Source organism: Paenibacillus sp. MAEPY2 (genome assembly GCF_000499205.1).
GTDB classification, from domain to species: domain Bacteria; phylum Bacillota; class Bacilli; order Paenibacillales; family Paenibacillaceae; genus Paenibacillus; species Paenibacillus vandeheii.
In genome coordinates, this window is the sequence record NZ_AWUK01000024.1 from 57,672 (window position 1) to 115,342 (window position 57,671).

Consider the following 57,671-nt stretch of genomic DNA (forward strand, 5'->3'; position numbering starts at 1 on the left):
ACGCTTAAAACCTTCACCCAATACTTCATGCGCATTGCTAATAATGACAAAAGCCCCCGGGTCAACGGACCGTATCAAGGCTTTCAGTCTCGGCACCTCATTCTGTCCAACGACCACCATCAGAACGGTTCGCTGATCGTCGGTGTAGCCACCTTTTGCCTCCAGCTTCGTCAGTCCGCGATCCAGATCATCCAGAATCACCTTCGTAATCGGTTCGGTCTGGTTGGATATAATGTAAGCTACCTTCGAGTAACCAAGCCCCATCTCGACGGCATCAATGACTTTTCCGGTAACGTATAACCCGATTAGAGCAAAAAGCGACTGTTCCAATGACAGTACAAAGGCAGCCATAATAATAACTGTAGCATCCATCATCACGACGCAAAGAGAATAACTTAGCCCACTATATTTTTGTACAATCCTGGCAAGAATGCTCATGCCCCCTGTTGAACCTCTCCCCCGATAGACAATCCCAATCCCGAGACCAACCCCAATTCCTCCATAGAGTGAACCGAGCAGTGGATTCGTTGTTGGAATCGCCCAATCTTTCGTGAGAAATACGAACAAAGGCAGAACGATACTGCCAAGCACTGAACGGATACCATACTGCTTGCCAATCAGGAGAAAACCCGCGATCAGAAGTGGAATATTAATAGCCCACTGAGTGTATGCCGGCTCAAGCCCCAGCCATTGTTTGCCTAATATTGATAACCCGGAAACCCCACCTGAAGCAATCTGATTCGGAAGTAAAAATAAATTAAAGGCCACGGCAATCAAAAACGAACCTAATATGATGGATACGGTATCCACGACGTTTCTCCATGGACCGTTCAGGGGAATGAGGGTAGTTAGCCTCTTCTTGCGGTTATTGTGTAAATGCTGTTGCTGCTGCATGTCATCGTGCTCTCCTTTTTTGTATATATGCTCAAAAAAAAGCCCCTGTATATACCCAGCATACGCCTACACGTATCGGGTCTATACAGGAACTTTTGATTAATCGGTTTCTACTTTAATCTGGCTGCGCAAATAACCGTCGATGAATCCATCGAGGTCGCCATCCATTACTGCACCAGTGTTTCCCGTCTCTACGCTCGTACGGTGATCCTTTACCATACTATAGGGATGGAATACATAGGAGCGAATCTGGCTACCCCACGCAATATCCGACTGTTCTCCTCGGATTTCGTCCAGATGCTGTTTTTGTTCTTCAATTTTACGTTCATACAATTTGGAACGAAGCATCGTCATCGCCCGCTCACGGTTCTTGATCTGTGAACGTTCATTCTGACACGTTACCACCACACCAGTTGGAAGGTGAGTGATCCGTACGGCTGAGTCGGTGGTATTGATATGCTGTCCACCCGCACCGCTCGCACGATACGTATCGATCTTAAGATCTTCTGTTCGAATATCCAATTCAATCGTGTCATCAATCTCAGGAACCACATCACAGGATACGAAGGAAGTATGCCTGCGTCCTGAGGAGTCAAAAGGTGAGATTCGCACCAATCGGTGGACACCCTTTTCGGCTTTCAGATACCCATAAGCATTATGCCCCTTGATGGATAATGTGACACTCTTGATTCCAGCCTCATCTCCTGCCAGATAATCCAGCACCTCAACCTTGAAGCCACGCTTCTCGGCCCAGCGTGTGTACATCCGCATCAGCATCTGTCCCCAGTCCTGTGACTCGGTACCACCAGCACCCGGGTGAAGCTCCAGAATCGCATTCATCTTGTCATACGGTTGATTCAGTAGAAGCTGTAGCTCGAACTCTTCTACCTTTCTCACGATGGCTGTCACACTGTTACCGATCTCCACAGCCAGATCATCGTCGCCTTCTTCGTCAGCCAGTTCTGCCATCATGACCGCATCGTCATAATCCTGCTGCAGCTTGGTGTACTGGTCCACAGAACCCTTCACCGCGTTTAGCTCAGCGATTAAGGCTTGTGCCTTATCATTATCATCCCAGAAATCCGGGGCGGACATCTTCACTTCGAAGTTCTCAATCATCTCTTGCTTGAGATCTAAGTCAAAGAGACCCCCTAAGATTTGTTAGTTTCTTGCCTATTTCACGCAGGTCCTGCTTCACGCTTGGATCGATCATGTGCAATTCCTCTTTTCATTAAGATAAGCTCCCCGCATCCAGGGCATTCCTCCAGATCAAGTATCTGATGCTTCACCTTGGAGTCTCGGTCACCTTTATATCGGCAATCCTCTTCTCCATGATCATGGTCACATAGTTATAACTATGCACCAATTACAGGTTATGCATCCTTCACTTGATCATTTGGAATACCCGGCTGCAAGGAGCCGTTCAAGTCATTCTATTTAAGTTGAGCCAAAGAATATTTACACTTACCACTCCGATGACAGAACAACCTTCCGATCGCTGTTATCCCCAGATTTTTTGATTTCCTTTTTCAAAGGTGAAAATCCGGGGATAAAGGCGAACGCTTCGCTTCTCCAGCTTATTTCTGTCCTCTACGTTCTCATGTAAATGTATAGTTCAACTTATATATAAGAATCCTTTGACTACTCTTGACCGTGGCAGTGTTTGAACTTTTTGCCGCTACCACATGGACAAGCATCGTTACGGCCGATTTGGTCAGACACTTTTACCGGACGTTTCTCCGTAGGTTCGCCGCTTGTTGAGATCTGACTTTCGTCAACAACCGCTTGACGCTCCTGGTTGCTCTCGATTTGTGCTCTCATCACATAGGTCGCCACTTCTTCCTGAATCGAAGCAATCATCTGATGGAACATTTCGAAGCCTTCGAACTGGTACTCACGCAGTGGATCTGTACCGCCGTAGGCACGAAGGTGGATACCTTGACGCAATTGATCCATCGCATCAATATGATCCATCCATTTGCTATCAACTGCGCGGAGCACAACTACTTTCTCGAATTCACGAACCATCTCTTCACCGATTCGCTCTTCACGTGCATTGTACTTGTTCTGAACTTTCTCAAACAGGTAGTCGATAATCTCTTCTGCTTCCTTGCCCCACAGGTCATCCTTCGTTACTGAGCCTTCATCCAGCAATTTGCTGTTCATGTAGTCAGCAACTTCTTGAAGTTCCCAGTTTTCCGGGATATCGTCACTGCAATGAGCTTCCACGATACGTTCAATGGAAGGTTTGATCATATCCATAACGATCTGTTTGATATTCTCGGACTCAAGCACCTCGCGGCGCTGTTTATATATAATTTCACGTTGTTGGTTCATGACATCATCATATTGGAGAACGACTTTACGTACGTCAAAGTTATTACCTTCAACCCGTTTTTGTGCCGACTCTACCGCACGGGTAATCATCCGGCTCTCAATCGGTTGGTCTTCTTCAAAACCAAGGCGTTCCATCATGTTCAGTACATTGTCTGCACCGAAACGTTTCATCAGCTCATCACCCAGTGACAGGTAGAACTGTGTGGAACCCGGGTCACCCTGTCGTCCTGCACGTCCACGCAGCTGGTTATCAATCCGGCGAGATTCATGACGCTCTGTACCGATGATGTGAAGACCGCCCACTTCAGCGACACCTTCGCCCAGGATAATATCTGTACCCCGTCCAGCCATGTTAGTTGCAATCGTCACCGCTCCTGCTTGACCTGCACCTGAGATGATTTCCGCTTCTTCAGCGTGGTACTTGGCATTCAATACCTGGTGTCTGATTCCACGGCGTTTCAGCATGTCCGAAAGACGCTCGGAGTTCTCAATCGATACCGTACCAACCAGAACTGGCTGGTTCTTGCTGTGACGTTCCACGATTTCTTCCACAACCGCTTTGAACTTGCCATCAATGCTCTTGTACACCACATCAGCCATATCATCCCGTTTGTTCGGACGGTTCGTTGGGATCTGCAATACTTCGAGACCGTAGATTTTTTTGAACTCTTCTTCCTCGGTCTTCGCTGTACCCGTCATTCCCGCAAGCTTGCGGTACATCCGGAAATAGTTCTGGAATGTAATTGTAGCAAGAGTCATGCTCTCGTTCTGTACTTCAATGCCTTCTTTGGCTTCAATCGCTTGGTGCAATCCATCGCTATAACGACGTCCTGCCATCAAACGGCCTGTGAACTCATCGACGATCAGTACTTCTTCATCACTCACCACGTAGTCAACGTCACGACGCATGATTACGTTCGCTTTCAATCCCTGTACGATGTGATGGTTGAGCGTAACATTGGCATGATCATACAAGTTTTCGATACCAAATGCTTTCTCTGCTTTTGCCACACCCGCTTCAGTCAGCGCTACGGATTTCACCTTGATGTCAACCGTAAAGTCTTCTTCTGGAACCAAACGTTTCACAAAACGGTCAGCTGCATAATACAGGTCCGTTGATTTCTGAGCTTGTCCGGAAATGATCAAAGGCGTACGTGCCTCATCGACCAGAATGGAGTCCACTTCATCAATGATACAGAAGAACAATGGACGTTGTACCATCTGCTCTTTGTAGAGCACCATGTTGTCACGCAGATAGTCAAAGCCAAATTCATTATTGGTTCCGTACGTAATATCACATGCATAAGCATGTTGTTTCAAAGCATGGTCCATACCGCTCAGGTTAACCCCAACCGTCATGCCCATGAATTCATAAATTTGTCCCATTTCCTGGCTATCCCGTTGAGCCAAATAATCATTGACCGTTACCACGTGTACACCTTTGGACATCAATGCATTCAGGTATACCGGGAGTGTTCCTACCAATGTCTTACCTTCACCCGTTTTCATCTCTGAAATCCGGCCTTCATGCAAAGCAATGCCTCCGAGCATCTGTACGTCATAGTGACGTTTGCCCAATACACGACGCGATGCCTCACGTACGGTTGCAAATGCCTCAGGAAGAAGTTCATCTGTTGTTTCTCCCTTTTCAATGCGGGCACGGAATTCATCCGTTTTGGCTTTCAGTTGGTCATCAGACAATGCCTGAAGTTGTGGTTCCAGTTTATTGATCACATCGACCGTCTTCATCAGACGTTTAACATCACGTTCGTTCATGTCGCCGAAGATCTTTTTGACAAGTCCTAGCATGGTATACCCCTTTCGTGCAAAACAGAATAGACCCCCTGCTGCCGCCACGCGACACCATCGGATGGATAAGAATCCACTTGCCCGGGGGTGACAAACGATATAAGTAATAATATGGATGAATCAACTCCAGGCTTGCCAAGGTTCCTCATGAAGCTGATTCGGTATTCAACCGGATCCGGTTATTAGAAATAAGCCGAATACCGAGCCTTATGAATCATGTTCATGGTGCTGTGCCTGTCATTGATTATGATTAGCGATCATTCGTTGACAATTCCTCATCAGGACAATGATTCTCTTGCATAAATTGTAACAGTTTGTAAGGGTCGCCGCAACACGCCATGACACACTTCTTTGAACTTTCGAAGCCTCTCCGATGGAGTTTAAGTGCAAAAAATCATAGTCGTTAGCGGAAGCCCTTGATTCTATCATTTCATTTTCCAGTTAGATAAGCCATGTTAACGAATTTTGGTGGTAAATTTGGATTAAAATCTCAATGTTGAGAAAAAGAACATATCCTCAGTAACATTTCCGTGAGTATTTGAAATTTGGTATTCTTCATTGCACGGATTTGTCTCATTCCTACTATATATTAGACGCAGTAGCATGGGAAATAGTTTCACAATCTTGCCCCAGCGACTTTTTTCCAGCCCGACAACGCACAAAAGAGCCCCATCCCATAAAGGATGGAGGCTCTTGTTAGTTTAATCCAATACAGGAAGCTGAGATGTCCCTGTGTTCATTCGCTATCAGTTAAGAAATTATTTTTCAATTCAATAGTTTAGTTACTAAACCAGGTTAGTGTACTAAATCAGTGCATTAGGTCAGTCAATTACACTGACTCCATTAACCTTGTTCGATCAAACCGTATTTTCCATCGTTCCGTTTGTACACAACGCTGACTTCTTCATTCTCAATGTTGGAGAATACGAAGAAATTGTGGCCAACCATGTTCATTTGGAGGATCGCCTCTTCCACGTCCATTGGTTTCAACATAAACCGTTTTGTACGCACCACTTCAAAATCATCATCGTCCGTATCCGTATCCAGTTCAGCAGTAGCTACTGTGCCTGTCGGATCTTCCACGAAGAGCGTTTTCAGGCTGCCTTCCTGGCGGAACTTACGGTTAATTTTCGTTTTGTGTTTACGGATCTGACGTTCCAGCTTGTCTACCACGGAGTCAATGGAAGCGTACATATCGTCACTCTCATCCTCGGCGCGGAGCACAATGCCTTTCAAGGGGATCGTCACCTCTACTGTATGCAAGCCTCTCGTCGTGCTCAGGGTAACAGCACCGTCAGAGTTAAGGGGTGCATCGAAATACTTCTCGAGTCTACTCAACTTTTTGTCGACATAATCCTTCAAAGCATCGGTAACCTCGATTTGTTGACCTCGAATACTTAAATTCATAGGGCACTCCTCCTTTTCCTTTGCCACTTCATTATAACACGAATGTAAGCGCCATGTAAAAACTCCAGGTGACCGAATAATGACATCTGTTCAAGCCACATCAGCCAATATAGGCTTACCGCCATATTTCGCGATATTTCACCATTTTGAGGCATAATCGTTAATTAACATGGATGGTCTTATTAGGCGCTTGATGATGTAATTAACCGTTTCCGAGCTCCTTCAATCTATTATGTAAAATGAATAAAAACTATAACTTGAATCTATCGAATTCATGAGAATAATGTTCTTCGGCGATTATCAAATTTCGAATCTATTAAAACAAAAAAAGACCCCGGAAAAACCGGAGTCTGATGCTAGCGATAATTCAATTGGTAACCATCTAACCATATATGTAGGTCGGATTGTCCGGATGATTATAATTTGATTACGTTAGCTGCTTGCGGTCCACGCGCGCCTTCGACGATGTCGAATTCTACGGATTGACCTTCTTCCAAAGTTTTGAATCCTTCGGATTGAATTGCGGAGAAATGTACGAATACGTCGCCGCCGTCTTCAGTTTCAATGAAACCGTAACCTTTTTCTGCGTTGAACCATTTTACTTTACCTTGCATGCACTAACATTCCCTTCGTCATCAAATGAAGTGAAGCTTACGGCCTTAACCTCTGCCCACAATTCAGATGATACCATCCAAACTTATCCATTGTCAATTGGTAAAGTAAATGTTTTCTTGGAATTTTTTGTAGATTAATTGGGGATTTTGAGGAATGATGAGGTATTGTTAATATATCAGGTTATTAGACTAGTGATATGCCTATTTTTATGTATTAATTAAAGATTAATTGGAATTCCTCTACTGTGCGGATAACATCAAAAATGATACAATTTATAGAGTTTTATATTACATATTTTTACTACAATAGCCAGAGGAGAATCAACGATGATTTATTCAAAGCATTACAGAAAGTGGACTTTACTAGCAATACTAATTTTCACCACCTTCACTTTATGCACATTACTAATGCTACCGACAACTGCCGCTGCAAAGGAAAAACAAATCTCTGCCGATCAACTCAAAAGTAAGAGCCGTCTTTCCTTCACACTGCGGGATGCAAATCAATCGTCTTACACCGTTTATATATTCGCGGATGACGAGCAGAAACACACCCTTACAGAGCCTAATGACTGGACAAACAATAAAACAGGTGACAAAAGTTATTCTGGAACGTATCGTGCAGCGCTTCTAAAAAAAGGTGCCAAGTATGGAAACGTTCAATCCACTAAGATACCCATCGAAACCATTATTTTGCCTCAGACCTGGAATTACACAATAAAAGGGAAAGAAGCAGGAACACCTGACATGTTAATGCTTACAGATTGGGGAACTTCCAACTTTAATGAGGTCCATACTTATATAATCCGTTCTGGTGTGTTACAACCAATAAAATTCACCGACAATAAAGGCAAAAAGATTTCCGACGCATACTGGGCTTCCAGAAATAATGGTATTCGCAGTCTATCAGGCTCCAGAGTACAATTCAAATATTATAACAATGTGCAATTCAAGTATGCAGTCGATACATTCAAGCTAAATGTTAGCAAGCTGGAGCTGCGTCTCAGCGATACCCGTTATTTGGATCAATCGTCTTGGCCAAACTCCGGAATGGGGGATCGCGCCTACCTGGAGAGTCTTATGGCGGCTGCATCAAAGGGTATGTTGCCAGGTCGCTCTGACATCAAGATTGGAATGACTCTCAAGTCCGTGCAGAGTAATCTAAATAAACCTAAGTCTCGTGGAAATGGTGAATGGGGAGCCTTCTATTACTATCCTCAATTTGGCTTAGGCTTTGATTCATACATGCATGAACTTAATGCCAAGTCACGCATAGCTATTCTGCAACTTTACAACGAGAAGCAGAATCTCGCTCCACAGAATGTGAGGCTATGGCTGGGTAAACCTTATAATGAATATTATAACGAAGCGGCCGGCGGATATGAAATGACTTACAGGTTGGGGAAACATACATTAGTGTTTAATTATGAAGGAAAAGATGACTTAATCGATTTTACAAATATTTATTGAGCAAGTACTATACCTACTCACCCTTTATATTCACATTTCCAGAAGTAACATCCCAATCGTTTTATGTACGAAGACCAGCATTGCAAAAAGCAATGCTGGTCTCAACAGTCAAAAATTTGCACTTTATTTACTTGCGTTTATCCATCAGATAACTATCTACTGCATAATTGTTTTCATATACGCTCCGCTGAGATCTTGCTGCACTTCGCTGGGTCAGCCACTGTTGCGCCTCATTTTTAAGAGATAACATGTGTCTCTGTATTCTCTGGTCATAGCCCAGAATACGCTTCAGCTCATCTTGCTGTTCGTTATCCATCTCTTGAACATAAAGAACCTCTTGTAGTCGTTCCACCAATACCTGTCTTTCATTAACGAAATTTTCGGTCTCATCAGAATTTTTTGATTCCAATTGCAGCATAAAACTATGTGTAAGATCCGAAAGTTCACTTAAAACCGTATTTATGGCTGCATGGTTACTAATCATTCATTGATGTCCCTAAATATTGCTTATTGGCGACAATCCAGGTTTCACGAAGTTCCTGCAAGTAGTTCAATGCCTCTTCTGCAGGTTGTGTCACTTTTTTAATATTGGATTGAATTAACAAATGATTCATATATTCATACATGGAGAATAAATTTTTAGATACAGGATACGAGTGATCCAAGGTAGACATCAGTTCACTAATTATCGTTTGGGCTTTCCCCAAATTAACGTTAGCCTTCATGTAATCCTTGCTTGAAATACCCTCTAGACCAACCTTCACAAATCGAATAGCACCATCATATAGCATAATAACCAACTGTCCAGGCGTAGAGGTTTGTACCGAGGATTGTTTATATTTCTCATAAGGAGATGTAATCATAAGGAATTATTCCTCCTTTAATTATTGAAAGTAACTTGATAAACTCGACGACTGTGATTGGAACTGGTTCATCGCTTTTTCCATGGCAGCAAACTGCTTATAATACCGAGTTTCCCAAGCTGTCATTTTTCTTTCCAGATCAGTAATTCTTTTGTTGTAATTCTTTAATTGCTCACCCATGATACTTTCAGTCTTTAATGTCATGCTGGCATCAGAATCTCTATTGGAAGTACCTACCTTTTTCACAAAAAGGTCTAATGTTGAATTTAACTCAGTTCTCAATCCACTAAAGATCCCTTTATCATCGATATTCGAACTGGAGCCACGGAAAATACTCAGAACTTTATCTGGATTGCTTGACAGTGCATCATTAAGTTTGGCTTCATCTATTTGCAACTTACCTTTTTCATAATATTGCCCTGTTGTTATTCCCGCCTCACTCAAACCCTTTAAGTTACTAGTAATTATAGTTCTCATTGAAGCTACTGTTGAGCTTAATATAGTGTCATTTTTTAAAAGCCCACTTTTAGCTCTCTCTTCCCAGTTCTTAATGTCATCTTCTGTCATATCTTTCTTTTGTTCAGATGTCAGCGGAGCATAATCTCTATACTTTTGTTCTGATAATTTAGTGTTCATTAACCCTAATAATTCGTTGTAGGTGTCAACAAATGATTTGATTGTTTCTACTGCTTTAGATGGGTCAGACTGTGTAGTAATTTTGGACGGAGTTCCAGATGTCTCTTCCAGAAACGTCAATTTAACGCCATTTACTGTTAGTGTATCGCTATCAGTGTCGAAAGGCTTACGTGTGGGATCTAAAGCACTAGTAATATAAACCTTACCTTTTGTAAAGTTAAGAGTCCCCCCTTCACCAAACTTTTTCCCGTTACCTAATGGATCTGCAGTAGTATCAGAGAAATTGAGTACTGAGAAAAGAGAACTGGATGTAGACTCGTTAACAACCGTTTCTTCACCTGTATCTGGATCGGTAACCTTTCTTTCGCCCAAATCCGTAATCGTTTTGCCAAACTCTTTACTAGTAATTGTGAATTTACCGCTTACCTCATCAAAAGCTGCGGTTACTGTAGGAATTGATGAGTTAATACGTGCAACCACAGTGGATATCGAATCCCCTTTTAAAAATTGAACTGTTTTCCCATTTATATTAAGGTCATAATCATTTAGTCCTGCATTACCTGATAACTCCCCCAACGTAGTGCTTGACTTCGCATTATCACCACCCGTTGTAAGCAAGCCCGAATTGCTCTGTATACCAGATTTTTTGGCGAGTGACTCCACTTCAACAGTCAAAGCTACAGCGCTAGCATCCGCGTTTGCTTCTGCTCTAACTGCTGTTGTATTACCACTGACAGTTGATTTTTGAGTATTTGTCGCTTTAGACATATTCATATCTGCAAGTTTTTGACTAAACTGAACGATTTTGCTGTTTAATTCCCTGTAGCTATTTCTTGTCCAATCGAGAATTTGTTTTTGTTGATTCAATTTATCCAATGGGACTCTCTTCACTGTCATCATTGATTTAACCATACTGTCGATATCCATTCCTGAAAAACCATTTATACGCATATTCATCTACCCAACCCCCTATACCTTTTCATCTATTATAATTCCGGCTATTTCCATCATCTTGGCAACTAAATCCAACGTTTTCTCTGGAGGGATTTCACGAATCAGCTCACCTGTTTCCTTATTAAGAACCTTCACCAGAATTTGATGCGTTTTCTCATGAACGCTCATTTCCAAAGTAGTTGAAGGCCCCTGAAGAGCTTTTACCGCCCTATCAATCGCTTTGATAAGGTGCTCCTCTCCAAAAGGAATGCTAACCCCTTGCTGTTCCAGCTTGGATAAATCCACTCCATTCCTGACTGCTTGCAAAAGTTTACTGTTTGGATTTTGGGATATATCGCTCGGCTGACTCATTGAACCTGACGTTCCATTCACCATATTCGTCGAAAGTGAAAATTGTAGATTCATTGTTCATCCTCCGATGGAATTATTTATTATATTTATCGGCTAATGAGGTTCGACATTGAATAACAGAACTGATTTTAATACCTCTTCCTCATAATTTATTATCTATACACAACTTTGTTAGTATCGAACATGCTATTATACACAAACCCACATTCAGTGCACTCCAAAATTTACAAATCACACTCTTGGAAATTGTCTTGCTGCCTCAAAATTATTTATCAGGGCATTCTGGTACAAGGGGCTATTGCTACTTTTAGTAAATCACTTAAACTAGATGACTGACATATCGGATAATGATTTTTTTAAAACATTACTTGCCTCCAGACAGACTGGACTTCCACCACTGAACAGTTTCATATAACCCATCTTCCATCTTCGTGGATGGAGTCCAACCCGTATTTTCTATCAACTTAGTTATATCGGCCAGAACGATCTTAGGTTCTTCAACTGAGGTTGGAATTGCCCCTAACTGGATTAATTCTCTATGTTGAAGGATATCAGCAATTTTATATATAATTTCAGACAAGCTTATCGACTTGCCTGAACCAATATTAACGGGCCCATTACTTTCACTACTTAGTAATTTCACTAATGCCTGAGCTGCATCTTTAACGTACATATAATCACGAATCTGCTGTCCATGGGAACATTTTGCTTTCTTATCATTCAGCAAAGATAAAATCACCGAAGGAACTAGACGCAATTGATGTTCACGGGGGCCATACAGATAGAAAAGCCGCGCCCATGCACTGGAAATTTCATAGTGCTGGGAATATGTCATTAGCATATGATGTAGTGAGTTTTTACTCGATCCATAGACAGTATTATAACTCAGAGGAGTTTCAGACTCTTTGCATAATCCTTGACTTAAATCATACTCTGCGCAAGAGCCTACTCCTACTATTCTTTTACCTCCAGCTACACGAAACCGATCAAATAGAGAAAGGCTTGCACTAACCCATTTGAAGTTTGAAGATGAATTCCAATATTGATTTGGTGTGGTATCCCATGCCAAATGCAGAAGATGGGTGGGAGAACCGACAATAGAGAATATATTCTCGATTTGATTATCATCAAGCAAATCAGCTTTCAGCCATGTAACATTACTGGTATTTATTTTGTGTTCAACTTTTGAGGAAATAGCATATACATCTTCCCCAGCAAGTGCCAATTCATCCACTACATGGCTCCCGATAAATCCATTCGCTCCCGTCACAATTATTTTTTTTTTCATGGGCGATACCCATTATAATTCTGGTCCTTTTCTGACATAATTCTATTTTCTTCTTCAGGCCATTCTATACTAAACACAGGATCGTCCCATCTGATTCCACGCGCATACTCCGCTTTATACACCTGGCTCATCTGATAAAAAACTTCCGTATGATCAGACAATGTTTGAAAACCATGTGCGAAACCTTTGGGGATGTAAAGCATTTTGTGATTTTCATCCGACAACTCAAAAGAAAGCGACTGTCTATAACTAGGCGAATCCGGTCTCAGATCAACGATGACATCATAAATAGCCCCTTTTGTGCAACGAACTAGTTTCACTTCTTCGTAGGGAGAGGCCTGATAATGTAATCCCCTCAGAGTTCCTTTTCGCTCGTTATATGAGATATTGCACTGAACAAATGAAGTCTCAAGTCCATGTAACTTAAACTCATCTTGGCACCAAGCCCTAGCAAAATGCCCCCTCACATCTGTCAGTAACTCTAATTCTATAAGATAAGCTCCGGGTAAAGCCGTTTCTATAAATCGCATCCAGTATTCCTCCGTTGAATGTTCACTCGTCAGCTATACATGTTTGCCTATATCCAATTTCAATCATTCGACAATGTGTATATCTGGTATGGGTAAAATCCATTTACCTCCCCATTCATGAATGAATGAAGTTTGTTCCATAATTTCGTCCTTTAAATTCCATGGCAAGATAAATACATAATCAGGTTGAGTCAATTTTAGTTTCTCAGGTGAGTATACTGGAATTCGTGATCCTGGCAGGAAAGTACCTTGTTTATACGTACTTCGATCCACTGTAAAATCAATAATATCGCAGTCAATACCACAATAGTTGATTAGAGTGTTCCCTTTAGCAGGGGCACCATAACCAGCTATAATCTTCCCTTCGTCTTTCAATTCGATAAGAAACTTTGTAATTCGACGCTTTAATTGAACAATTCTCGCTTGAAATCCTCTGTACATCTCGATATTTGTCATCCCGAGCTCATCTTCTTTAGCAAGCAGTTCATGAACAGACGGTTGAATTAGTAAGTCCGGGTTTTCTGAATGAGTTGCGTAGATACGAATAGATCCACCATGAGTACTCAATTGCTCGACATCATACACAGTTAGATGATGCTGCTTAAAAAGTCGAATAACTGTAGTGAGTGAAAAATATGAATAATGCTCATGGTATATCGTATCAAATTGATTATGCTCTATAAGTTGAAGTAGATGAGGGAATTCCATTGTAATAGTGCCTTGAGGCTTTAACAATATATTCATGCCTGCAACAAAATCATTCAAATCAGGGACATGTGCAAGTACATTATTTCCCAGAAGCAGATCTGCTACCTTTCCCTCTTTCTTTAATTCTTTTGCTACTGAAGTTCCAAAAAAATTCACTGAAGTCTCGATACCTTTGCTAACAGCGACTTTTGCTACGTTTTCCGCAGGCTCGATGCCTAGTACCGCTACCCCTTTTTCTTTGAAGTATTGGAGTAAATATCCGTCATTACTTGCGATTTCAACCACTTGTGTTTCGTTTGTATAATGGAACTTATCCATCATGTGTTGAACATAATTTTTAGAGTGGTTTAGCCAAGTATCTGAATAGCTACTGAAATATGCATAATCGCTAAATATATGTTCAGGTGACTCATACTCCTGCACTTGAACAAGAAAACAGACTTCACAAACATACGTTCTCAATGGATACATATTCTCCATTTGATTTTCTGACTTCACATATGAATTAGCCAGTGGTGAAATCCCCAAATCAAGAAAAACAGTATTTAATGCTGCTCCACAACAACGGCAATTCTCAATTGACATTAAATCATTCTCCTTAAGCTAAGGCAATTTTTCTTTCTTTTATTTTTTCAAAATCCTTTATTTGCTGTAACGTTTTGTGCTCAAAACTATTGTTCATATAACCCAAATACCAGTCCATAGTCCATTCTATCGTCTGATCTATGTTTAGTTTGGGCTCCCACTGTAACATTTTCTTTGCCTTGTCAATATTTAGAACCAAACGGGAAGCTTCATACAACTGTATCTCAGATTCACAATTCCATTTAAGTCTATTTCCTAAATGTCTGTTACATTGTTTAATTAATTTCTCTACTGACAAAATTGAAGATTCCCCAGGGCCAAAATTCCAGGCACCTGTGAATTTATTTCCAGACCTCCACATGTTTTGAGCAAGCAATAGATACCCATCCAAACAATCCAACACATGTTGCCAAGGTCGAACAGCATGAGGATAACGAATTTTCATTACTTCCCCATTTATTACCGAGCGAATAATATCCGGTATAATGCGATCGACGGCCCAATCACCGCCACCGATCACATTCCCCGCTCTAACAGAGGATAATAACTTACCATTGTTAGAATAAAAGGATTGTTCAAATGCAGAAGTAACAAGTTCTGAGCATGCTTTACTTGCGCTGTAAGGATCCTGTCCTCCCAAAGGACTATCTTCCGTGAAACCCTGTAGTAATTCCCCGCTATTCCGGTAACATTTGTCCGTTGTTACATTGATAACAACTCGTACTGAATCGACATGCCTTGCAATCTCTAATAAATTCACCGTCCCCATGACATTCGTGGAAAATGTGCCAACTGGGTCAGCATAGGACTCACGCACCAAGGGCTGCGCTGCAAGGTGGAAAATGATATCCGGCTGAATTCTACGAATAAAAGATTGCATTTGTCCAAAATCCAAAATATCACCATACGTAGAGTTCATGCTTTTGGACACTTGTGCAATTTCATACAAATTAGGCTCGCTAGTTGGTAGAGGGCTACTATAACCATATACATCAGCCCCTAAATGTTGTAACCATAACGCCAGCCAACTGCCTTTAAAGCCTGTATGACCTGTTATAAATACGCGTTTTCTCTGCCAGAAGCTTGGATCAATAAGCATGTTCGGATTCTCACTTTCATATTTCTAAGTGGATTTAAGTTTCATTTGAAATAGTCTATAAGAGCAACTAAGTAGTGTATTTAGGTAATTGATTTCATCTTGCGCACCACTAGACAACGAGTGAGATAATTTATTGATAATTGCTATACTTTCAGAACTGCGCGGTATAGCATAATCTTTAATTGAAATGAGTTCAAATCCAGCTCCATTGGCCTCTTTACAGACAAGATCTGTAACATAATTTTTTTTATTGTGTATTGAATTAGCGTTGTTCAACATATTGTATAAAGATTCTATGCTAATTCCGTTGCTAATTGTAAAAATCAATTTCCCTTCTTTATTCAACGCCTCAGCTAAGTATTTAAAGAGATCTGAAAGTTCGATATTATAAGAGTCTAGCGGCTCTTCGATAAATATCATATCAATTGTCTTATCTATTTTTTGCTTTAAGTTCGAAAAATCGTTAAAGATGGATGCTTTATCTGAGATCGTCAGGAGATCTTCCTTATACTTATCATTTGAAGTCAAGGTATGCAATTCAGACTTTACATGTTGCTCAAACCATATCCTATTTTTTATTTGAAGCAAAGTTGCCCCACATTTAGAATCAATCCCCAAAACAGAATACACACCAGATAATAGTTCTGGTTCAATATCCAAGTAGAAACTCTGCATTCGTGCCTCTTCCCAAGCATCGAGCTTATACTTTTCAAAGAAAGTTTGTCTACCTTCCTCAAGTGAATTTGTTAGATGATCTGCTGCAGTTGTCAAGCTCCCGTAATGGTGTGTCACTGTATCTGCACAATAAATGAGCTTATACCCTGCTCTTCTGATTTTGAAGCTAATGTCATCATCTACAAATTCACCACGGAAAAAGCGTGTGTCATAATAACCAACCCGGTCTAATAAAGCGGTAGGACAACACAAAACATTAGGTAGCAACACTACACGTTCTTCCCACTTTGTAGGATCACTAACATTATGTTTCCTAGCTTTTTCCTGAAAATCTTCTTTGGAAATGAACGGAATTGGAATCTGTTGCATATTAGAGATAGAATTGGAAGCTGGAGATACATATCCGATTTTACTATCCGATTCAATACATTCAATTAAATTCCATAACCACTTTGGAGTGAAAATAAAATCATTACATACAGCAGCCGAGTACTTGCCTTCTGCCGCCATCAGCCCTATATTGAATCCTTTTGTAACGTGCAGATTATACTTCAAATGAATTACTTTCGCTCCTGAAATCGAGTCAAAATACTCCTTTGTTCCATCCGTTGAACCGTTATCTACCAAAATCAATTCGTACTCTACATCATCTGTATTCGCTAAAATACTCTCTACACAATCTCGTGTGTAATCGAGATTGTTGTACCCAACTAAAACTACACTAACCTTAAGATTAGCCTCTTCTCCTTGTGACGCAATCCAATCATGATCAATGTTCCCCACTTCTGGATAGAGGTAAGGATAATCAGCTTTATTAATGTAATTCTCTACAAGATACGCAAATTCAAACTCCAAAATCCGAAACAACGAACACAAGTGAAAACGAAAGTCGTATATGAACGTCTTCACATTATCATTTACACTTATTTCAAGCAGTTCAATATAGTATCTAATGTTAGCAATAATCTCATTAACGCGGTTTGGGGCAGATACATCTAAAGTTGTGTTTTCAAGTGCTGACAGTAGATCAAGCATGTTATTCAATATTCCAAGATCGGACAGACTTAGTTCACCACGCTGAATGCAATCATCCAGATAGCGGATTCCCTCATTTCCAACATTTAAAGCTTCAAGGATCTGAGTTGCTGTAGAGTTATTCATGTGCCACCCCTTCATGTAAATTCACCAAGATGACAAGCGCACCAAATTTTTTCCCAATCATGGCTCTCATCATTTTGTTCACAAAATCATTCATGCAATTTTTCTACAAAGATTCGACACACCTACGAGGTTCCTATATTGTCGCCAAAAGTATAAAGCACTATATCATTTCGGAAATAGCCTATTCTCTTCGCAAGAGGATACTGCGGTATTAATACTTGAGTAAGTACATTCTTACTCTCACAAATCGTCTCCAGGTCAGAGTATAGGTACGTTATAATATGATTGAGCCCACGGGGTCTCACTAAATTTAATCGAATGTTTACCTGAATCTATATCGCGATAGTAAAGTGATTGATCAGTAACATCTCTACTTCTAAGAAGAGCATGGTTCCCTACAGTTACCAAATTTCCAACATTACACTTCCCTATGATTGAAGAATTTGGTGCCATAGTAACGCCTGATCCCAGGGTTGGGTAATCACCGTCTACAGCCCCGACAGTAGTTCCCTGAAAACAAACCAAATAATTCCCGTATGTTGCTCTACCTAATACAATACCGTTTCCATGTAGAACTAGAAAGATATCAGGTAACTCCGCATTATACATGCAGTGGAATCCATTTAAAATCTTATTAAGCCCAAATATTTTCGAGGATATCTCTTCATCTTCGAATCCCCTCCAAATTTCGTTAGATAAGAACCATAAAAACACCGTGTACTGATCAGCATGAAGATGAGAGAAATAGGTTCTTTTATCTCGATGATACGTTGGCAATGAAACATGTTGAAAACAATACTCTGTACGTTCCAATGCCCTATTTATAGTAGATTCAAATCTCTTCTCTTTGTGCAATAATCGATTATCAGGATAGAAATTATTTAATTGTTGAACAACATATTGCTGAAGTTCATAGGAATTTAAGGAAGTCTCAAACATGTATTCATCATCCTCTCAATTGCATACAGATAAATGACTTTATCTATCCCATATCTTCCACGGCGCTCGCTGGGAGCTCCATAAACTATCCAACATATATTTTTCACGAAGAGTATCCATAGGCTGCCAAAACCCTTCATGTTTGTATACATTAAGCTGTCCATCCCGAGCCAATTCCTGTAGTGGTGCTTGTTCTAATATTGTGCTATCAAAATTATCAATATAATTAAACACTTCGGGTTGGCAAACCATGTATCCTCCATTAATCCAGCCCCCGTCACCTCTAACCTTTTCGGCAAATCCGGTTACTGCATCCCCTTCTAGTTCAAGCCGTCCAAATCTGCCATCAGGTTGTACACCAGTAATTGTTGCCAATTTACCACTTTCATTATGACTTTTTACTAATTGGTCTATATTTATATCAGCCAGTCCGTCACCATAAGTTAACATAAACGGATTATTCCCAACATAAGACTCAATTCGTTTGATCCTGCTACCAGTCATTGTATTTAATCCTGTGTCCACCAAAGTGACTTTCCAGGGCTCAACAGAATTCCGATGCACATGCACACTATTATCTAAACCTGAAGAAAAGTCGTAGGTAACTGCTTCAGACATATGCCGATAATAATTAGCAAAATACTCTTTGATAATGTATCCTTTGTAACCCAGGCAAATAATAAATTCATGGAATCCATAATAGGAATAAATTTTCATAATATGCCATAATATTGGGGCATCACCAATTTCAATCATTGGTTTTGGCTTCAGATGAGATTCTTCACTAATCCGAGTACCTCTTCCACCCGCTAAAATCACTACTTTCATTTGTTAAAATCCTCCTTTGGCAGCAACTTGATCATAATATACTTTGTGTTTATAAATTATTTAAATCCTAAGATGAATTTATTGTTAATAGTGCTGACTATATTAGATTATTCTTAAGGTTTAAGTAATTCTTATGAGTACGAAATTTGAGGTTGTACGTTATTTTTAATATCTTCAACTCTTATAATAGATATTATTTTGTGACCTCACTTCTGTTCTTCATTTGTCTTCTTCACGTGCGACGCATAAGGATATCGCTTTTCCATCTCCCTCTTTATCTTCATAGTCCCTTCAACGTCTATTACTTTTTCATAGTAATTCAAGCTTCTTTCATACGAATCGTATTTAGGATCAAGTGCAAGAAGCTTAGTATAGAATAAATGCGCATCCTCGAAGTAATTATTTCTAAGACAAAGATCACCCAGCAACCGGACAAGCTGAACATTATTGGGTTTAGCTTTGAACATAGTGATTAACATATCAATAGCCAACTCATCAAATCGATAATCACTTAGCAATTTGCCTATGTTCAGTCTTATCTCAGATTTAATTTCTATCATTCTCTCAACAAGTATCTGAAATTGTTCAAACTCTTGCAAAATAATCATTTGTCGGCAATTTTCTAACAAAAGACCCTCAATTACCGGGGTTAACAAGTATTTACCATCTTGACCTATAATCATCTTTTCCAGGGCATTTCTTTCTTTGTTACTTAAGTTCAATAAATTTTGTACATGCACTAAATTACTAACATCTTTCAAAAGGAAAGCTAACAGCAATAAATCTTGTCCATTTTCAATTTCTTTATCCGCAATTTCATTCCATAATATGCTGGCCTCTCTATACTTTTTATTGTAAATTTTAGAAGTTGCCAGCACATTAGGTTGTACTGTTATGTTATAAGTTGTAAGGTAATAATCCAATAGAGGATTACGTACGCCATACATTATATCTAACAACTGTTGTAAATCATCTACACTTTTTAACGTATAGTGCTGTTGAATTCCAGTTTGAATGTCCTGGGAACTCATGTTTAATTTGAGCGTGAGATTTAAATATCGCTGAAGAGCTGGGGCAAAGTTCTTCTTTAGACTTAACACACATGCTAATTCTCTATAACTATCTTCTAAAAGTCCGATTTCCTCATACAATTCGGATAACCTCATATGAGCCATATAACCGCCGCTACCTTCAGTAATAAGTGAACCCTGGTCTCCAAGTTCTATGCATTTACGAAAACAAGCCTCAGCATCTCGGTAATACTCTGCTTTCTGGTAGACCATCCCCAAAATATATCTCATTTCAGTTTCTCTTGGAAACATCATGACTGCATCTGTTAGTATTGATAGAGCATCTTCCATTTGATTGATTTCAGCCAAAGCATAAGCTATTTTCGTAAGCAACTCTGGAAGAAAGAGTCTATCTTTACTTAATGGATATGCCTGTTTGAAAAAATCTACTGCTTTCTTATATTCTTGAATAGCAAAATAGGTTTTACCCATATTGTAAAGATTATAAGCTGTAGCATTTTCTGCTACTTCCAGTTCCATTAACGGCAAATTCCGCTTATGTTTATCTTTCTCAAGCATCTTATCATCGGTATAACCAACATGATTAATTAACAAATTTGATTCACCCATAGTGTATTCTGCCGTGCCATTAATGATGTTCAAATGCTCATGTAGTCTATTTTCAAACTTTAAAGATATGTGATTTTTAAACAATCTAATTGCCGCGAAGGTAAAATTTCTATCCCAAGATATTTCATTTCTTATTCTAAATAAATAGTAATCACAGTTTTTCTCTAAGTCCTTCTGAAAGTCCGCTCCTACTTCCAAATATTCATCTGCATCCAAAACCAGTATATAGTCTGAAGTTGCATATTTTAGTGATTCATTTCTTGCTGCAGAAAAATCGTTTACCCATTCGAAAGAATATATTTTATCCGTATACTTACGAGCAATATCAAGAGTCATATCGGTTGACCCCGTATCTACAATAATAATTTCATTAACGACATCTTTGACACTTTCAAGACATCGACCGAGTACTTGTTCTTCATTTTTAACAATCATACATAACGATATTGTTTTGCTCATTGTTGTCCTCTCATCTCTAATAGTCTTATACTATATGTCGGAAAATTTAATACCTTTTGTTAGAGAATAGAGGCATCAAATAACACGAAATTATAACCAAATACAAAAACAAAAAGCTGCCAGGTAAACCTGGCAGCTTGATGTGGTGATAATTGATTTTATTGAGATTAACGAAGCAATTGCAGAACTGCTTGTGGCTGTTGATTTGCTTGTGCCAACATCGCTTGGGACGCTTGAGCCAAGATGTTGTTTTTGGTTTGATTCATCATTTCTTTCGCCATATCTACGTCACGAATACGGGATTCAGCAGCAGACAGGTTCTCGGAAGTTGTACCCAAGTTGTTGATTGTGTGCTCCAAACGATTTTGGTAAGCACCCAGTTTCGCACGCTCAGAAGAAACTGTTTCAATTGCAGTGTTAATCGTTGTGATAGCAGCGTTAGCAGAAGCTTGAGTAGAGATTCCGATACCATCACTAGCAATAGCAGCAGTCGACCCAGTTGCAGCAGCGTTTGTACCCGTCCCTGTTACTTTAAGAGTCGTAGCATCCATCGCTTTAATAGTCAATGAAATGTTTTGGTCAGCATTTGCACCAATGTGGAATGTCAAGTTCGCAGCACTTGTAACAGATCCACCTGTGCTTGCTGAACCATCCAACAATTTCTTCGTGTTGAACTCAGTTGTATTGGAGATACGAGTGATCTCTTTAGCCAACTCATCAACTTCGTTTTGAAGAGCTTCACGGTCTTTATCTGTGTTCGTGTCATTGGAAGATTGAACAGCCAACTCACGCATACGTTGCAGGATAGAGTGAGTTTCGTTCAATGCACCCTCAGCTGTTTGGATCAAGGAAATGCTATCTTGACCGTTTTTAGTAGCCATATCCAAACCGCGGATTTGACCGCGCATTTTTTCGGAAATTGCCAAACCTGCAGCATCGTCACCAGCGCGGTTGATACGCAGACCAGAAGACAATTTTTCGATAGCCTTGTTTGTGTTAGTTGTGTTCGTACCCAATTGACGGTGAGTGTTCATTGCAGCAATATTGTGGTTGATAATCATTAGAAATTTCCTCCCTGAAAATAAGTTAGTTCCACATCCTTGTGGTAAACGCCGCGACATTAAGGTCGGCCGCCCTGCCGAAGCAGCGTCTAAACTATATATCGACAGGAAGAGAAGAACTGTTAATAGTAAATTGGAATATTTCTATTTTATTTTTATTTTTTTTTGTTTTCAATGCCTTGGAGCAACTCCATAAAAGCAGCGACACTAGGAGCATCGGGTTTTGCAGACTCTCGATTAGCCTCCTGAATAGATGCATATACCTCTTTCCGGAAGATATCAATGTGCTTGGGGGCGGAGATGCCAATCCGCACTGTATCACCTTCCACTGCCAATACAGTTACCTCAATATTATCTTGAATGATAATAGATTCTCCCTTTTTACGTGACAATACTAACATTTCAGACCCCCTCCTTCGCCGAAGTCGCTTCTTCTGTCCATATGAGATGTTTAGTCACATAACCTGATTGTTGAAGAACAACTTGCTTGCCCACCCGATGTGCAGGATTAATTATAACTGGGGCCAAGAGATTCATCGTTGATTTTTTCACATCTGAATGTATAGTGACTATGGAGTAAACGGCTACATCTTTTTCAATTTTGAGTTCTTCTTTATCTTCTTCACTCAGTTCAAAACTATAATCCTGTTTAAACTCAAATGGACTGACTACTAAGAAAGAGAGCTCTTTCTCCGTTAATGATTGTAAGTAACTGAATGGGGTACCTTCCCAAGCAATCAGTGCAAAGCTAGTTTCGTTTTCAAAACCAGGTAGACCTCTTGGAAAATGATATGTGTTGTTTTCATCCACTTCAATTTTACCCCATGTACTTGTCTCAATAAAAATAATAAACGCCTCCTTGGCGGTGATTTTATAGAAAAAAGCTATAGCGGGGTATTATAACCGTCTATAGCTCTACATTATATCTTATAATCCCATATCAATCGTGGGCGGAGTGTATTGTATAGAAGCATATTGCTGCACATAAATATCCAACTTACCACGTTGATATTCAATCTCTGGCTTATTCACGATGACATTCATCTCGGATTCCGCTGCTTCAAAGCGAATGTCTGGTGCTTGCGTAAACACACGTACATCCACATTATCAGAGGAAGCTGCCGTGCGTGTCTCCGGGAACGGTTTGGCTTGCCAATTCGTTCCTACAATATTGGCAATGGTATTGCCTGGTTTGTGAATGGCTGCCATATCATTCCCTTGTTGCACACGTTCAGCCATGTTCTGCAGGAACAATTGCTGAATACCCGAATATATTCGGGCATTCATATCGATCATATTCCCACCATGATAAGCAGAAAAAGCCTTGGATTGATCCACATTCAGCTCTATTGCATGGCTTTGCACCGTTAATTTACTAGGCTTGGTATGGAGCTGAACCTCTGCCTTCGGCTGGCGAATCGAATACTGACCAATGTCCGCATCGATATGTAATAGCGTGGGCGTTGTCTGAATCTGAACGATTGGAAGAGTATTCACCAGAAAGTCTCCCCTTTTATCTCAGAAAATCAACCAATGACTGGGATATGATTTTAGCACCAGTGGAAAGCGATGCATTGTATATATTTTCTTGTATTTTGGACTTAATTGATAATTCAGCGTAATCTGCATCCTCAACCTTGGCTTGCAAATCTGTTAGGTTCACTTCAAGATCACTTAATCTACCTTGCATGAGTTCCACACGATTGGTTTTCGCACCAATCTCCGCGCGGATCGCAAGCATCTTGTTTGTGCGAGTATCAATGTTTGTAAGCTGATTGGACAATTCCTTTTGATCTCCACTGGCAAGAGCCTGGCTAATGGTATTAAAGATTACAAAAAGATTATCAGTTTCCGTAGAGTCACCAAACACCTCATTACCAGTTACGTTAATCGGTAGTTGGATACTCTCACCCACGATAAAATTAATTTTACCCGAATCAGTAACGACGGAAGCAGCATTCGTTGTATCGAACGAGCCGTCAGTACTGACAGGGAAATCATAAGGTTTCACATCATAGGTTTCACCATTGAATACATACTTCCCGTTCAACGTGCTGTTTGAAATATCAACAAGTTGTGCTTTTAACTGCTTCACTTCTTCATTGATGCTATCTAGTGCAGATTGCGGGTTAGTCCCCGTAGCTGCCTGTACCGTCAGTTCTCTCAACCGCTGAACCACGCTGCCTGCTTGATCCATAACTGTATCATTAAAATCCAACCATGATACCGCGCTATCCACATTCTTTTGATACTGTTCATTGGATGAAAGTTCTGCACGATAGCGAAGGGAGTACGTAATCCCTACCGGATCGTCAGAAGGTTTGTTGATCTTCCGTCCCGTTGCCAGTTGAGTTTGTGTACTATTCATCTGTTGTGCATTCCGGTTCAGGTTAAGAATCAATTGCGAGCTCAACATATTATTTGTAATTCTCATCGTCTGCTATTTCACTCCTTTCTATTATCTGCCTACTACGCCGGTAGAGTTAATTAATTTTTCGAGCAATTGGTCAAATGTGGTCATAAAACGTGCAGAAGCACTATAGGCATGCTGGAATTTGATCATATTAGCCATTTCTTCATCCAAGGAAACACCACTGACCGATTGACGGCGAGTGTCCACTTGTTCTACGAGAAATTCAGAATTGGACGTCTGACGTGCCGCTTCCTGAGATTGAACACCCAACTGTCCAACGATAGCACTAAACTGAGCACCAATCGTTGCATTCCGCAATCCATCAACAGATTTCATTGGAGTATCCTTCAAATTAGCCAGCAGATTAGCCAGTGTATTGTTACCTTTAATCACCGTTTCTGCTCCTGAAGAATCCGTAGTGGTTCGGAGTGAGGTTGCAATTTTATTCGGGTCAGCCAAAATTTCGGCATTCAATGAAATATTGCCAGCTGTAATGGCTGTTCCACCACCCGCTGCTGTAAAGAAAGGTAATCCTGGCGAACTAGTTCCGTCCATACTATATCCGAGTTGATGCAAACCATTCAGACCCTTGACCGTAACCTTCAGATCAGTTGCCAGGGTACGTGCAGCCCCTGTATATGTCACCCCACCCAGAACAGTATTGTCTGGCAGGACTGAGCCTGCTGGAAGGGTGATCTCAATATCACCGTTGGCAAGCGTATTAGCTAAGTCATCCATTTGTTTCTGATAATCACTCACCAAAGTGTCTCTGGACTTAATCATGCCGTGAACCTCGCCGTTGGTGAGCGTGCCTGCTGTATACGCAGCATTCAGAAAAGCAGGATCTACCGCTACTTGTACCGCACCGCCTGTAACGAGTGCCTGTCCATTCATCTGAACCTGGTATCCTTGCGGAGAATCCGTAACTGTAACGTTCATGATTTTGGACAGCTTGTCCGTCATCAGATCACGTTGGTCACGCAAATCGTTGGCATTGTCGCCAAGAGACTCAACTTTTACAATTGCACTATTAAGGTTCGCAATGTTACCGAGATAGCCCTGAATTTCATTACCTTTCACAGCAATGTTACTGTCCAAATCCTGACTGAGCGCATCCAGTTGACGACTGATTTGGTTCATTGCATCTGTAAGTGCCAATGTCGTTTCTTTTACGATACGACGTGCAGTAACATCCTCTGGGTTCTTACTCAGGTCTGACCATGATTTGTAGAAATTATCCATAACGGTTCGAAAACCAGTGTTTGATGGTTCGTTTACAATAGCTTCAAGTTTCTCAAGTGTGTCTCGTTGAATAGACCAACTTCCAAAGTTGGTGTTTTCATTGCGGAATTGGTCGTCGAGAAACTTCTCACGAACACGGGTAATAGAGTCAAACTCTACCCCTGTTCCTAATTGTCCCGGTGTTGTACTATGTAAAAATGCAAACGGCTCCATAGGAATAGATGCCTGCATGTTTACCTTTTGCCGGGAGTACCCTTCGGTGTTGGCATTTGCCACGTTATGTCCTGTTGTGCTAAGCGCTGTTGTCTGTGTAAACAAGCTTCGTTTAGCCGTTTCGATTGAATGAAAAGTAGATGTCACCTTGTTTCCCCCTAATTAATCAGGCACGTGTATCAAAAAGACCAATTCGCCCTGGATTACCGTTCTTATCAGCAGGATGCTGATATGTGGCATCCTGTTCCGGCCGAGAAGCAAATATGTCCATTGAGAGATCAATAAACATCAATGATTGCTCGATCAGTTTTTGATTCAATTGATTAATTTCTTTCAATTCCATCAATGTTCCCGCTAGCTTCTTCTGGACTTCAAGTAATCGCTGTTTATCAGCCGGATCAAAGATCAGCTTGGAGATCTCTGTGATATTCAGGTTAAGCATCGATTTTATGCCCCGCTCCTGAAGCAGTTCATGAACTGCACTCAATCGTTCGCTCTCAAGTGGCTCCTGCTGTTTCATAAACTTGGATTCCTTATTCATTACAGCAATGAGTTGATCCACATCGTTTTTGACAATGACCTGTCTCTTGATCTCGCTGATTGCCAGCATCTCGCGGTGACTTTGTTCCATTTGCTGCAAAACTGCAATTAATCTGTCCAGTGCTGCCATTACGTGATCACCTATTCCTTATCAAAAGACTTAAAGTACGGCATTAACTTGTCAGCAAGCTTGCTGCTGTCAACTTGGTAAGTTCCCGAACTTACCTGTTCTTTCAGTTCCTGTATCCGTTGTATACGTCCTGCGTCCTGTGTACGACCTTGTTCCTCAAGCATCTTCATCGCCTCCGGAGAAATGGATACCTCGTCCTTACGGCGGTTCTTTTTGGCATCAGCCTGCTGATTGGATTCAACGTTCCTCTGATATGAATTGATTGCACCAATTCTACTCGGTTCATTGATTTTCATACGTATTGCACTTCCTTCCACCTTAGGATTTTCCACATTATCTTTATGTTCTCGAACGATTAGGATAATAAAAAAAACCGATAATCTTTAATAAGTTTATCGGTACGTTCCAAAACATTTGTTATAGCAAAACTTGTATTTAAGCCCTCGTTCCTATAGATCCCGTAGTTTGTCGACAGCATTATAGGTTCGTCCGCCTATGCTGCCGTTATCCTTCTGACCTACTTCTCGAGCCGCTCCAGCCAAATCTTTCGTCAAACGATTCCGGCAAGAGTCGCACATATGGCCTTCACGAATCAGGGTTCCGCACACTTCACAAGGATACATCATATTGGGGGCGTTTTCGATGGAAATCCGTCCCTCACGAATGAACTTGGTAATATTTTTAATTGAAACTTCTGTTGCATCAGATAGTTCCTGTATGTTAGTGCCCTTGTTTTCGCGTAGATAATCCACACAAGTCTGGTATTCCAGTTCAATTTCCTTGATACAATTCGAGCATACATCCCGAAAATTCAATGCATATAATTTGCCACAGCGCGGACAATTACCCAGATTCATCGCTAAAACGCCCCTCTCAAACTTCCTCTTCCGAATGGATAATAACTATACATTACCTTATTTTCTCTCTTCAAGTCCATAGCCTCTTTGCGAATAAAAAAGGGGTATAGGGTGCATGTATGCGCAACCTATACCCCTGATTTACATCCTTAATTCAATGTTTTGATGCTTAATACAGAAGTCCATGCACTTACATTCTGATCATTCAATGCACGAATGCGATATTTATGAAGACTCGATGGAACCAAATCAGAATGAACAAAGGTTGTATCATTTATAGTCGCTACGATCTGGCCATCTGCTTCAATTTCATAAGAAGAAGCACCAATGACTGCATCCCATGTTAATAGAATACCAGTTCTGTCCGAGGTTCCTTTCAATACTGGGGCGCTCAATTGTGTTGTTCCGTTGATCAAATCACTCCATGTTCCTACTCCTGCAGCATTCTTGGAACGGATGCGGAAAGTGTGCTCTGTGTTGGCTGCAAGGCCACTTTTCGTGTAGGCAACGCCAGTAACAGCAACAACTGTGCCGTCAATCTCCAGGTCATATCCCGTTGCTCCGGTTACTGCATTCCATTTCAAAGCTATTGCTACATTTGTTACCGTGTTTATAGTCAGTCCGCTAACGGAAGATGGGATTGTGCTTTGCGTCAAAATGGCTGTCCATGCACCCGTATTGGTGTCGGTCAGAGCACGTACGCGATATTTATGTGCTGTTCCTGCGAGCAAGATACTATGTGTGTACGAAGGTTCGTTCACTGTCGCCACTACCACGCCATCGGCTTCTACTTCATATTTCGTAGCGTCAGCGATTTCTGCCCACATCAGATTAATAGCCGTCTCTTCCGATGTCGCTTTTAATACAGGAGTGTTCAATTGCGTAGTTCCGCTGATCAAATCACTCCATGTTCCTACTCCTGCGGCATTTTTGGAACGGATGCGGAAGGTATGATCTGTATTTGCTGCAAGACCACTCTTCGTGTAGGCAACGCCAGTAACAGCAACAACTGTGCCGTCAATCTCCAAGTCATATCCCGTAGCTCCGGTTACCGCATTCCATTTCAAAGCTATTGCTGCATTTGTTACGGAGTTTACGGTAAGTCCAGTAACGGAAGCTGGGATTGTGCTTTGTGTCAAAATGGCTGTCCATGCACTTGTGTTGGTATTGGTCAAAGCACGTACACGATATTTATGTGCTGTTCCTACAAGCAAGCCACTATGTGTGTACGAAGGTTCGTTCACTGTCGCCACTACCACGCCATCAGCCTCTACTTCATATTTTGTAGCGTCAGCGATTTCTGCCCATATCAGATTAATAGCCGTTTCTTCCGATGTCGCTTTCAACACTGGGGTGTTTAATTGTGTCGTTCCGTTGATCAAATCACTCCATGTTCCTAATCCCGCAGCATTTTTGGAGCGAATGCGGAAGGTGTGGTCTGTATTTGCTGCAAGGCCACTTTTCGTGTAGGCAACGCCAGTAACAGCGACAACTGTACCATCAATCTCCAAATCGTAACCTGTCGCTCCAGTTACTGCGTTCCATTTCAAAGCTATTGCTACATTTGTTACGGAGTTAACAGTCAGCCCAGTAACCGAAGCAGGCAATGTGCTTTGCGTCAAAATGGCTGTCCACGCACTTGTGTTGGCGTCTGTAAGAGCACGTACGCGATATTTATGTGCTGTTCCTGCGAGCAAGCTGTTGTGCTTATACGAAGGTTCGTTCACTGTCGCTACTACCGCTCCATCAGCTTCAACTTCATATTTCGTAGCGTCAGCGATTTCTGCCCATGTCAGATTAATAGCCGTTTCTTCCGATGTCGCTTTCAACACTGGGGTGTTCAATTGCGTAGTTCCGTTGATCAATTCACTCCATGTTCCTACTCCCGCGGCATTCTTCGAGCGGATGCGGAAGGTATGATTTGTGTTTGCTGCAAGACCACTCTTTGTGTAGGCAGCAGCAGTAGTGGACACTAATGTGCCATCAATCTCCAGATCGTAACCAGTTGCTCCAGTTACTGCGTTCCATTTTAGTGCAATCGCCACATTCGTTACCGAGCTAATAGTCAATCCACTAACGGAAGCAGGCAACGTGCTTTGTGTCAAAATGGCTGTCCACGCACTTGTATTGGTGTCGGTCAGAGCACGTACGCGATATTTATGTGCTGTTCCTGCCAGCAAGCTGCTGTGCGTGTACGAAGGTTCGTTCACTGTCGCTACTACTACTCCATCAGCTTCAACTTCATATTCCGTAGCGTCAGCAATTTCTGCCCATGTCAGGTTAATAGCCGTTTCTTCCGATGCAGCTTTCAATACTGGTGTGTTCAATTGCGTGGTTCCACTAATTAAATCACTCCATGTTCCTACGCCAGCAGCATTCTTGGAACGGATGCGGAAGGTGTGATCTGTATTTGCTGCGAGACCACTCTTCGTGTAGGCAACCCCAGTAACAGCGACAACTGTACCGTCGATCTCCATATCGTAACCAGTAGCTCCGGTGACTGCATTCCACTTCAATGCTATTGCTACATTCGTTACCGAGTTAATAGTCAGTCCGCTGACGGAAGCTGGAATTGTACTTTGCGTCAAAATGGCTGTCCATACACTTGTATTGGTATCGGTCAAAGCACGTACACGATATTTATGTGCTGTTCCTGCAAGTAAGCCGCTATGTGTGTATGAAGGTTCGTTCACTGTCGTCAATACCACGCCATCGGCTTCTACTTCATATTTCGTAGCGTCGGCGATTTCTGCCCACGTCAGGTTAATAGCCGTTTCTTCCGACGTCGCTTTCAATACAGGAGTGTTCAATTGCGTGGTTCCGCTAATCAAATCACTCCATGTTCCTACTCCTGCGGCATTCTTGGAACGAATGCGGAAGGTGTGATCTGTGTTTGCTGTAAGACCACTTTTGTTGTATGCAGTAGCGGTAGTGGATACTACGGTCCCATCGATCTCCAGGTCATATCCCGTTGCTCCGGTTACTGCATTCCATTTCAAACCTATTGTTACATTCGTTACGGAGTTAATAGTCAGTCCAGTAACAGAGGTAGGCAATGTGCTTTGCGTTAAAATGGCTGTCCATGCACTTGTGTTGGTGTCGGTCAAAGCCCGTACACGATATTTATGTGCTGTTCCTGCGAGCAGACTGCTGTGCGTGTATGAAGGTTCGCTCACCGTCCCCACTACCACGCCATCGGCTTCTACTTCATATTTCGTAGCGTCGGCGATTTCTGCCCACGTCAGATTAATAGCGGTTTCTTCCGATGTGGCTTTCAAAACAGGTGTATTCAATAGCGTGGTTCCGCTGATTAAATCACTCCATGTTCCTACACCAGCGGCATTCTTCGACCGTATGCGGAAGGTGTGATCTGTGTTTGCTGCAAGACCACTCTTCGTGTAGGCAACGCCGGTGACAGCGACAACTGTGCCGTCGATTTCCAGATCGTATCCGGTAGCTCCAGTTACAGTTGTCCATTTTAACGCTATAGCCGTATTGGTTACAGAATTCACTGTTAATCCTGCCACAGAACCTGGTAACGTATTTTGAGTCAGTATGGCTGTCCATGCACTTGTATTGGTATCTGTTAAAGCACGCACACGGTATTTATGAGCTGTAGCTGGTGTGAGTCCGGTATGCGTAAATGTCGGATCTACAACATTACCAACAATTACTCCATCGGCTTCCACTTCATATGAAGTAGCACCCTCAATAGAAGGCCAAACGAGAATAATTTCTTCCTGTGAAGGGCTTGATTTCAGTACGGGTGTACTCAATTGAGTGGACACGGTTAACAGATCAGACCAACTGCCTGCCCCGCCTGTATTTTTTGGTCTCAACCGGAAAGTATGTTCTGTATTAGGAATGAGTCCTGTTTTGCTGTATGTGGTACCAGTTACAGCGACGATGTTACCATCAATCTCTAAATCGTAACCTGTCGCACCTTTTACAGCGGTCCAGGATAGTGCAACTTTATTAAATGTTGCTTCTGTTACTTTCAAACCACTGACGGAGTCCGGAACTACCAGTTGCGTTATGGTTTTACTCCAATCGCTCTCATTGTTGGAAGACAGAGCTTTTAGCGTATACGTATGATTTGAATTTGCTGCGAGACCCTCATGCTCATACGATGTCACATTGCCAAGCTCAATAGGCGTTTCATCATCAATCTTTAATTGATAATGACTAGCTTGATCAACCGCGTTCCATTGGGTAATATTTTTACCTTCCTGGGAGCTTGCCGAAATCACCGGTTGTTGGAGCAAGGTTTTGATCTCGTACAAAGAGCTCCATTCACTTGTACCTATTGAATTAAGAGAACGCACTCTATAGGAATACAACGTATCTGGCAATAATCCGTTGCTGACAAAGGTTGTCCCATAATAAGGTCCCTTAATGATTCCATTCTCCTCAATTTCATATTGCACGGCCTGCTGTGCATGCTGCCAGTTCAAGTTAACTGTATTTTCACTTTGTTTTCCTGTGATCCCAGCTGGAATAGCTGGCATGTTGTCAATCGTTACTGGGGCCACCAACTGTTTGGTAAAAGAGGCTGGTTCCGCTTTGCGTGTATAATATGGGTTCAGTTCAGAATAGAAATCTACGACCTCCCCCGTATCCGCATTAACAACCAAACTTAACTGCCTTACATCATAATTGTATACATCAACCGGTGTAAGCTGACCCAAAACATTATAGTTCGAAATGGTCCATTGCCCCACTTCCATGCCGGATTGCCTATACGTCATCTCAGTGAAGTATTCACGAACTTTACTTAAATCAATAAGAAATGCATTATCGATTTGCCCCGTATATTTAGAGGTATACGATCCAAAACTTATATTCGTAATATCACTGGTAAATCCCAAGATAGACTGCCTTCTTGTAAAAGAGTAACCTGTTGTTGAAATGTTGTAGGATCTAACCCAACTGAGGTTAACATCCCTCTGGTTCACCTGTAATTTACCGTTGTTGTTTGTCATTACATACTGAAAGTCATTACTCGATGAGACAATACCACTACCTGTTGCGGCATTCGCTCGGTTTCCCCCGTACACGCCAAACTGTCCGAATACCAGTATCAGCACCAGTAAACGGACGGTCCATAAGTAAAACCCATTTTTTCTTTTTCCTGCACTCACCGTTGTTCTCCCCTTAAAAAAGATATGTTTTGCCACTCCCTGTGCTGTCACCTATGGTGAACGGCAGAACTATCTATTCTACACGGCAAAAATAATTCCTCTTTTTTACATGTAAAAATATTCTTGTCTAATTTATGCTTTTAATTTCATTAAACAACCAACACACAAATTATATGTATGTATATGAAAATCCACAAAAGTGATAACGTCATACATACTAGAACATACTTTCCCTTTTGTATATAAAAGCTATTAATTTTAGTTCATTATCTAACTTGCGTATGATAACCACATAGATAGCCACCTATTAAGTGAATATGCAAATACTCAGGTCAGGATCTGGCCAAAGTCAGCGTGTAAATCTCTATTGGGAGGTTCATAGAAAATCCAGCTTTTAAAATCACCTGTCCACAGGCATCCAGGGTACTACCGGTTGTGTAAATATCATCAATCAGTAACAAGCGTAAGGGAGTTAACGGCCAATCTTGTGTTGTTGATGTGATATGTGAAGAGATTCCTTTTCCAATCGTGTATGAATTGGCTGGCTGTAAATGCATGTTCTTTGGCATGTTTTCATTTGAAGCTCTGTAGAGATCAACCATTATCTCCGTTCCACCCGGCTGCATTGAGAAAGCATCCTGCATGGTCTGGATGCGCTCGCCGCGTGTCTTGAAGCTTTGTTTGGTGGTGTTGATCCGGCGCTGCAGCAGATCAACAACTGGTAGCCGGCAGGCTGCGGCGAGCCCTGATGCGAGCCGCTCTGCCTGATTGAAGCCGCGCTCGGCAAGGCGTTCGTTGCTGACGGGGACATAGGTCACCACGTCTGGCCGCCATCGCGGCTTGTTGTTTTGGAGCAGCGACTGGCGGTTGCGTCGTGCTGCTCCTGGATGAGCATGCGTATAGCTCGCGTAGGGGCTTTGGCTATTGAGTTGCGCGTGTATATGCACGGGCGCAAACAAGTTTGGTGAGTGAACCGGCGTGCTGATTGATTGACGCGAGCCAAGTCGGTGAACGGGCGAATTGTTGTTTACATCGCCCCCGCCAGGTCGGTGAACGAGTGCGTTTGTTAACGCACCCGAATTACATGGATGTGAACTGGCATCCATATGAGATTGAGCAGGCGTGGCGGGACGAGCCGCGGGGGCCAGGGGTTCTTTTGCCAAAACAGGGTTAAGTTCCTCACTCATTGCTTGAAATGCTTGAATCAAAAGAGATGTTAATAACGGCGCGTAGCGCTCGTGACCTCTAAATTTGTACATGCTAATCCATTCCTTCATTAAAGCATTGTACTGAACGGCGCTGCGGTTGAGGATGAAAGAACGGTTTTGCATGTGTGGACGGACGCAGTCCGGGCAACCGATTCCTCGACCACAGCGCAAGCAGCGAATGGTACGAATCCACGGAATTTGCTGTACACATCGGGTACATACCCCTGGATAGATTTTCGAAAGGATCGCTCGGGTTCCACAGGTCAGGCAAGTTGCTCCTGGTGGGGCGAACAGGCTATGCAGACGACGGGTAAGCTCGTGCAAATAATCGGTTAAATCGTTTAGCCAGATGGGCATAGGTGTGAGCCTCCAAAGTTGAATTTATGGATGAGACGGCGGATGCAGATATCCTTTGCGGCGGGCGATAGTATTCATCTTTCGGATCTGTGCCACTGCTCGGACCTGAGAACGTGTACGACGGGATGATGCAAAGACGACTCTTCCTGCTGGATCATCCATAGATCTACCTGCTCTACCCGCCATTTGTACCAGAGACGCTTCGTCGAAAAAGCCATTATCCGCATCCAAAATGAATACATCGCTACGCGGGATGGTGACGCCCCGCTCCAAGATAGTGGTGGTCACGAGCAGACGTATGGTCCGTTCACGAAAAGCAATCACTTTGCTCGCGCGATCCGGATCTTGAGATGATGTTCCTTCGATATGGATTTGTGGAAACATGCGACGCATGAGATTTACAAATGCCTCAATCTGAGCGATCCGTGTCACAAAAACAAATACCTGAGCTTCCCGCAGCAAGGAGGTTTGAATACTCTTTTTTAGTGTGGCGGGCAGCTCTCTCTTCCGAATACATTCGGCGACAGTAGGCATTTTCAGTAAACGCGGTACAGGTAAAGGGTGGCGGTGGAAGCGGACGGGAACTTTGGCGTGAGTGAGTTTTCCTTGCGCTGCTTCCCGCTGTAGCCTAGCTGGCGGGGTAGCGGACAGGTAAACAAAATGACCATCAGGCGTGCATGAGGACGCAGCCGCATGAGCGAGCATGGGATCATTATGGTAGGGAAACGCGTCGAGCTCATCGATAATGACCAGATCAAATGCCTGGTAAAAACGCATCAGTTGGTGCGTGGTCGCGAGTGTGAGCTGTGCGTCTTTCCAGCGCTCGGTGCTGCCTCCGTATAGTGTAGCGAGCGAGATGTCAGGGAACGCCTTCGCCAAACGAGGGGCAAGCTCCAGCACGACATCCCGCCGCGGCGTAGCGACAAGTGCTCGTCCACCCCGCTCCAATATGTATTGGAGCAGCGGGAATATCATTTCCGTCTTACCGGCCCCAGTCACGGCCCATAGCAAAAACCGCCCCGGCCCATCCCCTGCGGATGGCCGGGCCAAAAACGCCAGCGCCTCGGCAGCCGCCGCGCTCTGCGCCGGGCTCAACCCCCACCGGGCAAGTCCGCCCTCGGTGGGGTCAACGGCCGTGCCACGACGCGATGCTTCACCGCGTCGTGGCACGGCCCCTGGCGCTGCGCTGCGCAGCAGCAGCGCACAGGCACGGCTGCGCCCCAGCGCGAGGCAGGCCTCGCAGTAGGCGCACGCCGCCAAGCCGCAGGCAGCGCAGGGCACGCGCTGCCCGGCAAAGCTGCCGCATCGGCGGCAGCGGGGCGCGCTCTGCGCGCGACCAAGCCACGCGAGGCGGTGCCGCCGCGTGGCAGGCCCTTCCAGGGCGGCTGCTATGCTCAGCCGCCCCCATAGGTGCGCGAGCTGCGCAGCCGCGCGCCAAACCGAGGCTAGCTGCGGCGCCGTATCCGCCAGCAGCGCCTCTGCCTCGGCCGCCAGCAATTGGCGGCCGCGAAGCCGCTCAGCCAGCAGGGCCGCGCCCCGCTCCAGCTGAGCCCACTCCCCCGCGGGATATGGCTCTGCCATCCTGCCCACCTCCGCACCTCTTTCAGCGGCAATCCCCACATTCCCCGCCATCTCTCCCCTAGCCTCCAGTTCCCCGGAGGACCGCTCGTACTCTTCCAGTTTCCGTCGCATATACGCCTGCCAATGACGCTCGACCCACTGATTCATTTCCTTCTCCGATTCAAAATTCTCTACCATCCATGAAGCCTGACTTAAAGGCAGCTCCCTGCCTAGCAGCAACCACTTCAACACCTGCTGTCCACTTACACCCTCTAGCCACCACGCCGCATCCACTCGGATATCCAGTGATAGAATCATCTTCCACCCTTCTCTCACTCGACGCACATATAAACCAACCTTCATCTGCTCTCCTCCCTCAGCTTCAATATCCCGAAACGCAAAAAAAGCACATGCCAACCCGACTTTTCGTCGGAGCATGTGCTTCATGTCCATCCCAATCAAATTATTTCCATTTGTACTACCACTATATCAATCGTCGAGTTTTGTTACAAGTTATTGTAATTCCAAATCCTCTTCATCGCATCATTTTACCAATTCTCTTATTAACGATAATCTTTCTTTGAACCGCGAAACTTTTTCCAATCCGTACCGTCTATACTTTTAACTTAAGAGTTCTGATTTCAAAAAGCTTCTGATTGTTAACTAAAGAAGAACAGAAACCCTGCAATAACCATACATTGCATAAAAACCCATATTTAATTTATCAGCAAGCTTGGCTACAATGACAAAAAAAGACTACAGCATAGGCTGTAATCTTTAACCTCGAACTTATGAAATCCAAGCTTAACTTGGCAAGCAGGTATGACTTCATTAAAAGTACCTTCTGACTGATGACATTCTTTAGCCGGTCTGTCTCAGCATTTCGTACGAATAATGATTTTAACCCGAAAAAAGCAACTACTGCTTCGACTCACGTAAATCGATAAGGCGAATAGAACGATTCCCTGTCTGATTCCCCTGCTCCATATCGGAAGGGACAGCAGATAAGTAGGATAACTCCATTCCTTGCCTATGCATAAGCTTTTCAATGATTCGAACCGTTTCGGCTTCCGTACGATCAGCGACAACCGTCAATGTGAAGCTCTTTCCATGGTAAAATAATTCCCGGCAAAGCGCTCTTACAATACCTTCAATCCGCTGCTCCTGATTGGAAGGAATGAGCAGAATCTGCTCGTAGCCTTCGGGGTCTGGACGAGAAAGATGGCGCTGGTGCATGGCATGAACGGCCATTGCCGCCAGGAAGTATATGAGCAGAATCATAGTCAGATGAGCAACCATGGCAACTGCACCTCCTCGGAAGGTCATGCTCACCCATGGCGAACATCCCTGTATACAGCAGTATATGCTGCATCCCCTGAAGGGTTACACTTGCAAATCCCGAACGCTCATATTCCATTCTGATCGACACTGGACGAAGAAGACAGGCCAGGTCGTTCACTCATTCATGCCGAAGCTAACGTAAGTTCTACACAGCTTCACACTTTGATCATTTGCTGTAATAAAGTCCATTAACCCGCTAACCAGTCCAATATCTTGGAATGGGCGCGAGTAAACAGAAGCCTATATTTGTTAACAACACACTACATCATTACAATTGTATATTAGAGCGTAACCCAACCATATTTGATCGAGTTGATAACCGCTTGCGTACGATCGTCCACTTCCATCTTCTGCAGAATACTGCTGACATGGTTTTTTACTGTCTTTTCACTGATGAACAGGAATTCACCAATCATTTTATTGCTCTTACCTTCAGCCATCAGACGCAACACTTCAGCCTCACGACGAGTAAGCGGATTGTTGTCGCCAGCGACAAATTTAACGCCTGCCTCTTTCGAAGCCCCCTCGCTCATTGCCCCTGTCTCATTAAGATACGTCATACGACGCAACTGCATGATCAGTTTGCCTGTTACTTTAGGGTGGATGAATGCATGCCCTTCATGAACGGAACGAATCGCATTAATCAGGGACTCGGCCTCCATGTCTTTCAGCAGATATCCGTTAGCGCCTTTACGCAGCGTCTCGAACACGTAGCTCTCATCATCATGAATAGACAAGATAATGACTTTGACATCCGGGAACAGCTCACGCAATTTCTCCGTTGCTTCAACCCCGTTTTCTACCGGCATGTTGATGTCCATCAATACGATATCCGGTTTATCCTGATTACAGAATTCGAGCACCTGAATTCCATCGCCACATTCGCCAATGACCTCAATGTCGTCCTCCATATTTAAAATGCGTTTCAGACCTTCACGGAACAGCTGATGATCATCAGCCAAAAGAACTTTAATTGATGCTTTACCAGTATCACGGTTTTCCATCCTGCTACTCCTTTCCCTTATCCACGTTTGTCGGGATATGAATCACTATTTTGGTTCCTTGATTTTCCGCGGATTCGATCTCTATTCTTCCTTCTAACAGTTCAACCCGCTCTCTCATCCCAATCAGACCGAAGTGGGTATGATCCTTGCTCTTCTTCGCAAGAAGCTCCGGTTTGAATCCAAGCCCATTGTCCTGCACGACAATTTTGACGAGCTGAGCCTGGTATGTAATTTCCACTACAACATAAGTGGGATAAGCATGCTTTGCAGCATTGGACAGACCTTCCTGCACGAGGCGATAAATCGCTGCCTCCATTGCGGAAGACAAACGGTGTTCCTTGCCTCTCGTTTCAAAAAGCGAGCGGATTTTTGTTTTTTCTTCAAAATCCTGCACGTACTTCCGAAGCGTCGGAATCAATCCCAGGTCATCCAGTGCCATAGGACGCAAATTGAAAATAACTTTTCTCATTTCTCCAAGACTCGAACGAACCTGGCCTTTCAAATCTACTATTTCGGCCTGGACCATCTTAAAATCCTGCTTTATGAGCATTCTTTCTACAATTTCCGTCCTAAGCACTAGATTTGCGAGCATCTGTGCAGGTCCGTCATGGATCTCACGGGCAATGCGTTTCCGCTCTTCTTCCTGGGCCAAAATTATTTTCAAACCAATCATTTGTCGATTTTTGGCGGATTCGATAATACGGGTCACTTGACCCAACTCACCCGACAGATACTCCAGTACAACCCCCATCTGGGAACCGATCGTCTCGGCGCGCTCCACCGAAGCTTCCACATTTTTGGCACGCTTCTGCAGATCATCCCGACGGGCTTTCAGATACATTTCCTTTTCACGGTAAATCATCAGATCCAGCTGTAACTGCGTCGCTTTTTCATACGCCTGCTTGATATCATGCTCGGAATAACGGACGAAGTCACGGCTAACCTCGGTTAGCCGGATCCGGGAGCGGCGGTAGTTCAGCTCCAATTGATCTACTTTCTCGATCGTTTCCGCCGTCTCCTTCAGAACCGACTTCAACTCCTCGTTCAGCGTTTTCAGCTCATTACGGGTTGAGTCCATAATCTCAAACATTTGATATTTACTGTTTTCCATGACTTGAATGGCGTTTTTTATGACGCGGTCTATGGCATCGGCTTGTAAATCCACGTTTGTTCGACTCCATTTCTATCGTTTCCGGTATATATCATACCATATCACGATGAGATGGTAACGGTCTTCGTGTTCTGTTCCCATTTTACAGTCAGTCCAAGCTGCTCCGAAACGAGTCTGAGAGGGACTAAAGTCCTACCACCAGATACGTAAGGTGCGACTGTTGCACTTTGTCTTTTGCCATTTATAATGAATTCTTTCTGACCTACAACCAGATCAATCAGCTTGCCGCCACGCACAACAGTAATCCGTTGATTTTTGCTGTCCCAACTCGCCTGTCCGCCAAAAGCATCCAATACATGCTTGATTGGAACATAAGTTGTTCCATTTTTCAGTACAGGTGCGGCGTCGATTGCCTTTTTCGTTCCGTTCACCGTCATGGATTTCTGTCCAAGCACCAGCGAAGCAGTCCCTGAAGGCAACCCTACTTCACTGGATTTGGATGGCATGGTGAAAGCAATGTTGTCAAAAGCAACCGTGCCTGTCTTCGCACGCTCATCCTGACCTTCTTCCACATTCACCACATAAACCCGTTTCAGCTTCGCCGGATAAGCAATGTTCAGCCCATTCAGGTCCACGTTCAGCTTTTTCCAACCGTCCCAATCAATCGCTTTAGCGAGGTCGGCATAAACTGTTTTGCCACTGGCATCAGTAAATTCAGCACGCAGCCAGTTCAAGCTCTTATCTCCCATAACATCCATCGACATGGATGTTGCTGTTGCAGATACCTCTTTGCCAGTGGAACCGTTCAGTTGGGCATAAGCATACATTTTACCTATTCCCGCGGTCATGTCATAGCTCAGCTGCAGCACCTTGGAGCCCGCTTTTTCACCTGTTCCAGCTGTCACGGAAGCCGATCCGGTTACACCTGCTGCGTTGGTGGTGAAGTTGACCGGGTAGCTTACATTTTCGAAATTCTCCCATATCGTTTCACTTGCCGCAGCGGAGAGCACAACCACCGTGCTGTAGCCGTCATAACGACCAATTGCATAACCAACTTGAGCACCGGAATTCACGGAGGATACGGTTAATTGGTCTGCAGCCACTTTACCTTTGAATCCAATAAATTCCCATGTCAGCGAGTCCGCCGGAACCGTTACACTTTGTCCGTCTTTGGTCTTCGCCGTCACCGGAATGGAGATCGTTGTGCCCGCTTGGAGCGATCCCAAGCCAGATCCTGCTGTCAGTGAAGCCAGTTCACTACCACCCAGCACGGTAACTTTAATAGAAGATGAAGCCCCATTGCTTGTTGCAGTCAGCGTCGCCGTACCCGGCTTCACGCCTTTGATCGTTCCATTGGTCACGCTCACGATGCCGTTGTTGCTCGATTTCCACGTCATCTTGATATCGCCTGTCGCAATCGGGTTATAGTAGGTGTCGTATCCTTTGGCTGTATACTTGCCCTCTTGCCCTACCAGCAACGTTTGGCTGCCACTCACGGCAAAGCCCTTCAGCTTGCCTTCCGGCGCCGTAGAGAACACGCCCAGCGTGTTTACGACCTGACGCTGCTCTGTACCGTACTCCGTATTGAACGTAAGTCCTGCTGCCTCCTCGCCGAGCGGACGAGTTACCATCGTTGTGGAGCCGCCTCCGTCCAGATTCATGCCTTTCCATACACCAATGCTGGTCATGAAGGATTGCAGTTCAGTCAGCGACATGCCGCTGCTATTACTGTTTTTCTCCGCTGCAATAATGTAGACATATCGACCATCCTGAGAATACCCTACTGCCGTTCTGGCACGAACACCACCGATCCCGGAAGCTACAATATCGCGGGAAAACGTAGCCGCCTTGCCACCATTCACCAGAATGGTATGACCACCAATCATCATCTGCAGGTTGCTCGGATCAACGGATTCTCCAGTTGTTTTGGCTTTCAGTTTGTAATCCGCATTCAGCGTCTGCCCGACCGCCAGGTGAGTCATAATCCATGTCGCTGCCGTTCCATGCGCACGCAAAATATACCCATCTTCCGGCACCGTCATGTCTAACGCCTTTTTATCGGAAATCTGGGTAATTACACCGTTCTGCACAAGTACCTCAGTTGGTGTGGTAGAAGGATCATTAGGCCGCTTCGTGGACGTCCAAGCCGGTGTATAAATATACATCGAATTGGCATGGCTGTACTTCACCGAGCCCGATTCGACCGTGTAATCCTCCTTATTTATCCCACGCAAAGCAAACGTTGAACCATCGTCTGCCTTCACCGTGCCATCAAATGAATATTCATCAATCATCGGCTTGCCGTCCTTGGTTACGGTGAGGGCATACATGCCTGACAATTCGGATGGTGTAGACACGAGGACCCCGTCAGAGACCTGTCCACCGATAGGAGCAAGCTCACCGGATACATTGAAATAGTCGCCGTTCACGGCGGCTACTGCTCCGTTTTCCTTAGCCATACCACCCGTGCTTTGTTTACTGTTCAGATTCCCGCCCTTGCCTGTCATGACATCCAGCTTCACATAGGGATTTTGTAAATCCACTTGAATGACGTCTGCCAGTACGTTCACCTTCGAGCCGGAACGTGTCGTTGTATAGTTATATTTCATTAACTTCGCACCCGAAGTCAAAATTTCTTCACTCAGTTTGCTTGTCGTTGTAGATGCCGCAGCGGCTACTGACTGCCATGAACTTCCCGACCAGACCTGTTGTCCCGCTCCCAGAACCGGTGCAATCCAGATCACGCCTGCCAGCGTCACAATCGCCCATTTCTTCGCCTTGCTACCCTTAACGTCGTTCAGCCGTTCCCCTTGTTTCCCCAGCATGTTTGAAACGTCTCTCCCATCTTGTATATCAATCTTAGATATCACGATCTCTACCACGTGGCAGCAGATAGCGAGATTTCTAGTATACTCTTCTATTAATAGACTACTTTTTGTGGAAAAAGTTACGCCCCGAGCCTGAATTCAGGTATTTATTGGGTTATACGACATCTTATGATTATGTTATACGTTTTTACAGTCATAAAAATAGACTTCAGTTATGCTTGAGTTAGCACAATCGAAGTCTATTTGGAGTAGATCTGGCTGTTGAAACAATAGTTGTAACCAAATTAACGTTAGTGTCTACATCTAGGAATGTTGAGCTAATATTTACGGTGACAGTTTTGAAAGGAGAAATTCACCAATAATTGTTATTCTATTTTTCTCGTAAACGGGTATGCTTCTGGCTGTCTTCTGCTGACTCTGCCATTACAACGCTTCTTCAGGTGTTCTGTGATCTAGACCAAGACCAGAAATATCTAGTATTAAATATAAAAAAGGACCATCTCAAGAAATAAACTTCTTGAAATGGTCCAGTATGTTACGTTCGTTATCGTGACTATTCTTGGATTACACTATTGCAATATCATTTCGTTTTACAAGTATCCTAATTTATCCAAAACACGCTTCAACATCACTGCTGCTTGTGCACGAGTAGCATTACCTTGAGGGACAAACGTTTTTGACGTCATACCTTGAATGATTCCTTCTTGCACTGCTTTGGCGACAGAATCCTTGGATTGGATTTTGTTGCTATCCTTGAACTTCGATAATGTGGAGGCCGCTGAAGATTGGAGTGAAACTGTTTTCCCTCCATAATTCATGGCCCGAACCATCATAATGGACATCTGTTCACGGGTAATTGGACGGTCTGGCTTGAAGGTACCATCCGTATTCCCCGTAATGATTCCCGCTTCAGCAGCTGCACCGATATAAGCACTCGTTGTGCCACCGCCCAGAACATCACGGAAACGGCCTGCTGCTGTTTGGTTCCCTGGCAGCCCCAAACCTCGAGCCACTAATTCAGCAAATTCTGCGCGTGTAATATTCTGATTCGGTCCATAGAAAGAACCGTTCGGCGTTCCAATAATCCATTTGGCAGAAAGCTCTTTAATGACTGCACTAGCCCAATGGGATGATGTATCTTGGTAGTTTACGATATGAGTAACAGGAACAACCGTTTGATTGCCATTCAACTGTCCTTGAATAACCACACCATTGATCGTGGTTTTAAACGAACTAGGCACGTTAGATAGGATAAATGTACCTGAATCCATATAGGTTAGCCCTGAAGTTGTCGTTGGTGTTTTCAGGGGCAATTGTATAGCGAGCAGGCTTTTAATGTTCTGCTCCACACGTAGGTTGTTATTTCCGTTAAATGCAGACAAGTAAATATTCGTATTATTGCCTAACTTCTGTGCGCCTGCAGCTAGTAACAAGCCATCCAATGTACCTGATCCGGATACCGGTACTGTCTCGATCTGCACGTAAAGATAGGAAGAACCTACACTCGTTGATCCCCCCACGTCTTGAATCATGGAGGACACATCCAAACCAGACAGGGGAAGTGTCCATAGGCGATCACCATATTTGATTCCGATTGAACCCATGCGATTGCTCGATGCCAACTGAGCCAATGCGCTTAGTGGGAAGCCAACATATGCCGAAGATTCATCAGCATTCATCTCAAATACAACAGGCTGTGCCGTTTTTCCAACCGTCGCTGCATACTCAAAGGCCTGTAGCAATTTGGCAGCATCTACGTTAAATTGGCGAGTTGAGAGATTGTTGCGAGTCATTGCTGACACATTGGTAGCCGTATCGTTACTCATGACAAGAACAGCCTGACCATAACTCGATGCATCTAATTCTGTCAACCAGGAAGGACGCCCATTCGTCTGACTGCCTGTGGAACTGCCATTAACCTGTAAGTTAAGTGGCCCGAAAGCTACAATTGTGTTATTTAATGCATCTCTTAGTGGAACGGCTCCCGGAACGTAACTAACGGTTCCCGTCTGTCCCGAGGTAGCTGAACTTGAAAGCTTCAGAGTTACTACGGAACCGGAACTTGCAGCTGAAAGTACACTTACCGCGGAACCACCAAGCTGTACATTGAACTGCGACGCGGTAAGTGCCGTCTGAGCTTGAAGTGGGTCCTTAAAGTTAATGGACACGGTATCTCCTTGAAGGACAGCCGAAAGAATTTTTCCGTTTCCATAGGTATAGGTCACTGGCGCCAAATTAATGTAACCAGCCGGGTTGCCATTCAAGTCGGTTAATCTCAACGTCCCAGGCACGTAGGACAAACTAACGTTCTGGGTACTGGAAACGGCACTCGCCAATGTCAAGGTAACCAAGTCATCCTCAATCTCTGTATCATTTACAAACACTGCCTTCCCATCTACCAATACGGAGTATTGACTCTTTAGGGGCTTGTTCGTCCTGCTCAGCGGTTCATTGTAACGAATCCATAATGTTGATCCGCTTACTTCTGCGTTTTTAAATTCGGGCGCTTTCGTATCAAGACTATTGCGAACGTAGAATCCACTAAAGCCGGCAAGCGCTTGTCCACGAGTGTCTTTTACAGGCCATGAGCCTGGTTCATACGATACTCTAACCACTTCCCCATTTTGCATGGAACGACTGAGGCTGAGTGTCACCAGAGAACTGTTGTTGGTAGAAATGCTGTTAATTCCCACCGTTGTGCCGTCAGCCGTAACACTAAACTGTCTTACAGCATCACTTGAATTGATATAGACCGTCTCTGGGTAATACAAGCTAATCGTACTATTATAAGCTGTACCTTCACGTGGTTTGGACATGATGGAATCCAGATTATTCTCTACATCTCTGGCAGAGAATGCTGCTGCAGCGTTAAAAGACAAATCTTGAATTTTACGAGTTCCTGTCCCCGGGGCGTACGCAATTCTAACTACCTGTCCTACCGCTACACCCGTGTCCAGTACAACATAGACACTATCTCCTGAGACATAGGAAGTACTCACATTCCGGTTCTCTCCGTTAACCGTGACCGTGAAGCTGGAAGCAAACGGATCAATACTTGAGAGCAACTCGTCATATGTCAAACGAATAATGCTATTACTGTACATTTTTGCGGTCTTTAAAACTGGTGCGGTAGTATCCGAACCCAAAGTCCTGAATGTCCATGAGTTTGCCCCATTCAACCCTGTAAACAGGTTTCCTGCGTTATCCCGCAGAAAGCCTCCTAATATATCCACAGTGTAGGTGGTATTGCTTGTTAGACCATTTAACGGAATAATCCGTAATTGTCGGTTGTTAGTGCTGTTGAGTAATACTGTTGCGGGTATTGCAACACCATTTTCATTTTTTAATATAACCGCTCCAGTAATGTAAGCTGAGCTCAACTCTTTGCTGAATGTCACTGTAAGTTCATTCGTTAAAGAAACATTGCTTGCTCCATTAGTCGGAGATAACGAGGATACGGTTAATGCAGATGGATCAGAAGAAAACGCAGTGAAGTTCCATTCTCCTCGACTAATCCCTTTTACATCATTACCAACGCTGTCCCTTAATACCCCTTCAGGTATCACAACGGAGTATGTAGTGTTATTCAAAAAGTTGTTCGTTGGATCGATGGTGAGCGTTCTACCATTTATCACAATTCGCGGTGCACCTGCAGCTATATCCAGTTCTTCAATAATAGTACTTCCCTGTAAAATCTGAATTTTGCCTGCACCAGCTGAAATACTGTCACTATAGGTCAATTGTATGTTGGACGTAGTCGGAACAGATACTGCTCCTAGATTCGGGAAATATGAGATTACTTTAGCTGTTCCTATTCCCCTTGTACTAAACTTCCATTGTTGTGTTGTCGGACCGTTCACCGCAGTTCCTCCATCAGCAGCTACCAAGGAACCTGAATCGAATTGTACATAGTATGTTCCTCCATGTAGCAGTGGATGAGCAATACTTACTTCTTTCCCTACCCCTTCAACACTCTCAGGTGCATCCGGATCTGCTAGAGTTCCCTTAATCTTCACATCCGAACTATCCATTCTAATTGTAGCCACTTGGGTATTATCCTGAAAACGTCTGATTACTACATTTCCCACAGCGTTCTCAGACTTCTTAACCGCTTCCTTGAACCGAATAACCAGCGGCGCAGCACCATCAACCTCCGTTGCTCCCACAGCAGGAATTGTAGCTTCAATCAATGTGTCGTTAAATTCATCGGCGGCATACACCGTATTTTTGTTCATAAACGGGATACCTTGCCAACCTTGAATAGACATTAGCATGATTAACAGTCCGATGATCCCCCTGCGAGCCGTTCTTTTTAAACTCACCGTTCCTTCCTCCTCATCCTGTTTTAACTGTCTGATGTACATACCTCATTATGTATGTCGGTTACAATCCCAATTTTCTTTAGTTAAAAGGAAATAAAAGGAATCCATTGTGTTTCTCCAAAGTTCTTAATGCTTGCATAAAAAAAACCCTGATTCCATATCGGAATCAAGGGCTTCATTTAAAGAACGAATCGTTAAATTACAGACCTGCTTGCTCTTTCAAAACGTCAGCTTTGTCCACTTGTTCCCAAGGTACATCCAGATCTGTACGGCCGAAGTGACCGTAAGCAGCCGTTTGTTTGTAAATTGGACGACGCAGATCCAGCATACGGATAATACCAGCCGGACGAAGATCGAAGTTGTTACGCACAAGCTCAACCAATTTCTCTTCGCTGACTTTGCCTGTTCCGTATGTATCTACGTTGATCGATACCGGGTTGGCCACACCAATCGCGTAAGCGAGCTGGATTTCCACTTTGTCAGCAAGACCTGCAGCAATAAGGTTTTTCGCTACATAACGAGCTGCATAAGCTGCGGAACGGTCTACTTTTGTTGGATCTTTACCGGAGAACGCGCCACCGCCGTGACGTGCATAACCGCCGTAGGTATCTACGATGATTTTACGTCCAGTCAAGCCCGCATCTCCTTGAGGTCCGCCAATAACGAAACGCCCTGTTGGGTTGATGAAATATTTAGTCTGCTCATCCAGCAATTCAGCTGGAACGACAGGCAGGATTACATGTTCTTTGATGTCTTTTTGGATCTGCTCTAATGTAGTCTCTTCAGCATGCTGAGTAGACACGACGATTGTATCAACACGTACCGGTTTGTCACCGTCGTATTCAATCGTTACTTGAGTTTTACCATCCGGACGAAGATATTCCAATGTACCGTTTTTACGCACTTCAGCCAAGCGGCGAGCGATACGGTGGGATAATGCAATTGGCAAAGGCATGAGTTCAGGTGTTTCGTTGGTTGCAAAACCAAACATTAGACCTTGGTCTCCAGCACCAATGTTCTCTGTCTCGCGAGCCATTTGTTCCGGGTCACGGTTCTCCAGAGCTGCGTTAACACCTTGTGCAATGTCAGCAGACTGCTCGTTAAGAGAAGTCAGAACTGCACAAGTATTGAAGTCAAAACCGAACTTGGCACGAGTGTACCCAATTTCCTTAATCGTATTACGAACGATGGACGGTATGTCCACGTATTCAGACGCTGAACTGATTTCACCGATGACAAGCACAAGGCCTGTAGCCACGGAAACTTCGCACGCTACACGAGCGTTTGGATCATTTGCCAGGAACGCGTCCAACACGGCGTCCGAAATCTGATCGCAAATTTTATCCGGATGTCCTTCAGTTACAGACTCCGATGTGAATAGATGTCGGCCTTTAATAGACATTGAAGTTTCAACCTCCCATAACCAGTAGTATGGCGATTGCCCGAACAAAACATTTACGTTGATTCGTTCACTGTACCCTCGAAAGCTTTCCGGGCGGAATAAGGACGCAGGGTCCGCAGTTACGAAGATAAGGATTTTTCAGGTAATGGCCTCAACAAAAAATCAACCTTTCCCTAGTGGAAAAGGCTGCGTACCTCAACTGCCATCTTAACGTATTTGTCAAGACGTGTCAAACAAATGGGGATAAGGAAAACACCCTATAAGTGCTGCTCTGCCTGGCGAATCAGCCTTTTCGTAATCTCTCCACCGACCGACCCATTTTCACGGGAAGTCAGATGGCCCCAGCCTTTATACTGGCCATAGGAGTGATCACTCACCTCACCTAGTTCAGAACCAAATTCGGTATCTGCACCAGCAAGACTTCTACCTCCATATCCCACATTCAGACCAAACTCAGCAGCAATTTCATACTTCATCTGATCCAACATCTGACGACTTTCCGGTACCACTCTGCGGTTGCTTCTAGCCATATTCCTGCACCTCCGATTATTGTTTTTGTACAATTATAGAGTGAGCAGGAACAGTTCTGGCTAGCCGTATTAATGTTTGTTAGAACTGGTTAATCTGGACAAATGAAATGAATAAAAAGTCTGACAAGTGCTCATCCTATTTCAGAGAATATCCACCGCGTACCATGACAGTCAGACTGTACTTGTTGCCATCCAATACTGTTATACCCCGTCCATCTCTTGGAAAAGAGAGCAAGTGATTGGTCGGCGCCGCCTGCCCATTCGTCAGGTCAATCCCGTCCGTCAGATCAGCTACACCATTCGTACCTTCACTGACGATCACAGCTTTACCGCTGCGCACAATGAACTCCGCGCCAGATGCACCGATCAGCTGTTGACCCGGCTTTACAGTTACAATCTCAACAGCATCAGAAGCTCCTGAGACCAATGGAGGAAGCGTTGTATCTCCACCTGTACTACCCGAGTTTCCAGTTCCCGTAGATCCGCTGTTACTACCTGATGTATTTCCAGACCCTGTGTTCGTGCCACCACCTAGAGCCTTTTGAATTTGCTGATCCACATAACTCTTCGTCACTACCGGATCATCTGCTGTTCCTGGTTGGCTTGTACCTGCACCTATTGCCGTATTGCTGTATACAGACCCAACCCACACGCCAACACCAATCGCCAGTGCAGCCAGGGATACTTTCATATAAGGTTTCATGTGATTTATTTTCCTCCTCTGGTAATCTATTAACTTTAACTATAGAGAAAAAGTAGAGATGCGACAAGCAAAACCTCGTTTCCGTTAGGGTGGAAACGAGGTTTTGTGGATAAATCACTAATCGTAGAAAATTTCGTTTATCTCGAATCTACAGGTTCTTCCTTTGGAAGCTTGGTCAGATCGTATCCATAGCCTTGTTCTGCAAGACGAATACGCTGTCCCTGGAACTGGTCATATACCGCCAAACGATACGAGCCTCCACGCAGTTTCTCGAAGAAGCTGTCTTCTACACTCCAAATGAGTGTTTGATTCGTTCCCGCTTTCAGATCGGTTCCCAAGACTAACTCTTTCTCATATGTTTTACCTGCTTGATCGGTCAGCGCAAGGATTAATTTATGCTCATTCTCACCCATCTCAATCTCTTCATTACGAGACAGACTATAATTCATCTCTACCTGCATAGACGAGCTGCCCGCCAGATATGCACGTACACTACTAGCAGAGAGCATATATGGATAGAGATCAATATTGTTCAGCGTCCCTTGAACACTGATGGAAGTTGGTGGCACTTCGAATGCTAGAGCATTCACATAGGCTGTGGCTTCCCCTTCGCCAGTGACAAACTTGCTATCTGCAATGCCTTCACCCACAACCAAGCGCATATCCGAGAATGTGACTGACTTTGGAACCTTAGCCCAGAATGTAACAATTGATTTCTGGCCTGGCCCAGGTGAACGCTCAGATTGTTTTGCTGTTGCTTTGTAATATTGACCATCAGATGTTTTGAAGTAACCCACCAGTTTGCCAAGCCCACTTTGACGCAACGATTTGTTTGTCATTTCAAATTCGGTATATACGATATCCGATGATGTTCCTGGGTAACGGATCGTTCTGCGCACACCCATTTCAGTCTCTTTATCCGCAGCACCCATTGTATATGTCTTGCCTGTTCCTACGTAGGATACAGGTTGAATCAATCCCGATGTATTTAACGTGATCCACTCATTTGTTTCTTCTTCACTAACCTTTTCGATTAAACTTACTTCCAGACGGCCCATACGAAGCTCAGAAGGAATTTTGGTCAAAAGATAAGCCTCTGTCGTCATACCGGCTCCAAGCAGTTTTCCGCTTTGTGTATAGATTAACTTCTTGTCTCCATCGATTTGAGCCGAGTCAATGGTGAACATCGCTTCGAGCTCTGGAAGCTGCACCGTTTTGCTGCCAGCATTACGAATGGTTACTTTCGCAGCTACAATGTCACTATCTATCCATGGTAAACGCTGCAACGATCCCAACGAAACACCAAATGTTCCTTTACTATTCTTAATAACCGTCTCAGTTGTCAAACCGTCTCCAGTGGATACAGATTGCGGAATCGCATATACGCCTACAGGATAGGAGAAAACAAAGCTACTTGTACTCGTTGGAGTCGTCGTATCCGTGCTTTCAGTCTTATCCACAGGACTCATCGCGTACAGCTTAATTTTGCTTGTATCCCCATCACCTTGTAAGGTCGCATTGAGTTTAATCGTTTTAATATCTCCCGGATTTAGCTTTAATGCGTCCAATGCTTTGGTTTCAATCGGATAAACTGTTCCGTCAGCAGTTCGTGCTTCAAATGTATAGGTTGGTACTTTAACGACTTTCTTACCTTCGTTCTTAAGTACAAATTGCATATTCAGATCATATTCACCGTCATCAATACGAACCTTTGCTGACTCAAGCAATGTGGATAATCGTTGTCCCTCAACAGATATGATATTCGGTTGATTCGCAGCCACCTCTACGTTCGTTGCTTTGCTTGCCTCAGGCAGCTGCAACGCAGCAACAGGTAAGACCGTCTTCTCTTCACCCTGCTCTTCCACCAGCAATAGTTCAGACTTTTGTAGCTTTACCGAAGTGGGTAGAGATCCCATCAGACTCAGAGCCTTATTGGCCTGCGCCTGTATACTGACACTTGTACTATCTTTGTCTGGCGTCAACGGATAGTTCGTACCACTTGGTGTACGCAAAATCCATTTGATATTCGGATTTTCGAGTAATTTGTAACTAATATTGTTTAAATTTACACCAATTTTGACATATTGATTCTTATCTTCACCTGGGAACACTTTAATACCAGACACTTTCACCTTCACGGCAGAATCACTTAGACGAACCGTCTTCGGTTTGCCTACGGGTGTAGTAATACTATAGGATGCGGGTACATTAAACTTACCCAGCGTACGTTCATAGTTAGATTGACTGAAATCCCACTTCACGATGAGGAAGTTTAGATCACTCTGCTTCACTTCGCGACCAACCTTCATGACATAAGTCAGATCTACAGTTGATCCAGGTGAGACTGTTTTCTTCTCCTGATCTTTCGCAATCAGTTTGGGCGAGAATAGCGTTCCACCCTTAGTCTTCACCTTGCTCCAGTAATCCAGCATCATCATCGGGGTACTGTCATTGTTATTGTATGATAGCGTATACGTAACAATGTTTCCATCATCCTGAGATAAGATGTTCACATCCGTTAATCTCACGGAGCTATGTGCGGTTAATTTGACAGGAGACAAGTTACTCAGTGTATGTACGACTTTGTTCGTTGATGTTTTTGTTTTCTTTGATTCATTGCTATTAGAACTGGTGACAGACGTTTTATTTGTTGTGCTCGCTGCCATTGCAATGCCAGCGGTTGAACTGACCAGCATCGCACTTGCGAGCAAGCTCACAACCATTTTCTTTTGATTCACTTCCAAACCTCCCATATGTTGCTTCTTGCTATATAGTATAAACGTTTGGGAAGGCGAGAAAGTTACGATGTTGTTGTGAATTATCAAATATACTACAACAATAAAAAAGACCCTTAGATTTCTCTAAGGGTCTTCTCTAAAAACTTATAAATTAGTACTGTTTTTGTACGGAAACGTTGGAAGGATCTGCAGCGTTACCGGATTTATCAGTTACAAATTTGTTAGTTGCATTTGTAGAGTTGAGGTACAATTCTACATAAGAACCAGCCAATTGTGTAGTAGAAGCAGCTTCAAATGTAACTACCACTTGATTAGTGTTACCAGCTTCAACCTTAGTAACTGTTGCTTCGGATCCGCCAATACGAGCCAAGAAGCCAGTAGTGTTGTTAGCAACATTCAGGTCTTCGTTGAATGTCAATGTAGCAACGTATTGTTTTTTACCATTTACAACAGCACCTTCAACTACGCTGAAGTTGTTGTTTTCTGCCAATTTAGGCGCAATACCATCAGTCAAACCTTTGCTCAGACTACCTGCAACTTTAATTCCGTTAGGGCTAACAGATTGAATGTTCGCAGCTGCAACGGAAGTGAAGTTTGCATTTGTAGGAACAGCAGCCAACTTATCATTGGAAGAAATTTCGAAGTGAGCCAAAGTGTTACCATCTTTAGTCTCAACACTGCTCAATTTCAAACCGTAAGTTGCGCTAGTTGTAGTGATCGCGAAATCACTAGCACTTACAGAAGACAGGTATCCATTGAATTGAACATCAATCTTGTTGTCAGCTACAGCTTTAGCAGACTCAACACCGATTGTTCTTTCAGCTTTAGCTACAACAGGCAGAGAATCAATTACGTTACCAGCGATGTAGTTGTCTTTGGTATCAGCAACGTTAGCAATACGCAGGTTCAAAGTTTGACCAGCAGCCAAGTATCCATTTTCTTTAGCAGGCAAGGAAATGCGAACTTGTTGTGCGTTCACTTGAGTTACCTCAGTGTTGTTAGGAAGTGGCAACAAAGTTCCACCGCTGATTTGGTAGCTATATTTGTTTGGATCGATCGCACTACCGTTACCACTTACAGCCATTTCTTTGCTGAATGTAACGTAGATATCGAGATCTTTCAAAGATCCGTTACCAGTGCTCTCTTGAACGTACCAAGCATCGTTAACTTTTGGTTTAGCAATATCACTTACATCTACAGTAGTAGAGTATGGCAACATTGTGTTTGGAATTGCTGCGATATCACGGATACCGGAGATTTCCAAAGTGTATTTACCTTGTGCCAATTCACCAATTGTAGTGATTTGTACACGTTTGTTACCAGTACCATCTACGAATTTAGGAGTGTTAACTGGGTGACCAGCTGCTGTGAAGCCTCTAGTAGTAACCAATTCGCCTTTTTCGTTTTTCAAAGTGAAGTTAGCGTTAGCTGTTTTCAATACATCAGTAGATTCAACAGCTTTGCTGAATTCAACAGTGATTACATGGTTGTTGTTGTAAACTTCAGCAGTTACAGAAGCTACTTCTGGACGAGTAGTATCGATAACTGGAGTCACTTTAGTAGTACGTGTAGCAGAGTTGTTGCTGTAGTCTGTTACACCTTCCAAAGTGATTGTGTTTTCACCCAAGCTCAGCTTGTTGTCGTTTTCGAAGTTTACAGTTACTTTGTTATCTTCAACAGTAACAGTTCCTGTTTTACCAGAAGACGTGTGGTAAGCTTTGCTTACGGATTTAACAGACTCGTTAAATTCGATTTCTACTTTGTTCAGGTTTGTAGCTTTTGCACTAACAACTTCTGGAGCTGTAGTGTCTTCAACTACTTCGAACTCAACTTCTTTTTGCAGAAGTTTGTAACCTGCATAGTCTTCAACACCATTTACTGTCAATGTGTGTTTACCAACGCTCAGGTCAGTTGTGATAACTGCAACACTTGGATAAGTGAAGTTAACATATCCAGAGATTGCTTTACCGTCGATGCGGAAGTTAGAAGTTGTGTTTACAGAAGAAGCTTTAACTGGCTCAGAGAATACTACTTTGAACGCTTTAGTTCCGAGACCTTTAACTTCTGAAACTTCTGGCAAAGTAGTGTCAACTGGAGTCACTTGTACTGTCTCTTTGAACACTTTGGACTTGTCAGAGTTTTTAACATTGCTTACATTCAGTTTGTAAGCTTTTTGGGAAGTCAAAGTTTGCTCTGCTGGCAGCAACAAAGTTACTGTTTTCTTGTCGGAAGACAATGTAGCAGATTTAAATTTGAAACCATCAATAGTGTAGTTGGACTCAAGCTCAGCACTATCAGCATCAACATCACCATCAAATGTTACAACAACTTGCTTCAGGTTGTTAGCAGTTGCACTAACAACTTTTTGAGCTGCAGTTACAACATAAGTAACTTTTTCAGTGAAAGTTTTATCTTTGTAAGTAAATTTCACTTCAGTTTCTTTGTTAGCTTCAAGAGCTTTATCCAAAGTAACTTTTACAGTTTCACCATCACTGATTTTAAATTCAACTACTTTACCAGCTTCGGATACTTTGTAAGACTCAACTTTAATGCTTTGAGCTTGATCAATTGCGTAAGCAGCGCCTACAAGCAATTGACGGGAAGCGTTAGATTGGAAGTTCAAGCTAGTGTCAAGCAGACCAGCGTTGATTGCTGCTTGAACATAACCTTTAGCCCAAGCTGTTGCTGTGTTGTTAGTTTCAGTTGGAACTTCGAGGTCCAAAGCGATTGTCAGAACTTTCGCCATTTCTTCGATAGTTACTTTACCGTTGAAGTCGAAGATTTTCTTCTCAACGTTTTTACCTTCCATGATGCCTGCAGCTGTTACTGCTTCGATGTAAGGAGCAGCCCAGTTTTTAGCATTGTAGTTTTTATCGTTGTAAGAATATACACCAGTGATTTCTTTCAGGCCAAGCAATTTAGTGATAACTTTTGCGAACTCAGCGCGAGTCATCTCTTTATCCAAACCAGCTGTTCCATCTGGGTAACCAGTGAAAACACCTTTTGCTTTCAATGCATCAAACTGTTGTTGTGGCGAAACCGCTGTATCACCGAATGCTACAGATGCAAACATTGAGAATGCCATTGCTGTAGACAGAGCTACGGATAAAATTTTCTTCATAACCTTTTTTTCTCCTCCTTGGGCGTTCATAACATTGGAATTTTCTTTAATAGGGTCGCTCGTGTTCCTCATTCTATTGTCGCACCCCCTTTCCAGAGTCATGAGCAAGTTAATATAAATGATGTCTGTGAGCATATCACAGAAACTTGTAAACGAGAATAATGATAGATCCATACGAAAATAGAGTAGTTTCCTAATCCTACCTTACGTATTATACAATGGGTCCTCCGTGCCGTAAAGCAATTTTTTCTAATAAATAGACAAGATTCTTCACGAGGTCATTCTTGGTAAGTTCCCCAATGTTTTTGACTCTACATCTTAAACGCAGCAGATTTCAAAAAGTTGCGGATTCAGCAAAAAAAGTTTTGAACTTATTTATGTATTGATACAGTGCGGGTAAATGCGAGGTTCAAAACCTGTAAACCACCAATGATGGAGCAGTCTGAAGGAAATTATCTTGTGTCTGGATTGATGGGGACGTTTATTTATACCCGATAACGCGCTGCATGAAGCGACAAATTCTTCTAATTACAAAATAAATAAAAGGCATTCCATATGGAATGCCTTTCGTAATACTCTGGTTCTATAACTTAGCGAATTTTCATCGCAAGATCAATAATTTGAGCACGCATATTCGGATCGCTGTTCAATCTCAGATACATGTCGTCAATGGGTTGTCTATTTTCCCGGTATGTCTTCTCATGCTTCATCGTGGTGTGAGACCATTCAATTAAGTCATTCTCAGCCAGAACCAAATTGTTATACGCATCATGGAAGCCAGTCGCCTGCACAAGCCCTTCCATCACTTCTTGGGAAACTTCCTGTGTTTTACGTGTATCTTCAATTTTCTTCTCCAGAATGACTGCTTGTTTCTCGAACTGTGTCTTTGCCTTCATGTAGCCCAGCTGGGCTTTCGAATAAATCGGTTTCATTAGCTAACTTCACCCTCTAGATCATTGTGTATTTACCGCTATTGTATCTTAATCTCTAGCAAATTACAAAAATAGTTATTGGTAAAAAACAGTTTTCTTCTATTATAAAAGTGTTCTTTACCAGTTGATTTACAGTCATAAAAAGACCTGCCCCTTTAGTCCAAGGGACAGGTCTTTCAGAGTTCAATATTTTTGCTATAAGGATTAGCTCAAGTTTTTAGGGAACAGCTTCGTGCTCTTCTTAAGTAATTCAACTGCAATTTTGGCAGCTTCTGCACGAGTCATATTACCCTTTGGATTGAACTGATACTGAGCTTTGGTTGCGCCAGGCACTGTGACCGGGCTTCCTTCCATGATTTTCGCTTTGGTTATCGCGAGCACAGCAGGACGAGCATAGAATTCAATAGAGCCTGAGTCTAGGAATGACTTTCCAAGCGTAGCAGCTAGCTTACTGTCGTTCGTTGCCAATTTGGAGTTCATTGCACGAGCAATCATAACGGCTGCCTGTTCACGTGTAATTGGCATTTCCGGTTGGAAATATCCATCACTCAACCCCGTAACGATACCTGCCCGAGCAGCTGTCTCAATAGCTTCGTAGGTCCAACGATCGGATTTCGTACTGATGGATACGTCCTGAAACGTTTGTTGGTTGGCATAATTCAACGGAATATCCAGACCTCTAACGAGTAACGTTGCGAACTCTCCACGAGTTGTCTGATCATCTGCTCCAAAAGAACTTGCTCTCAATGGATTCATGATTCCTTTGGAATACAACGCATTAAGCAAATTACGAGCCCATGGGTGGTTTGTAATATCAGGATAACTTCTGCTCAATTTCATTACTTTATAGTATCCGAATTCATCAAATGGTACTGTAATCGTGTGTCCTTTTGTATCAACGACTCCCCCAATAGGAATCCATTTGCCTACATTGGTTTTGTCTGAGTATCTGAATACAGTAATCGTAGAACCTACATCGTCTACAATCGAAGGATCATAAGCGATCGTCAAGCTTCCTCTTTGTGAAGGGGTTAAGACCCTCTCAGCAGCATATTGCGTGAAGTTCCCTTCCAGACTATAAGGAGCCAAACCATTGGTTCCTGCGCTATAGCCACTCTCTCCTTTATCGCCAAGCTCACCAATACCACCATGAATCCAGTAGATATCAGAGATTGGCGTAAAATTGCTTGTATTGAGTGTTGAACTAAACAAACCCGTAAGCTCAGGTGATACAGTTATGAAACTTTGTGCATTTTCACTACCTTCATCCGGAGATCCGATCCAGTTACCGTAATCATTCTTTCTCTCTACAATCCCTTTATCTGGATCAGCAATTCCGAACAAAATCTTGTTATCTGGGTAGAACTTGGTCATATTTCTTACAGTTGTGGATTGCAAAACCGTTCCTTTCGGAATTGAAAGCTGCAGTTCCTTATTAAATACAGTGTATTTATTGGCCACTTTCGGCGCCATGTATTGCGTATCTGTTGTAATTGTAGATGTGTAGAATACATTGACTATGTCATTAATTGTTCCGCCAGGACGAGTAATTTGAATCTTGATTGCGTTATTTTTGTCCGGTTTCAAACCTACGTAGTCCAGTATAAAACGATTGTTAGAATCGGTACGTTTAACGGCAGGCTGCTTATCGATCAAGACCTGTGTCGCCC

The 57,671-nt window shown here is 43.2% G+C and carries 44 protein-coding genes (2 of these 44 cut by a window edge); 2 read left to right on the forward strand and 42 right to left on the reverse strand.

The genetic code is table 11. The features are described 5' to 3' along the window. The 5 genes from P364_RS0118640 to P364_RS0118660 form a co-directional block, all read right to left on the reverse strand. Positions 1–894, reverse strand: partial view of a YitT family protein gene (locus tag P364_RS0118640; protein WP_024631595.1) — the 5' portion only. 12 nt of this gene lie to the left of the window's left edge; the window shows 894 of its 906 coding nt (coding positions 1–894); the start codon lies at positions 892–894; its stop codon lies beyond the left edge, outside the window. 99 nt (positions 895–993) lie between these two features. Then, positions 994–2,107, reverse strand: a protein-coding gene (gene prfB, locus P364_RS0118645; protein WP_152532723.1) for a peptide chain release factor 2 whose coding sequence is annotated in 2 segments (ribosomal slippage) — positions 994–2,034 and positions 2,036–2,107 — 1,113 coding nt in all. Because the reading frame shifts where the segments join, the coding sequence is not laid out codon by codon here. 428 nt (positions 2,108–2,535) lie between these two features. Then, positions 2,536–5,040 (reverse strand): preprotein translocase subunit SecA, encoded by a 2,505-nt coding sequence (gene secA / locus P364_RS0118650; RefSeq protein WP_024631597.1) that lies wholly within the window; start codon positions 5,038–5,040, stop codon positions 2,536–2,538. 843 nt (positions 5,041–5,883) lie between these two features. After that, positions 5,884–6,447, reverse strand: a complete 564-nt coding sequence (hpf, locus tag P364_RS0118655) for a ribosome hibernation-promoting factor, HPF/YfiA family (RefSeq protein WP_024631598.1) — start codon at positions 6,445–6,447, stop codon at positions 5,884–5,886. A 416-nt stretch (positions 6,448–6,863) separates the two neighbouring features. Continuing rightward, positions 6,864–7,061, reverse strand: coding sequence for a cold shock domain-containing protein (locus tag P364_RS0118660; protein WP_024631599.1), 198 nt, complete (start codon positions 7,059–7,061; stop codon positions 6,864–6,866). 327 nt (positions 7,062–7,388) lie between these two features. Here P364_RS0118660 and P364_RS0118665 point away from each other — a divergent pair, with 327 nt between their 5' ends. Continuing rightward, positions 7,389–8,531: a DUF4309 domain-containing protein gene (locus P364_RS0118665; protein WP_024631600.1), complete on the forward strand. Its 1,143-nt coding sequence runs from the start codon at positions 7,389–7,391 to the stop codon at positions 8,529–8,531. 127 nt (positions 8,532–8,658) lie between these two features. Here P364_RS0118665 and P364_RS0118670 read toward each other — a convergent pair whose 3' ends face one another. From P364_RS0118670 to P364_RS36270, 23 genes are all read right to left on the reverse strand, one after another. Continuing rightward, a complete protein-coding gene (locus P364_RS0118670; protein ID WP_024631601.1) occupies positions 8,659–9,015 on the reverse strand; it encodes a flagellar protein FliT in 357 nt (118 codons plus the stop codon). Further along, the gene (gene fliS, locus P364_RS0118675; RefSeq protein WP_024631602.1) at positions 9,008–9,394 is read right to left on the reverse strand and encodes a flagellar export chaperone FliS; all 387 of its coding nucleotides are present in this window, start codon (positions 9,392–9,394) and stop codon (positions 9,008–9,010) included. Before fliS ends, P364_RS0118670 begins: the two co-directional genes overlap by 8 nt. Positions 9,395–9,415: 21 nt before the next feature. After that, a complete protein-coding gene (gene fliD / locus P364_RS0118680; protein ID WP_236642136.1) occupies positions 9,416–10,987 on the reverse strand; it encodes a flagellar filament capping protein FliD in 1,572 nt (523 codons plus the stop codon). A gap of 12 nt (positions 10,988–10,999) precedes the next feature. Then, positions 11,000–11,389: a flagellar protein FlaG gene (locus P364_RS0118685; RefSeq protein WP_024631604.1), complete on the reverse strand. Its 390-nt coding sequence runs from the start codon at positions 11,387–11,389 to the stop codon at positions 11,000–11,002. A 310-nt stretch (positions 11,390–11,699) separates the two neighbouring features. Next, positions 11,700–12,623: an NAD-dependent epimerase/dehydratase family protein gene (locus tag P364_RS0118690; protein ID WP_024631605.1), complete on the reverse strand. Its 924-nt coding sequence runs from the start codon at positions 12,621–12,623 to the stop codon at positions 11,700–11,702. Then, positions 12,620–13,153, reverse strand: coding sequence for a dTDP-4-dehydrorhamnose 3,5-epimerase (rfbC, locus tag P364_RS0118695; RefSeq protein ID WP_024631606.1), 534 nt, complete (start codon positions 13,151–13,153; stop codon positions 12,620–12,622). The genes P364_RS0118690 and rfbC overlap by 4 nt, the downstream gene beginning before the upstream one ends. 63 nt (positions 13,154–13,216) lie before the next feature. Beyond that, the gene (locus P364_RS0118700) at positions 13,217–14,446 is read right to left on the reverse strand and encodes a class I SAM-dependent methyltransferase (protein WP_024631607.1); all 1,230 of its coding nucleotides are present in this window, start codon (positions 14,444–14,446) and stop codon (positions 13,217–13,219) included. 13 nt (positions 14,447–14,459) lie between these two features. Beyond that, positions 14,460–15,545, reverse strand: a complete 1,086-nt coding sequence (rfbG, locus tag P364_RS0118705) for a CDP-glucose 4,6-dehydratase (RefSeq protein WP_029881090.1) — start codon at positions 15,543–15,545, stop codon at positions 14,460–14,462. A gap of 24 nt (positions 15,546–15,569) precedes the next feature. After that, complete coding sequence (locus P364_RS0118710; protein WP_024631609.1) at positions 15,570–17,381, reverse strand: glycosyltransferase family 2 protein; 1,812 nt, start codon at positions 17,379–17,381, stop codon at positions 15,570–15,572. A 258-nt stretch (positions 17,382–17,639) separates the two neighbouring features. After that, positions 17,640–18,320 carry a hypothetical protein gene (locus P364_RS35465; protein WP_024631610.1) on the reverse strand — a complete coding sequence of 227 codons (681 nt, stop codon included), beginning with the start codon at positions 18,318–18,320 and terminating at the stop codon, positions 17,640–17,642. 39 nt (positions 18,321–18,359) lie between these two features. Then, on the reverse strand, positions 18,360–19,148 hold the full coding sequence (gene rfbF, locus P364_RS0118725) for a glucose-1-phosphate cytidylyltransferase (protein WP_024631611.1): 789 nt from the start codon (positions 19,146–19,148) through the stop codon (positions 18,360–18,362). 206 nt (positions 19,149–19,354) lie between these two features. Continuing rightward, positions 19,355–21,247 (reverse strand): glycosyltransferase, encoded by a 1,893-nt coding sequence (locus P364_RS0118730; protein ID WP_024631612.1) that lies wholly within the window; start codon positions 21,245–21,247, stop codon positions 19,355–19,357. Positions 21,248–21,414: 167 nt separating this feature from the next. Further along, complete coding sequence (hag, locus tag P364_RS0118735) at positions 21,415–22,308, reverse strand: flagellin Hag (protein WP_024631613.1); 894 nt, start codon at positions 22,306–22,308, stop codon at positions 21,415–21,417. 155 nt (positions 22,309–22,463) lie between these two features. After that, positions 22,464–22,709, reverse strand: a complete 246-nt coding sequence (gene csrA / locus P364_RS0118740) for a carbon storage regulator CsrA (protein ID WP_024631614.1) — start codon at positions 22,707–22,709, stop codon at positions 22,464–22,466. Position 22,710: 1 nt separating this feature from the next. Continuing rightward, on the reverse strand, positions 22,711–23,118 hold the full coding sequence (gene fliW / locus P364_RS0118745; RefSeq protein ID WP_236642135.1) for a flagellar assembly protein FliW: 408 nt from the start codon (positions 23,116–23,118) through the stop codon (positions 22,711–22,713). A gap of 117 nt (positions 23,119–23,235) precedes the next feature. Next, on the reverse strand, positions 23,236–23,805 hold the full coding sequence (locus P364_RS0118750; RefSeq protein ID WP_024631616.1) for a DUF6470 family protein: 570 nt from the start codon (positions 23,803–23,805) through the stop codon (positions 23,236–23,238). Between the two features lie 16 nt (positions 23,806–23,821). Continuing rightward, positions 23,822–24,742, reverse strand: a complete 921-nt coding sequence (flgL, locus tag P364_RS0118755) for a flagellar hook-associated protein FlgL (RefSeq protein WP_024631617.1) — start codon at positions 24,740–24,742, stop codon at positions 23,822–23,824. 24 nt (positions 24,743–24,766) lie between these two features. Further along, positions 24,767–26,323, reverse strand: coding sequence for a flagellar hook-associated protein FlgK (gene flgK / locus P364_RS0118760; protein ID WP_024631618.1), 1,557 nt, complete (start codon positions 26,321–26,323; stop codon positions 24,767–24,769). A 19-nt stretch (positions 26,324–26,342) separates the two neighbouring features. Next, positions 26,343–26,846 carry a flagellar protein FlgN gene (locus tag P364_RS0118765; RefSeq protein ID WP_029881092.1) on the reverse strand — a complete coding sequence of 168 codons (504 nt, stop codon included), beginning with the start codon at positions 26,844–26,846 and terminating at the stop codon, positions 26,343–26,345. An 11-nt stretch (positions 26,847–26,857) separates the two neighbouring features. Continuing rightward, complete coding sequence (gene flgM / locus P364_RS0118770; RefSeq protein ID WP_024631620.1) at positions 26,858–27,142, reverse strand: flagellar biosynthesis anti-sigma factor FlgM; 285 nt, start codon at positions 27,140–27,142, stop codon at positions 26,858–26,860. A gap of 153 nt (positions 27,143–27,295) precedes the next feature. Further along, entirely contained in the window at positions 27,296–27,703 is a 408-nt protein-coding gene (locus tag P364_RS0118775) for a TIGR03826 family flagellar region protein (protein ID WP_024631621.1), read from the reverse strand. Between the two features lie 149 nt (positions 27,704–27,852). Beyond that, complete coding sequence (locus P364_RS0118780; RefSeq protein WP_024631622.1) at positions 27,853–32,844, reverse strand: fibronectin type III domain-containing protein; 4,992 nt, start codon at positions 32,842–32,844, stop codon at positions 27,853–27,855. A 332-nt stretch (positions 32,845–33,176) separates the two neighbouring features. Next, a complete protein-coding gene (locus P364_RS36270; protein ID WP_152532724.1) occupies positions 33,177–34,103 on the reverse strand; it encodes a ComF family protein in 927 nt (308 codons plus the stop codon). 66 nt (positions 34,104–34,169) lie between these two features. On the opposite strand from P364_RS36270, the gene P364_RS37385 reads away from it, so the two are divergent. Further along, a complete protein-coding gene (locus P364_RS37385; protein ID WP_024631624.1) occupies positions 34,170–34,388 on the forward strand; it encodes a hypothetical protein in 219 nt (72 codons plus the stop codon). 45 nt (positions 34,389–34,433) lie between these two features. Here P364_RS37385 and P364_RS38755 read toward each other — a convergent pair whose 3' ends face one another. The 14 genes from P364_RS38755 to P364_RS0118855 all read right to left on the reverse strand — a co-directional run. Continuing rightward, positions 34,434–36,218 carry a helicase-related protein gene (locus P364_RS38755; protein ID WP_236642451.1) on the reverse strand — a complete coding sequence of 595 codons (1,785 nt, stop codon included), beginning with the start codon at positions 36,216–36,218 and terminating at the stop codon, positions 34,434–34,436. Next, positions 36,151–36,294 (reverse strand): hypothetical protein, encoded by a 144-nt coding sequence (locus P364_RS38270; RefSeq protein ID WP_236642146.1) that lies wholly within the window; start codon positions 36,292–36,294, stop codon positions 36,151–36,153. The genes P364_RS38755 and P364_RS38270 overlap by 68 nt, the downstream gene beginning before the upstream one ends. A 593-nt stretch (positions 36,295–36,887) precedes the next feature. After that, positions 36,888–37,301: a hypothetical protein gene (locus tag P364_RS0118800; RefSeq protein WP_152532725.1), complete on the reverse strand. Its 414-nt coding sequence runs from the start codon at positions 37,299–37,301 to the stop codon at positions 36,888–36,890. 290 nt (positions 37,302–37,591) lie between these two features. Further along, positions 37,592–38,314, reverse strand: coding sequence for a response regulator transcription factor (locus tag P364_RS0118805; RefSeq protein ID WP_024631627.1), 723 nt, complete (start codon positions 38,312–38,314; stop codon positions 37,592–37,594). Positions 38,315–38,318: 4 nt separating this feature from the next. After that, positions 38,319–39,479: a sensor histidine kinase gene (locus P364_RS0118810; RefSeq protein WP_024631628.1), complete on the reverse strand. Its 1,161-nt coding sequence runs from the start codon at positions 39,477–39,479 to the stop codon at positions 38,319–38,321. A 47-nt stretch (positions 39,480–39,526) separates the two neighbouring features. Beyond that, positions 39,527–42,250 carry a stalk domain-containing protein gene (locus P364_RS0118815; protein WP_024631629.1) on the reverse strand — a complete coding sequence of 908 codons (2,724 nt, stop codon included), beginning with the start codon at positions 42,248–42,250 and terminating at the stop codon, positions 39,527–39,529. A gap of 593 nt (positions 42,251–42,843) precedes the next feature. Further along, positions 42,844–46,575: an Ig-like domain-containing protein gene (locus tag P364_RS0118820; RefSeq protein WP_161634231.1), complete on the reverse strand. Its 3,732-nt coding sequence runs from the start codon at positions 46,573–46,575 to the stop codon at positions 42,844–42,846. A gap of 199 nt (positions 46,576–46,774) precedes the next feature. Then, on the reverse strand, positions 46,775–47,977 hold the full coding sequence (gene metK, locus P364_RS0118825; RefSeq protein ID WP_024631631.1) for a methionine adenosyltransferase: 1,203 nt from the start codon (positions 47,975–47,977) through the stop codon (positions 46,775–46,777). Between the two features lie 257 nt (positions 47,978–48,234). Beyond that, on the reverse strand, positions 48,235–48,507 hold the full coding sequence (locus P364_RS0118830) for an alpha/beta-type small acid-soluble spore protein (RefSeq protein WP_024631632.1): 273 nt from the start codon (positions 48,505–48,507) through the stop codon (positions 48,235–48,237). 136 nt (positions 48,508–48,643) lie between these two features. Beyond that, a complete protein-coding gene (locus P364_RS0118835; RefSeq protein WP_024631633.1) occupies positions 48,644–49,210 on the reverse strand; it encodes a hypothetical protein in 567 nt (188 codons plus the stop codon). Positions 49,211–49,347: 137 nt separating this feature from the next. Beyond that, entirely contained in the window at positions 49,348–51,948 is a 2,601-nt protein-coding gene (locus P364_RS0118840; RefSeq protein ID WP_152532726.1) for a hypothetical protein, read from the reverse strand. 151 nt (positions 51,949–52,099) lie between these two features. Continuing rightward, positions 52,100–55,069: an S-layer homology domain-containing protein gene (locus P364_RS0118845; RefSeq protein ID WP_236642450.1), complete on the reverse strand. Its 2,970-nt coding sequence runs from the start codon at positions 55,067–55,069 to the stop codon at positions 52,100–52,102. A gap of 590 nt (positions 55,070–55,659) precedes the next feature. After that, positions 55,660–56,001: a hypothetical protein gene (locus P364_RS0118850; RefSeq protein WP_024631636.1), complete on the reverse strand. Its 342-nt coding sequence runs from the start codon at positions 55,999–56,001 to the stop codon at positions 55,660–55,662. 204 nt (positions 56,002–56,205) lie between these two features. Continuing rightward, positions 56,206–57,671, reverse strand: the 3' end of a protein-coding gene (locus tag P364_RS0118855) for an S-layer homology domain-containing protein (protein WP_024631637.1). The gene runs 2,500 nt beyond the window's last position; the window shows 1,466 of its 3,966 coding nt (coding positions 2,501–3,966); its start codon lies beyond the right edge, outside the window; it ends in the stop codon at positions 56,206–56,208.

Coding starts and splice junctions, on each gene's coding strand:
- hpf (WP_024631598.1), bottom strand. CDS start 6,447: ATGAATTTAAGTATTCGAGGTCAACAAATCGAGGTTACCGATGCTTTG.
- P364_RS0118830 (WP_024631632.1), bottom strand. CDS start 48,507: ATGGCTAGAAGCAACCGCAGAGTGGTACCGGAAAGTCGTCAGATGTTG.
- P364_RS0118660 (WP_024631599.1), bottom strand. CDS start 7,061: ATGCAAGGTAAAGTAAAATGGTTCAACGCAGAAAAAGGTTACGGTTTC.
- P364_RS0118730 (WP_024631612.1), bottom strand. CDS start 21,247: ATGAGCAAAACAATATCGTTATGTATGATTGTTAAAAATGAAGAACAA.
- flgL (WP_024631617.1), bottom strand. CDS start 24,742: ATGAGAATTACAAATAATATGTTGAGCTCGCAATTGATTCTTAACCTG.
- P364_RS0118775 (WP_024631621.1), bottom strand. CDS start 27,703: ATGAATCTGGGTAATTGTCCGCGCTGTGGCAAATTATATGCATTGAAT.
- P364_RS0118685 (WP_024631604.1), bottom strand. CDS start 11,389: ATGAATCTACAATTTTCACTTTCGACGAATATGGTGAATGGAACGTCA.
- P364_RS0118665 (WP_024631600.1), top strand. CDS start 7,389: ATGATTTATTCAAAGCATTACAGAAAGTGGACTTTACTAGCAATACTA.
- P364_RS0118700 (WP_024631607.1), bottom strand. CDS start 14,446: ATGTCAATTGAGAATTGCCGTTGTTGTGGAGCAGCATTAAATACTGTT.
- P364_RS0118690 (WP_024631605.1), bottom strand. CDS start 12,623: ATGAAAAAAAAAATAATTGTGACGGGAGCGAATGGATTTATCGGGAGC.
- P364_RS0118710 (WP_024631609.1), bottom strand. CDS start 17,381: ATGAATAACTCTACAGCAACTCAGATCCTTGAAGCTTTAAATGTTGGA.
- csrA (WP_024631614.1), bottom strand. CDS start 22,709: ATGTTAGTATTGTCACGTAAAAAGGGAGAATCTATTATCATTCAAGAT.
- P364_RS36270 (WP_152532724.1), bottom strand. CDS start 34,103: ATGTACAAATTTAGAGGTCACGAGCGCTACGCGCCGTTATTAACATCT.
- secA (WP_024631597.1), bottom strand. CDS start 5,040: ATGCTAGGACTTGTCAAAAAGATCTTCGGCGACATGAACGAACGTGAT.
- metK (WP_024631631.1), bottom strand. CDS start 47,977: ATGTCTATTAAAGGCCGACATCTATTCACATCGGAGTCTGTAACTGAA.
- rfbF (WP_024631611.1), bottom strand. CDS start 19,148: ATGAAAGTAGTGATTTTAGCGGGTGGAAGAGGTACTCGGATTAGTGAA.
- rfbC (WP_024631606.1), bottom strand. CDS start 13,153: ATGCGATTTATAGAAACGGCTTTACCCGGAGCTTATCTTATAGAATTA.
- P364_RS0118835 (WP_024631633.1), bottom strand. CDS start 49,210: ATGAAACCTTATATGAAAGTATCCCTGGCTGCACTGGCGATTGGTGTT.
- P364_RS0118805 (WP_024631627.1), bottom strand. CDS start 38,314: ATGGAAAACCGTGATACTGGTAAAGCATCAATTAAAGTTCTTTTGGCT.
- hag (WP_024631613.1), bottom strand. CDS start 22,308: ATGATTATCAACCACAATATTGCTGCAATGAACACTCACCGTCAATTG.
- P364_RS0118850 (WP_024631636.1), bottom strand. CDS start 56,001: ATGAAACCGATTTATTCGAAAGCCCAGCTGGGCTACATGAAGGCAAAG.
- P364_RS0118845 (WP_236642450.1), bottom strand. CDS start 55,069: ATGAAGAAAATTTTATCCGTAGCTCTGTCTACAGCAATGGCATTCTCA.
- rfbG (WP_029881090.1), bottom strand. CDS start 15,545: ATGCTTATTGATCCAAGCTTCTGGCAGAGAAAACGCGTATTTATAACA.
- P364_RS0118765 (WP_029881092.1), bottom strand. CDS start 26,846: ATGGCAGCACTGGACAGATTAATTGCAGTTTTGCAGCAAATGGAACAA.
- flgM (WP_024631620.1), bottom strand. CDS start 27,142: ATGAAAATCAATGAACCGAGTAGAATTGGTGCAATCAATTCATATCAG.
- fliD (WP_236642136.1), bottom strand. CDS start 10,987: ATGAATATGCGTATAAATGGTTTTTCAGGAATGGATATCGACAGTATG.
- P364_RS35465 (WP_024631610.1), bottom strand. CDS start 18,320: ATGTTTGAGACTTCCTTAAATTCCTATGAACTTCAGCAATATGTTGTT.
- fliS (WP_024631602.1), bottom strand. CDS start 9,394: ATGATTACATCTCCTTATGAGAAATATAAACAATCCTCGGTACAAACC.
- P364_RS0118815 (WP_024631629.1), bottom strand. CDS start 42,250: ATGCTGGGGAAACAAGGGGAACGGCTGAACGACGTTAAGGGTAGCAAG.
- P364_RS0118670 (WP_024631601.1), bottom strand. CDS start 9,015: ATGATTAGTAACCATGCAGCCATAAATACGGTTTTAAGTGAACTTTCG.